At 69.7% G+C, this 46,235-nt stretch carries 44 protein-coding genes (1 of these 44 cut by a window edge); 14 read left to right on the forward strand and 30 right to left on the reverse strand.

What is annotated here, in order from left to right; genetic code table 11:
• The 6 genes in view from tal to ABZ195_RS13105 are tightly spaced (at most 31 nt apart) and all read left to right on the forward strand, a layout consistent with a single transcriptional unit that may run on beyond the window.
• A protein-coding gene (gene tal / locus ABZ195_RS13080) for a transaldolase (protein ID WP_355218230.1) crosses the window boundary here: on the forward strand, positions 1–861 show its 3' portion. Its footprint begins 261 nt before the window's first position; only the last 861 of its 1,122 coding nucleotides appear in the window; the start codon falls outside the window, past its left edge; the stop codon is at positions 859–861.
• Entirely contained in the window at positions 858–2,411 is a 1,554-nt protein-coding gene (zwf, locus tag ABZ195_RS13085; protein ID WP_355218232.1) for a glucose-6-phosphate dehydrogenase, read from the forward strand. Before tal ends, zwf begins: the two co-directional genes overlap by 4 nt.
• A 31-nt stretch (positions 2,412–2,442) precedes the next feature.
• The gene (gene opcA, locus ABZ195_RS13090) at positions 2,443–3,354 is read left to right on the forward strand and encodes a glucose-6-phosphate dehydrogenase assembly protein OpcA (RefSeq protein WP_355218234.1); all 912 of its coding nucleotides are present in this window, start codon (positions 2,443–2,445) and stop codon (positions 3,352–3,354) included.
• A complete protein-coding gene (gene pgl / locus ABZ195_RS13095; protein WP_355218236.1) occupies positions 3,347–4,087 on the forward strand; it encodes a 6-phosphogluconolactonase in 741 nt (246 codons plus the stop codon). The genes opcA and pgl overlap by 8 nt, the downstream gene beginning before the upstream one ends.
• Positions 4,088–4,107: 20 nt before the next feature.
• A complete protein-coding gene (locus ABZ195_RS13100) occupies positions 4,108–4,485 on the forward strand; it encodes an ATPase (RefSeq protein ID WP_355218238.1) in 378 nt (125 codons plus the stop codon).
• 6 nt (positions 4,486–4,491) lie between these two features.
• Entirely contained in the window at positions 4,492–5,778 is a 1,287-nt protein-coding gene (locus tag ABZ195_RS13105; protein WP_355218240.1) for a cytochrome, read from the forward strand.
• Here ABZ195_RS13105 and ppc read toward each other — a convergent pair whose 3' ends face one another.
• Entirely contained in the window at positions 5,779–8,580 is a 2,802-nt protein-coding gene (gene ppc / locus ABZ195_RS13110) for a phosphoenolpyruvate carboxylase (RefSeq protein ID WP_355218242.1), read from the reverse strand.
• 200 nt (positions 8,581–8,780) lie between these two features.
• Between ppc and ABZ195_RS13115 the strand changes: the two genes are divergently transcribed.
• A complete protein-coding gene (locus tag ABZ195_RS13115) occupies positions 8,781–10,049 on the forward strand; it encodes an ankyrin repeat domain-containing protein (protein ID WP_355218244.1) in 1,269 nt (422 codons plus the stop codon).
• Here ABZ195_RS13115 and secG read toward each other — a convergent pair.
• The 5 genes from secG to ABZ195_RS13140 all read right to left on the reverse strand — a co-directional run bounded on the left by secG (position 10,033) and on the right by ABZ195_RS13140 (position 14,175).
• On the reverse strand, positions 10,033–10,269 hold the full coding sequence (secG, locus tag ABZ195_RS13120; protein WP_056548182.1) for a preprotein translocase subunit SecG: 237 nt from the start codon (positions 10,267–10,269) through the stop codon (positions 10,033–10,035). The genes ABZ195_RS13115 and secG overlap by 17 nt on opposite strands.
• Before the next feature lie 43 nt (positions 10,270–10,312).
• Complete coding sequence (gene tpiA, locus ABZ195_RS13125) at positions 10,313–11,098, reverse strand: triose-phosphate isomerase (protein ID WP_355218247.1); 786 nt, start codon at positions 11,096–11,098, stop codon at positions 10,313–10,315.
• A 9-nt stretch (positions 11,099–11,107) separates the two neighbouring features.
• The gene (locus ABZ195_RS13130) at positions 11,108–12,334 is read right to left on the reverse strand and encodes a phosphoglycerate kinase (RefSeq protein WP_355218249.1); all 1,227 of its coding nucleotides are present in this window, start codon (positions 12,332–12,334) and stop codon (positions 11,108–11,110) included.
• A 9-nt stretch (positions 12,335–12,343) separates the two neighbouring features.
• Positions 12,344–13,366 (reverse strand): type I glyceraldehyde-3-phosphate dehydrogenase, encoded by a 1,023-nt coding sequence (gap, locus tag ABZ195_RS13135; protein ID WP_079926804.1) that lies wholly within the window; start codon positions 13,364–13,366, stop codon positions 12,344–12,346.
• A 98-nt stretch (positions 13,367–13,464) separates the two neighbouring features.
• Positions 13,465–14,175 carry an ABC transporter substrate-binding protein gene (locus tag ABZ195_RS13140; protein ID WP_355218252.1) on the reverse strand — a complete coding sequence of 237 codons (711 nt, stop codon included), beginning with the start codon at positions 14,173–14,175 and terminating at the stop codon, positions 13,465–13,467.
• Positions 14,176–14,312: 137 nt separating this feature from the next.
• Between ABZ195_RS13140 and ABZ195_RS13145 the strand changes: the two genes are divergently transcribed.
• Positions 14,313–15,965: an alpha/beta fold hydrolase gene (locus ABZ195_RS13145; RefSeq protein WP_355218254.1), complete on the forward strand. Its 1,653-nt coding sequence runs from the start codon at positions 14,313–14,315 to the stop codon at positions 15,963–15,965.
• Here the strand turns inward: ABZ195_RS13145 and whiA are convergent.
• The 7 genes from whiA to ABZ195_RS13180 are packed head-to-tail and all read right to left on the reverse strand — an operon-like array spanning position 15,962 to position 24,325.
• Complete coding sequence (gene whiA, locus ABZ195_RS13150) at positions 15,962–16,939, reverse strand: DNA-binding protein WhiA (RefSeq protein ID WP_355218548.1); 978 nt, start codon at positions 16,937–16,939, stop codon at positions 15,962–15,964. The two genes, ABZ195_RS13145 and whiA, sit on opposite strands and share 4 nt — an antisense overlap.
• Positions 16,940–16,952: 13 nt before the next feature.
• Positions 16,953–17,954 (reverse strand): uridine diphosphate-N-acetylglucosamine-binding protein YvcK, encoded by a 1,002-nt coding sequence (yvcK, locus tag ABZ195_RS13155; RefSeq protein ID WP_355218256.1) that lies wholly within the window; start codon positions 17,952–17,954, stop codon positions 16,953–16,955.
• Complete coding sequence (rapZ, locus tag ABZ195_RS13160; protein ID WP_355218258.1) at positions 17,951–18,856, reverse strand: RNase adapter RapZ; 906 nt, start codon at positions 18,854–18,856, stop codon at positions 17,951–17,953. The genes yvcK and rapZ overlap by 4 nt, the downstream gene beginning before the upstream one ends.
• Positions 18,853–20,844 (reverse strand): excinuclease ABC subunit UvrC, encoded by a 1,992-nt coding sequence (uvrC, locus tag ABZ195_RS13165; RefSeq protein WP_355218260.1) that lies wholly within the window; start codon positions 20,842–20,844, stop codon positions 18,853–18,855. Before uvrC ends, rapZ begins: the two co-directional genes overlap by 4 nt.
• A gap of 51 nt (positions 20,845–20,895) precedes the next feature.
• Positions 20,896–22,212, reverse strand: a complete 1,317-nt coding sequence (murD, locus tag ABZ195_RS13170; protein WP_355218262.1) for a UDP-N-acetylmuramoyl-L-alanine--D-glutamate ligase — start codon at positions 22,210–22,212, stop codon at positions 20,896–20,898.
• Positions 22,209–23,561, reverse strand: a complete 1,353-nt coding sequence (locus tag ABZ195_RS13175) for a hypothetical protein (RefSeq protein ID WP_355218264.1) — start codon at positions 23,559–23,561, stop codon at positions 22,209–22,211. Before ABZ195_RS13175 ends, murD begins: the two co-directional genes overlap by 4 nt.
• A complete protein-coding gene (locus ABZ195_RS13180) occupies positions 23,558–24,325 on the reverse strand; it encodes a hypothetical protein (protein ID WP_355218266.1) in 768 nt (255 codons plus the stop codon). Before ABZ195_RS13180 ends, ABZ195_RS13175 begins: the two co-directional genes overlap by 4 nt.
• 47 nt (positions 24,326–24,372) lie before the next feature.
• Between ABZ195_RS13180 and ABZ195_RS13185 the strand changes: the two genes are divergently transcribed.
• A complete protein-coding gene (locus ABZ195_RS13185; RefSeq protein WP_355218268.1) occupies positions 24,373–24,852 on the forward strand; it encodes a GNAT family N-acetyltransferase in 480 nt (159 codons plus the stop codon).
• On the opposite strand, the gene ABZ195_RS13190 is transcribed toward ABZ195_RS13185, so the two are convergent.
• The 6 genes from ABZ195_RS13190 to ABZ195_RS13215 all read right to left on the reverse strand — a co-directional run bounded on the left by ABZ195_RS13190 (position 24,827) and on the right by ABZ195_RS13215 (position 28,934).
• A complete protein-coding gene (locus tag ABZ195_RS13190; protein WP_355218270.1) occupies positions 24,827–25,300 on the reverse strand; it encodes a PH domain-containing protein in 474 nt (157 codons plus the stop codon). The two genes, ABZ195_RS13185 and ABZ195_RS13190, sit on opposite strands and share 26 nt — an antisense overlap.
• The gene (gene ribH / locus ABZ195_RS13195) at positions 25,297–25,779 is read right to left on the reverse strand and encodes a 6,7-dimethyl-8-ribityllumazine synthase (RefSeq protein WP_355218272.1); all 483 of its coding nucleotides are present in this window, start codon (positions 25,777–25,779) and stop codon (positions 25,297–25,299) included. Before ribH ends, ABZ195_RS13190 begins: the two co-directional genes overlap by 4 nt.
• Positions 25,776–27,098 carry a bifunctional 3,4-dihydroxy-2-butanone-4-phosphate synthase/GTP cyclohydrolase II gene (locus ABZ195_RS13200; protein WP_355218274.1) on the reverse strand — a complete coding sequence of 441 codons (1,323 nt, stop codon included), beginning with the start codon at positions 27,096–27,098 and terminating at the stop codon, positions 25,776–25,778. Before ABZ195_RS13200 ends, ribH begins: the two co-directional genes overlap by 4 nt.
• Positions 27,099–27,292: 194 nt before the next feature.
• Positions 27,293–27,637 (reverse strand): ANTAR domain-containing protein, encoded by a 345-nt coding sequence (locus ABZ195_RS13205; RefSeq protein WP_355218276.1) that lies wholly within the window; start codon positions 27,635–27,637, stop codon positions 27,293–27,295.
• A 173-nt stretch (positions 27,638–27,810) separates the two neighbouring features.
• Positions 27,811–28,419: a riboflavin synthase gene (locus ABZ195_RS13210; protein ID WP_355218278.1), complete on the reverse strand. Its 609-nt coding sequence runs from the start codon at positions 28,417–28,419 to the stop codon at positions 27,811–27,813.
• Between the two features lie 26 nt (positions 28,420–28,445).
• Entirely contained in the window at positions 28,446–28,934 is a 489-nt protein-coding gene (locus tag ABZ195_RS13215; RefSeq protein WP_355218280.1) for a GNAT family N-acetyltransferase, read from the reverse strand.
• Between the two features lie 65 nt (positions 28,935–28,999).
• Between ABZ195_RS13215 and ABZ195_RS13220 the strand changes: the two genes are divergently transcribed.
• Both ABZ195_RS13220 and ABZ195_RS13225 read left to right on the forward strand, forming a co-directional pair.
• A complete protein-coding gene (locus tag ABZ195_RS13220) occupies positions 29,000–29,698 on the forward strand; it encodes an LppX_LprAFG lipoprotein (protein ID WP_355218282.1) in 699 nt (232 codons plus the stop codon).
• A 14-nt stretch (positions 29,699–29,712) separates the two neighbouring features.
• Positions 29,713–31,266 (forward strand): MFS transporter, encoded by a 1,554-nt coding sequence (locus ABZ195_RS13225; RefSeq protein WP_355218284.1) that lies wholly within the window; start codon positions 29,713–29,715, stop codon positions 31,264–31,266.
• 4 nt (positions 31,267–31,270) lie between these two features.
• On the opposite strand, the gene ABZ195_RS13230 is transcribed toward ABZ195_RS13225, so the two are convergent.
• The 9 genes from ABZ195_RS13230 to ABZ195_RS13270 form a co-directional block, all read right to left on the reverse strand.
• Positions 31,271–31,426, reverse strand: a complete 156-nt coding sequence (locus ABZ195_RS13230) for a hypothetical protein (RefSeq protein ID WP_355218286.1) — start codon at positions 31,424–31,426, stop codon at positions 31,271–31,273.
• A 211-nt stretch (positions 31,427–31,637) separates the two neighbouring features.
• Positions 31,638–32,645: a bifunctional diaminohydroxyphosphoribosylaminopyrimidine deaminase/5-amino-6-(5-phosphoribosylamino)uracil reductase RibD gene (gene ribD / locus ABZ195_RS13235; protein ID WP_355218288.1), complete on the reverse strand. Its 1,008-nt coding sequence runs from the start codon at positions 32,643–32,645 to the stop codon at positions 31,638–31,640.
• Between the two features lie 7 nt (positions 32,646–32,652).
• On the reverse strand, positions 32,653–33,327 hold the full coding sequence (gene rpe, locus ABZ195_RS13240; RefSeq protein ID WP_355218290.1) for a ribulose-phosphate 3-epimerase: 675 nt from the start codon (positions 33,325–33,327) through the stop codon (positions 32,653–32,655).
• A gap of 31 nt (positions 33,328–33,358) precedes the next feature.
• Positions 33,359–34,750, reverse strand: coding sequence for a transcription antitermination factor NusB (locus ABZ195_RS13245; protein ID WP_355218292.1), 1,392 nt, complete (start codon positions 34,748–34,750; stop codon positions 33,359–33,361).
• Positions 34,747–35,679, reverse strand: coding sequence for a methionyl-tRNA formyltransferase (gene fmt, locus ABZ195_RS13250; protein ID WP_355218294.1), 933 nt, complete (start codon positions 35,677–35,679; stop codon positions 34,747–34,749). The genes ABZ195_RS13245 and fmt overlap by 4 nt, the downstream gene beginning before the upstream one ends.
• A gap of 3 nt (positions 35,680–35,682) precedes the next feature.
• Positions 35,683–36,219, reverse strand: a complete 537-nt coding sequence (locus ABZ195_RS13255) for a LemA family protein (protein WP_355218296.1) — start codon at positions 36,217–36,219, stop codon at positions 35,683–35,685.
• Positions 36,213–38,012, reverse strand: coding sequence for a DUF2207 domain-containing protein (locus tag ABZ195_RS13260; protein ID WP_355218298.1), 1,800 nt, complete (start codon positions 38,010–38,012; stop codon positions 36,213–36,215). The genes ABZ195_RS13255 and ABZ195_RS13260 overlap by 7 nt, the downstream gene beginning before the upstream one ends.
• 39 nt (positions 38,013–38,051) lie before the next feature.
• The gene (locus tag ABZ195_RS13265) at positions 38,052–40,064 is read right to left on the reverse strand and encodes a primosomal protein N' (RefSeq protein ID WP_355218300.1); all 2,013 of its coding nucleotides are present in this window, start codon (positions 40,062–40,064) and stop codon (positions 38,052–38,054) included.
• Positions 40,061–40,816, reverse strand: coding sequence for a lysoplasmalogenase (locus ABZ195_RS13270; protein WP_355218302.1), 756 nt, complete (start codon positions 40,814–40,816; stop codon positions 40,061–40,063). The genes ABZ195_RS13265 and ABZ195_RS13270 overlap by 4 nt, the downstream gene beginning before the upstream one ends.
• Here ABZ195_RS13270 and ABZ195_RS13275 point away from each other — a divergent pair.
• Genes ABZ195_RS13275 through ABZ195_RS13285 form a run of 3 tightly spaced genes read left to right on the forward strand, consistent with a single transcriptional unit; the run spans position 40,770 to position 44,222 of the window.
• The gene (locus ABZ195_RS13275; protein WP_355218304.1) at positions 40,770–41,723 is read left to right on the forward strand and encodes an alpha/beta hydrolase; all 954 of its coding nucleotides are present in this window, start codon (positions 40,770–40,772) and stop codon (positions 41,721–41,723) included. The two genes, ABZ195_RS13270 and ABZ195_RS13275, sit on opposite strands and share 47 nt — an antisense overlap.
• Positions 41,724–41,728: 5 nt before the next feature.
• The gene (locus ABZ195_RS13280; RefSeq protein ID WP_355218306.1) at positions 41,729–42,706 is read left to right on the forward strand and encodes an alpha/beta hydrolase; all 978 of its coding nucleotides are present in this window, start codon (positions 41,729–41,731) and stop codon (positions 42,704–42,706) included.
• A 34-nt stretch (positions 42,707–42,740) separates the two neighbouring features.
• The gene (locus tag ABZ195_RS13285) at positions 42,741–44,222 is read left to right on the forward strand and encodes an NAD(P)/FAD-dependent oxidoreductase (protein WP_355218308.1); all 1,482 of its coding nucleotides are present in this window, start codon (positions 42,741–42,743) and stop codon (positions 44,220–44,222) included.
• A gap of 4 nt (positions 44,223–44,226) precedes the next feature.
• On the opposite strand, the gene ABZ195_RS13290 is transcribed toward ABZ195_RS13285, so the two are convergent.
• Both ABZ195_RS13290 and ABZ195_RS13295 read right to left on the reverse strand, forming a co-directional pair.
• Positions 44,227–44,964, reverse strand: coding sequence for an SDR family oxidoreductase (locus ABZ195_RS13290; protein ID WP_355218310.1), 738 nt, complete (start codon positions 44,962–44,964; stop codon positions 44,227–44,229).
• Positions 44,965–44,974: 10 nt separating this feature from the next.
• A complete protein-coding gene (locus ABZ195_RS13295; RefSeq protein WP_355218312.1) occupies positions 44,975–45,988 on the reverse strand; it encodes an acetamidase/formamidase family protein in 1,014 nt (337 codons plus the stop codon).
• Positions 45,989–46,235 lie beyond the last annotated feature (247 nt).

Here is a 46,235-nt window from a genome sequence, read left to right on the forward strand (position 1 = left end):
GTGCGCGACGCGTGCGACCTGCTGGCCAAGACCTACGAGGCCAGCGACGGCGTCGACGGTCGGGTGTCCATCGAGGTCGACCCGCGGCTGGCGCGTGACGCCGACAAGACGATCGCCCAGGCGATCGAGCTGTGGAAGATCGTCGACCGGCCGAACCTGCTGATCAAGATCCCGGCCACCGAGGAGGGCCTGCCGGCCATCACCGCGGTGCTCGCCGAGGGCATCTCGGTCAACGTCACGCTGATCTTCTCCGTCGAGCGGCACCGCCTCGTCATGGACGCCTACCTCGCTGGCCTGGAGAAGGCCAAGGAAGCCGGACACGACCTGTCGAAGATCCACTCGGTGGCGTCGTTCTTCGTCTCCCGCGTGGACTCGGAGATCGACGCCCGGCTCGAGGCCATCGGTTCCGACGAGGCGATGGAGTTGCGCGGGCAGGCCGGTGTGGCGAACGCGCGTTTGGCCTACGCCGCCTACCAGCAGGTGTTCGTCGGTGGCGAGCGCTTCGAGGCCTTGGCATCCGACGGCGCCCGCGTGCAGCGGCCGCTGTGGGCGTCGACCGGGGTCAAGAATCCCGACTACTCCGACACGCTCTACGTCACCGAACTGGTCGCCAAGAACACCGTCAACACGATGCCGGAGAAGACCATGGACGCCGTCGCCGACCACGGCGAGGTCAAGGGCGACACCATCAGCGGCACCTCCGGCGCGGCGCAGATGCTGTTCGACCGGCTGGTCAACGTCGGCGTCGACCTCACCGACGTGTTCCTGACGCTGGAGAACGAAGGCGTCGACAAGTTCGAGAAGTCGTGGGGCGAGCTCATCGAGGCGACCCAGGGTCAGTTGGACCAGAAGAAGTCTTGAGCGGCCCGTTGAGCGACGACTGGCAGAACCCGCTGCGCGACAAGCTCGACAAGCGCTTGCCGCGGATCGCGGGTCCGTGTGCGGTGGTCATCTTCGGCGTCACCGGAGACCTGGCCACCAAGAAGCTGATGCCGGCGATCTACGATCTGGCCAATCGCGGACTGCTGCCGCCGACGTTCTCCCTGGTCGGGTTCGCCCGGCGCGACTGGGAGGACGAGGACTTCGGCAACATCGTCCTGACGGCGGTCAAGGCGCACGCCAGAACGCCGTTCCGCCAAGAGGTCTGGGACCGGCTGAACGAGGGCATCCGCTTCGTGCAGGGCACCTTCGACGACGCGGACTCGTTCGCACGGCTGAAGGAGACGCTGGACAAGCTCGACGCCGAACGCGGCACCGGTGGCAATCACGCGTTCTATCTGTCGATCCCACCGAAGGCGTTCCCCACGGTCTGCGAGCAGTTGTCGACCTCCGGGTTGGCCCGGCCCGACGGTGACCGCTGGAGTCGCGTCGTCATCGAGAAGCCCTTCGGGCACGATCTGGACAGCGCACGCTCGCTCAACAAGGTCGTCAACAGCGTGTTCCCGGAGTCCTCGGTGTTCCGCATCGACCACTACCTGGGCAAGGAGACGGTCCAGAACATCCTGGCGCTGCGCTTCGCCAACCAGCTGTTCGACCCCATCTGGAACGCGCACTACGTCGACCACGTGCAGATCACGATGGCCGAGGACATCGGACTGGGCGGCCGGGGTGGCTACTACGACGGGGTCGGCGCGGCCCGCGACGTCATCCAGAACCACCTCACCCAACTCCTGGCGCTGACCGCCATGGAGGAGCCGGTGAGCTTCAGTCCCGCAGAGCTGCAGTCCGAGAAGATCAAGGTGCTCTCGGCGACGCGGCTCGCAGAACCGTTGGGCGAGAACACCTCCCGCGGCCAGTACACGGAGGGGTGGCAGGGGGGCGAGAAGGTCGTCGGACTACTCCAGGAGGAGGGTTTCTCCCCGACCTCGACCACCGAGACCTACGCCGCGATCACCCTCGAGGTCGACACTCGGCGGTGGGCCGGGGTGCCGTTCTATCTTCGGACGGGAAAGCGATTGGGCCGCAGGGTCACCGAGATCGCCCTGGTGTTCAAGCGCGCTCCGCACCTGCCCTTCGACGCGACGATGACCGACGAACTCGGCAAGAACGCGTTGGTGATCCGGGTACAGCCCGACGAGGGCATCACGTTGCGCTTTGGGTCGAAGGTGCCGGGCCACGCCATGGAGGTCCGCGACGTCAACATGGACTTCTCCTACGGGTCGGCCTTCGCCGAGGACTCCCCCGAGGCCTACGAGCGACTGATCCTCGACGTCCTGCTCGGAGAGCCGTCCCTGTTCCCGGTCAACCAGGAGGTCGAATTGTCTTGGGAGATCCTCGATCTCGCGCTCGAGCACTGGGAGGCGGTCGATGCCGAGGGTGGCAAGCCCGACCCGTACGAATCGGGTGGCTGGGGCCCGGAGTCGGCGACGGAGATGCTGGCGCGCACCGGCCGGGAATGGCGGAGGCCGTAATGAGCGTCAGCCAAGAGCGGAGTGTGCCGAAGTGATCGTCGACCTGGAATCCACCACCACCACCGCGGTCAACAAGAAGTTGGACGGGCTGCGCGAGGAGGGCGGCGCGTTCACCATGGCGCGGGTCCTGACCCTCGTCATCGCACCCGACAGCGAGACCATCCTCGAGGAGTCGATCGAGGCGGCCAATGCGGCGAGCCGCGAGCATCCCTGCCGGGTGATCGTCGTGCTGCCAGCCGACCGTGACGCCTCCGACGCGAAGTTGGACGCCCAGATCCGGGTGGGTCACGACGCGGGCGCCGGTGAGGTCGTGGTGCTCAAACTGCACGGCCCGCTGGCCGCGCAGGCCAGCAGCGTCGTCACGCCGTTCCTGCTGCCCGACACCCCGGTGGTGGCGTGGTGGCCGGACAGGGCGCCGCGAGTGCCGGCCCAGGACCCGTTGGGGCAGTTGGCCATTCGACGCATCACCGACGCCACCTACGGCGACGATCCACTGGCGTGCATCAAGAGCAGGCTCGAGGGTTACACCCCCGGCGACACCGATCTGGCCTGGAGCCGCATCACCTACTGGCGGGCGATGCTCACCTCGGCACTGGATCAGGGTCCGCACGAGGACATCGAGTCCGCCGTGGTCTCCGGCCGCAAGGAGGAACCGGCACTGGACATCCTCGCCGGATGGCTCGCCAGCCGCATCAGCGGACCGGTGCAACGGGCGGTCGGGGACCTCAAGGTGGAGATCGTCCGCGAGAGCGAGACCATCACGCTGAGCCGACCGCAGAACGGCGTGACCGCGACACTGTCGCGCACGGCCAAACCGGAGGCGAAACTTCCGTTGGCGCGCAGGGAGACTCGCGACTGCCTGGCCGAGGACATGCGCAGGCTCGACACCGACGAGATATACTTAGCGGCTTTGAAGGGAATCGCCGAGGTGCAATATGTCTGAGACCGTGATCGAGACCTACGCCGACACCGACGCACTGGTCACCGCCGCGGGTGACCGGTTGGTGCTCGCGATCGTCGCGGCGATCGCCGAGCGTGACGCCGCCAACGTCGTGCTCACCGGCGGTGGTACCGGCATCAAGCTGCTCAAGCACCTCGGTGACCACGACGAGGCGATCGACTGGGCGAAGGTGCACCTGTTCTGGGGTGACGAGCGCTACGTCCCGGCCGACGACGACGACCGCAACGACAAGCAGACGCGGGCGGCACTGCTCGACCACGTCGCCATCCCGGCGGCCAACGTGCATGCCATGCCCGCCAGCGACGGCGAGTTCGGCGACGACGTGGATGCCGCCGCGCTGGCCTACGAACAGGTGCTGGACGCCAACGCCCCCGCCGGGTCCCCCACGCCGACGTTCGACGTGCACCTGCTCGGCATGGGCGGCGAGGGTCACGTCAACTCGCTGTTCCCGCACTCGGAGGCCACCGTGGAGACCGAGCGGATGGTGCTCGGCGTCACCGACTCCCCCAAGCCGCCGCCGGTGCGCATCACCCTGACGCTGCCCGCCGTGGTCCGTTCGCGCGAGGTGTGGCTGGTCGTCTCGGGCTCGGAGAAGGCCGAGGCGGTGGCCGCGGCGATCGGCGGGGCGGCGCCCGCGGACGTACCCGCGGCCGGTGCGATCGGTCGTGACGCCACGGTGTGGTTGCTCGACGAAGCGGCTGCGGCGAACCTCTAGCAACCCCCATACTTGCTGCCATGGCAGACAACGGCGACGCCACGCGCCAACGGACACCTGCGAGACGGCGCATCAGGACGTTGACCCATGCCGCGCTGAATGCCGACGCGACCGTGGAGCAGGTCGAGGCGATCCTCTCCGATCTCGGGCAGACGCTCGCCGACCTGGACTCCTCGACCAGCAGCCTGGACCTCACCCTCGAACGGTTCAACTCCACCATCACCCGGATCGACGAACTGGCACCTCGGCTGTTCGACGTGGTCGACCGACTCGAGTCCATCGTCGGCAGGGTCGAGCGCATCGTCAGCGTCGGCGAATCGGTGGTGGCGCCGCTGGCGGTCACCGAGCAGATCGTGCGCGGCGCCCTGAACGCGGTGCGCAAGACCACCGGCCTCTGAGGCGACGTGCCCGGACCGCTCGAGGTCTTGCCGTTCGCCCGCGGCGTCGGTCTGCCGTGGGACGTCGAGGTGTCCGACGCGGTGGGCGCCCTGGCCGATGCGCGTGCCATCCACGGGGATTCGTTCGTGGTGCGCAGCGGCGGTCGCGACCATTTGTTCACGTTCTCCCCCGCCGGCGTCGAGTCGTTCTACGCGTTGCCCGAGGACGTCGCCAGCAAGGGTGTGGCCGACTGGTCGATGTTGCGCCGCAAGCTTCCCGACGAGGTGTTCGTGGGACGTCGAGTGCTGCCGGACGCCTTGTTTCGCCGCGACGACGTGGCGTCCTACCTGACCCACCTGCGCCACGCCCTCGACGTGACCGAGACCGAACTGGGCGACGACGGGTCCGTCGAGGTGTTCGCGCTGACGCGACGACTGGGGCACCGCATGGGGTTGGCGTCGTGGGCGGGGCCGGGGTGCGCCGACGGCGACGCCTTCGAAGAGCTGGTGCGCGCGTTCGACGTCCTCGACGGATCCGAGGCCTCCGTCCGCCCCGACGTGATGGCGGCGGTCGCGGCTTCCGGCAAGCGCGCCGAACGTGCTGCGCTCGACGACATCGCCGAGACTCTCGAAGACGCCGTCCGACGGCATGATTCGGGTGCGCAAGGCGACGGCGAGCTGTTCGGCCGGATCGTCGCCGCGTGGGCGGACGAGCCCGCCGCGGACCGTCATCGTGGCATCGCGATGGACGTCGCGCTGATCCACGTCGCCTCGATGTCGAATCTGATGGCCGCGGTGGGCTGGGCGCTGGTGGATCTCGTGGAGCATCCCGACCTGGCGCGCCGGGTCGCCGACGGCGACGCCGACCTCGCGCAAGGCTGCGCGTTGGAGAGCATCCGGTTGGCACAGCGGTCGATCATGCCGCGTGCCGTGCTGGCCCCGGTGGCCTTCGACACCGGCGCTGGCGTCGTCGCCGTGCCCGCGGGGTGGACGATCGCCACCCTGCTCCCCGTGCTCAACACCACCGCCGCACCGGGTCTGGAGACCTGGGATCCGGGCCGCTGGCACCGCCACCGCCTGGCCGACGCGGCAGCGCTGGCCTCGCCGATGTTGGTGACCGCGTTCGGCCACGGCAGACATTCGTGTCCGGCGCAGCCGTTCTCGCTGTCGGCGATGACCATGGCGACGACCAGGCTGCTCGGCCGTTACGAGTTCACGCCGCGGTGGGCCGGGCATCCTCGGCCGGTCCCGGCCCAGATCGGTGGCGTCGCGCGGGCGGCCGACGCATGCCGGGTCGACTACCGGCGCCGGTGACTACCCGCTATTGCGCAGTGCGGTCGCCAACCCGCTCATGGTCAGCAGGATGCCGCGCTGCACCAGTTCGTCCTCGTCACCGGAGCGGAAGCGGCGCAGCAATTCGACCTGTAGATGGTTGAGCGGTTCGAGGTACGGGAACCGGTTGAACACCGAGCGGGCCAACGCGGGATTGTCGGCCAGCAGGTCGTCTTGGCCGGTGATCAGGCGCAGCATCCTGAGGGTCCGGTCGTGCTCGGCGACGATCTTGTCGAAGACCCTGTGCCGCAACGCTTCATCGTCGACGAGTTCGGAGTACCGGGCGGCCAGACCCATGTCGGCCTTCGCCAGCACCTGGGCCATGTTGGACAGCACCGAGCGGAAGAACGGCCACTTCTCGTAGAGGTCGTGCAGCACGGCGAGCTTGGTGTCCTCCTCGCCGTCGGCGATGAACTCCTCGAATGCCGACCCCGTGCCGTACCACCCGGGCAGCATCACCCGCGACTGGCTCCAGGACAGCACCCACGGGATCGCCCGCAGGTCGGAGATGGCCGTGGTCGGCTTGCGGGAGGCGGGGCGGCTGCCGATGTTGAGAGCACCGATCTCGCTGACCGGCGTCGACGCCTTGAAGTACTCGACGAAACCCGGTGTCTCGTGCACTAGTTCGGAGTACGCCCGCTGGGCCCGCGCGGCCAGGTCGTCGAGCACCTCGTAGGCGTCCTGGGCCAGCGTCCCAAGGCCTTCGGTGTCGAGCAGCGTGGACTCCAGGGTCGCGGCCAGCAGCGTCTCGAGGTTGCGGTGCGCGATGGTCGGCTCGGCGTACTTCGCGGCGATCACCTCACCCTGTTCGGTGATGCGCAGCGAACCCTTCACCGCTCCCGGCGGCTGCGCAAGGATCGCGTCGTAGCTCGGTCCGCCACCGCGGCCCACCGTCCCGCCGCGACCGTGGAAGAGCCGCAGGCGGATTCCGGTCTTGCGCGCGGATTCGACCAGTTCGAGCTCGGCGCGGTAGAGAGCCCAGTTCGCAGCCAGGTACCCGCCGTCCTTGTTGGAGTCGGAGTACCCGAGCATCACTTCCTGCTGCTCACCGCGCGCGTGCACCAGCGACCGGTACAGCGGAATGTCCAGCACGGCTTCGAGGATCGACGATCCGCGCTGCAGGTCGTCGATGGTCTCGAACAGCGGCACCACGCCCACGGGGCTGTACGGTTCGTCGCCGGAGGCATCGAGCAGACCGGCCTCCTTCAGGAAGACCGCGGCCTCGAGCATGTCCGAGACCGACTGACACATCGAGATGATGTAGTTGGGCACCGCCTCGGGACCGAACGTGCGAACCGCCCTGGCGGCGGCCGCGGTGATGTCGAGCTCCTTGCGGGCCAGCTCGGAGAGTTCGGCGCCGGGGCTCACCAGCGGGCGGCGGGTGGCCAGCTCGGCGGTCAGCAGCTCGACCCGCTCGTCCTCGGGTAGCGACGCATAGTCCGCGTGCACGCCGGCCCACGCGAGCAGTTCGGCCATCACCTCCTCGTGCACGTCGGAGTTCTGACGCAGGTCCAGACCCGCGAGGTGAAAGCCGAAGACGTGCAGGGCTTCTCGCAGACGCGCGAGTCGGTCGTCGGCCAGCAGGGCGCTGCCGTTGGCCCGCAGCGACGCGTCGACCACGTCGAGGTCTGCCATGAACTGCTCGGGCGTCTCGTAGGGGTCCATGCCCAGGTCCAGCTGATGCTCGGGCTGGCGGTCCAGGATCGTGGTCGCCGTGGCCGTCAGCCTGCCGTGCATGACGCGCAGGGCGCGCCGGTACGGCTCGTCGGCGCGGGCCGGTTCACCGCACGTGTCGGCCAGGGCCTGCAACTCGTCGGTGATTTGCACCAGCCGCACCGACATCGACAGCTCCTCCTCGAGCTTGGTCAGCTCGACGAAGTAGTGCGACAGGGCGGTGTAGGCGGCGCTGCCGGTGGCCAGGCGCACCACGTCGCCGGTGACGTTGGGGTTGCCGTCGCGATCCCCGCCAATCCACGATCCGGGTCGCAGGATGGGCTGTTCGAGCACGTGGGCCTCGGGCCACCGGGCTCGCAGCGCGGTGCGCACCTCGGCGTTGACCCGCGGGATGACCTCGAAGAAGGCCGCCGGGTAGTACCGCAACCCGGTTTCGATTTCGTCTTGAATCTTCAACCGCGACAAGCGAATCAACGCCGTCTGCCACAGCACCAGGATGTTTCGGCGCAGCTCCAGTTCGATGTCGAGGCCGTCGTCGGTGGTGCGCTGGCCGTGCATCCGCAACCGCATCAACTCGGTGATGCGGTGCTGGGTGTCGAACACCGTGCGGCGGCGGGTCTCGGTGGGGTGTGCGGTGATGACCGGCGAGACGAGGGCGCCGGTGAGGGCGTCGGCGACGGTGTCGGAGTCCAGCTTCGCGGATTCGAGCTTGAGGTAGGTGGCGGCCAGGCTGCTCCGCTGCGGCGGTTCGCCGGCCGCGACGTGGACGGCGCGGCGCCGTTCCCGGTGGATGTCCTCGGCCACGTTGGCCAGTAGCGCGAAGTGGGTGAAGGCCCGGATGACGGGAATGGCCTCGTGCACGTCGATGCCGTCGAACAGGCTGGCGAGATCGGAGCGGTCGATCTCGGACCGCCGCACCTGAAAGGCCCCCACGCGGGCCCGCTCGACGAGGTCGAAGACGTGGTCACCGTTCTGTTCGCGGACGGTGTCGCCGAGGATGCTGCCGAGCAGTCGGATGTCCTCGCGCATGGGTTCGGTGGCCTCACGGCCCACCTGGGTCCTGCGAACCGATCCGATGGGTGCCAGTGCGATGTCGGGAGCCTCGGCCATGGCGTCAAGTATCAACGCACCACGATCGCGACGCAGAACGAGGGCCTCGGCGATAGCCGACGAGGTAGTCTCGGCGGTGGCGTCCAGGGCGCCTCCGGTCCGCGGAAATGGGTTCAACCCTCCTGGCACGACCATGGTTTCGGCCCACCCTCCTTTCGGCCCGACGCAGCGGACCTCGGGTGCGACGAAAGGAGGCCGCCATGGCCCCGACCCTGCCCACCAATCCGTCCCTCGAGTGGTTCCGCCGCGACGCCCGCCGACTGCAACGCGCAGTGCGCGACGGCGATCCCGAGGCGCTCGCCCTGGTGTTGCGGCATCATCGCGCCGGTGCGCCCGCGGACCTGGCCACGTTCGCGTTGACCGCCGCGCAGCACGTCGTGGCCAGGGGCGTCGGCTTCAGCAGCTGGCCGCGTCTGCAGGCGTATCTGCGGACTGCCGAACGCCTCCGCCGCGACCCGACGGTCGCCGTCGACGACGACCCGGTCGCGCGGTTCCCGGCCCTGGCCTGTCTGACCTACTCCCAGGACGACGGTCCGGCGCGGTGGGCGGCGGCCGGTGAGGTGCTGCGCGCCCACCCCGACCTGCCCGCGCGGAGCGTGGCCGCCGCCGCGGTCGTCGGCGATCCGGTCGCGGTGCGCCGCCATCTGGAGCACCGCCCCGGGGCTGCCACCGAGGAGGGTGGGCCGTTCGGCTGGACGGCACTGCTCTACCTCGCCGGCTCGAGGATCCCGCAACGAGATCCGGTGGCGACGGCACGGGCGCTGCTCGACGCCGGGGCGGATCCGAATGCCGGTTATCTGTGGCTGGGGCTGCCGACGCCGTTCACGGTGCTCACGCTGTGCTTCGGTGAGGGTGAGGCGGGCCCGGGACGGCAGCCGCGGCACCCGGCCGGCGAGGATCTGGCCCGGCTGCTGCTCGAGCGCGGTGCCGATCCCAACGACGCGCAGACACTGTATGACCGGATGTTCGGCCGTGACGACGGGCATCTGCGAATCCTGTTGCCGGCCGGCCTCGGTCGGGGCGACGGCGGGCCGTGGCATCGCCGCCTCGGCGAGGCGCTGGAGACCCCCGAGGACATGGTGCAGCGGCAGGTCGACTGGGCGCGCGACCACGGTTTCACCGACCGCCTCGCGCTGCTCGCCTCCTACGGCTTCACTCGGGGGCGACCGGCGAGTTCGCCGTCACCGTGGCGGAGCCAGGGCACGACGCCGATCGCCAGGGCGGGCACGCCGGACGGGGTGCGGGCGGTAGCGGCGGCAGGTGGAGACGTCGACGCGAAGGTGGACGGTCACACGCTGCTGCACCATGCCGCATGGATCGGGGACGTAGAACTCGTCGAGGCGCTACTGGAGTGCGGAGCCGATCCCGATGTGGTCGACGACGAGCATGGTACGACGCCGTTGGCCTGGGCCGAACACGGTCAGGCCGAGGCGACCGCAGCGATTCTGCGACTCAGGAGCCGTACTTGATCTGCAGGGCGACGGCGACGATGGACACCAGCCAGATGGCGGTGATGAAGTAGGTCAGCCGGTCGAGGTTCTTCTCGACGACCGTCGAGCCCGACAGGCTGGATTGCACGCCACCACCGAAGAGGGTCGACAGGCCGCCGCCCTTGGCCCGATGCAGAAGCACCAACAGGATCACCAGGACGCTGGTGACGACGAGGGTGATCTGCAGGGCGAAAATCATGGTCGCAAGAATACCGGCGCCCCGCCAAATCGAGGAATCGGGGTCAGGGAAGCGGTCCGCCGGCGGCGATCGCCGAGAGGATCGCGAACTGCTCGCCGTCCAGGGACGCTCCGCCGACGAGGGCGCCGTCCACGTCGGCCTGACCGATGAGTTCACCGATGTTCTTGGCGTTGACCGACCCGCCGTAGAGCACGCGAACCGTGTCCGCGACGGCGGGCGAGGCAAGCTCGGCGAGCTCGGCGCGGATGGCCGCACATACCTCTTGCGCGTCGGCGGCGCTGGCCACCCGGCCGGTGCCGATCGCCCAAACCGGCTCGTAGGCGATGACGCTCGCACCGATCTGCTCGGCCGACAGCCCCGCCAGCGAACCCTTGAGCTGGTTGACGTTGTAGGCGACGTGGTCGCCGGCCTCGCGGATCTCCAGCCCCTCGCCGATGCAGACGATCGGGGTCAACCCGTGCTTGAGGGCGGCGGCCGCCTTCGCCGCGACCAAGGCGTCGTCCTCGCCGTGATAGGTACGACGCTCCGAGTGCCCGACGACCGCGAACGTGCACCCGAGCTTGGCCAGGAACGAACCGCTGATCTCCCCGGTATATGCCCCCGAGTCGTGCTGGGAGACGTCCTGCGCGCCGTAGGTCAGCCGCAGCTTGTCGCCGTCGACGAGGGTCTGCACGCTGCGCAGATCGGTGAACGGCGGGACGACGGTTACGTCGACCTTGTCGAAGTACTTCTCCGGCAACGAGAACGCGATCTTCTGCACCAGGGCGATGGCCTCGAAGTGGTTGAGGTTCATCTTCCAGTTGCCGGCGATGAGCGGTTTGCGTGCCACGGGGGTCTCCTAGCCTTCCAGGATCGAGATGCCGGGCAGCGTCTTGCCCTCGAGGTATTCCAGCGACGCACCACCACCGGTGGAGATGTGGGAGAAGCCGTCCTCCGGGAGACCGAGTTGACGCACGGCGGCGGCCGAGTCTCCGCCGCCGACGACGCTGAACGCACCCTTGGCGGTCGCGGCTATGACGGCTTCGGCCACGCCCTTGGTGCCCGCGGCGAACTCCGGGAACTCGAAGACGCCCATCGGGCCGTTCCAGAACACGGTCCTGGCGTTGGACAGCAAAGCGGTGAAGCGCTTGACCGACTCGGGACCGATGTCGAGGCCCATCCGGTCGTCGGCGATCGCGGTCACGGCCACGGTCTCGGCCGGCGAGTCGGCGGCGAACTTCTCCGCGACGACGACGTCGACCGGAAGGTGGATCACGTCACCGTAGTCCTCGAGCAGCTTCTTGCAGGTGTCGATCATCTCCGGCTGCAGCAGCGAGGTGCCTACCGAAACCCCCTGTGCGGCAAGGAAGGTGAAGCACATTCCGCCGCCGATCACGATGCTGTCGGCCTTGTTCGCCAAGTTCTCGATGACGGCCAGCTTGTCGGAGACCTTCGAGCCGCCGAGCACCACCGCATACGGACGCTCGGTCGAGCTGGTGAGCTGCTCGAGCACCTTGACCTCGGTGTCGACCAACGAGCCCGCGTAGTGCGGCAGGATCGTCGCCACGTCGTACACCGACGCCTGCTTGCGATGCACCACGCCGAATCCGTCGGAGACGAACGCACCGGGTGAACCGTCGGCCGCGCTGACCAGTTCGGCCAGCTCCTTGGCCAGCGCGAGCCGCTCGGCGTCGTCCTTGCTGGTCTCACGGGAATCGAAGCGGATGTTCTCGACCATCAACACGTCACCGTCGGTCAGACCTTCGGCGCGGGCGAGTGCGTCGGAGCCGACGACGTCACCCGCCAGCTGGACGTGCCTGCCCAATTCCGCGCCCAGGGCGGCCGCGACGGGTGCCAGTGAGAACTTGGGGTCGGGCCCGTCCTTCGGCCGTCCGAGATGGGCGGTGACGACGACCTTGGCCCCTGCGTCCGAGAGCGCCTTCAGCGTCGGGACCGACGCCAGGATGCGACCGGGATCGGTGATCGTCCCCTCGTCGTCGAGCGGAACGTTCAGGTCGGAGCGCACCAGCACGCCCCGGCCCTCGACGCCCTCAGCCAATAGGTCTTCGAGTGATTTGATCGCCATCTGCCGCGGTCAGAGCGACTTGCCGACCAACGCGACCAGGTCGACCAGCCGGTTCGAGTAGCCCCACTCGTTGTCGTACCACGACACGACCTTGGCCTGGTTGTCGATGACCTTGGTCAGGCCCGAGTCGAAGATCGAGCTGTGCGGGTCGGTGACGATGTCGCTCGAGACGATCGGCGCGTCGTAGTACTTGAGGATGCCCTTCAGGCGGCCCTCGGCCGCAGCCTTCATCGCCGCGTTGATCTCGTCGGCAGTGGCCGACTTGGCCAGCTCGGCGGTGAGGTCGGTGACCGAACCCGTGGGGATCGGCACGCGCAGGGCGTATCCGTCGAGCTTGCCCTTCAGCTCCGGCATGACCAAACCGATCGCCTTCGCCGCGCCAGTGGAGGTGGGGACGATGTTCAGGGCGGCGGCGCGGGCGCGACGCAGGTCGCTGTGCGGGCCGTCCTGCAGGTTCTGGTCCTGGGTGTAGGCGTGAATCGTGGTCATCAGACCCTTGACGATGCCGAACTCGTCGTGCAGGACCTTGGCCAGCGGGCCGAGGCAGTTCGTGGTGCACGAGGCGTTGGAGATGATGTTCTGGCTGCCGTCGTACTTGTCGTCGTTGACGCCCATGACGATGGTGATGTCGGGGTCGGTGGCCGGTGCGGAGATGATGACCTTCTTGGCACCGGCGTCGAGGTGACCCTTCGCCTTGGCGGCGTTGGTGAAGATGCCGGTGGACTCGACGACGACGTCGACGCCCAGATCGCCCCACGGAAGTTCGGCCGGACCGGCCTTGACCTCGAGCGCCTTGATCTTGGTGTCGCCGACGACGATGGTGTCGTCACCTTCGAGGCTGACGTCGTAGGGCAGCCGGCCGAGGATCGAGTCGAACTTCAGAAGGTGCGCCAGCGTGGCGTTGTCGGTCAGATCGTTGACGGCGATGATCTCGACGTCGACGTTGTTGCCGAGGGCCTTCTGCGCGTCCAGGGCCCTGAAGAAGTTGCGTCCGATTCGGCCGAAGCCGTTAACGCCTACCCGAACGGTCACTGTCGTGCTCCTTAGATCTCGAAGATGCTCTGGGACGTCGCCCCGTCTCGTGCTCGGGGATCAGCCTAGTGGTGCGCCCCTCCTGACGCGAAGGCTGGTCAGTGGGCGGCCAGACTCTGGTCCCGGTAGGGGTTGCCGAGCCATTTGCGGCGCATTTCCTGCAACGAGCCGTCGGCCTCGAGGCGGTCTTGGGCGGTGCCGAGCTGAGCCAACAGCGCGTCGTCACCCGGGGCCACGGCGACCGCGATCTCCTCGCGACTGAGCCCTCGCTGCACGACGTCGACGTCGGGGGCGGACGCGACGAGCTGGGTGAGGGTCGGTGCGAGGGCCACCAGGGCGTCGCAACCATGTGCCGCGAGTTCGCCTGCTGCCGAGGCGAAGTCGCGATGGCCGAAGGCGCGGACCGCTCCGATCTGGCCGGCGGCGAGCAGCCGCTCGGCGTAGGACTCCCCCGCCGAGCCCCGACGCACGGCGATGGTGAGCCCGGCCAGGTCGTCGACCGAACGGCTCGCCGGATGTCGCACCGCGTCGACGGCGAGCGCCTGCCCCGACACCAGATACGGCGGCCCGAACGCGGCAGAGGTCCGTCGCCCGGCGGTGGCGGTCAGACCCGCCACGACGCAGTCGCACGCCCCGGCCCGCAGGGCGGCGAGTGCGTCGGCCTCGAACGCGCCGACGGTGAGCCGCTCGACGGTCAAACCGAGGGCGGCCCCCAGCGCGGTGGCGAGGTCGACGTCGAGACCGCCGCCGTCGGCCATGGCGCCGAACGGTGGCTCGGGGGCGGTCCCGCCCACCCGAAGGGTGTCCATCGGCCCACGGTAGCGGCGCCGGTCGATTCGACCGAAACCGCGACCGCCGAGGTCGCTCGACGGCTACCGTCCGTTAGCTCGAGTCGGAGGTTCGGATGTACGAGAGTTCGCGTCGCCCCAGTTCGTACGGAACGCCCGTGCCGCACCCGCGGCTGCGGTTGGCCCTTGCCGCGATCCTGCTGACTGGGTTCTCCGCCGGTGCGTTGGGCAGCAGCGGCGTGGCCCTGGCCGACGACGGTTCGGCCAGTCCCTCGGGCCAGACCTCTGCGCACGACTCCACATCGGCCGGCTCCGGCGGGGCGGACGCGACCAAGCCGGACACCTCCAAGCCGGACACCTCCAAGCCGGACGCCACCAAGCCGGACACCACCAAGCCGGACACCTCCAAGCCGGATGCGGTGAAGCCGGACGCCACCACACCGGACGCGGTGAAGCCGGATGCGCCGAAACCAGAGCCGACTTCCGACACCAAGGAGCCCGAACCCAAGGAGCCCGAACCGCCCGCGTCCGAGCCCACCGAAGCGGCGCCCGCAGCCGACGCGCCGCACCAGTCCAACGGCCATGCACGGCAGCCGAATACGGCGGCGACCACTGCCCCCGAAGCCTCCCCACCGAAATCTCCGTCCCCTCCCCCTGCGCTACGCGTCGTCCCAGCGCAGGTCGCCCCGGTACAGGCAGTCCCGGCGCAGACTGCGGCGGTCGCGGCCGCAGCGGGCACCCCGCGGCCCGCACCGACCGTCGCGCCACGGCTGGACCTGCAACTCGCCGGGCTGGCCGTCGACGTCGCGACGGTGTCGGTGTCGGTGGTGCACACCGCGGCGACCGTCGTCGCCCAGTTCTTCGGCCCGTCGAGCTTCCTGGGCGTGCCCTACCTGTTGGCGATGTCGGTGGCCAACGCTGCGGCCGCCGCCGGTCGCACCCTGGTCGGTGCCTCGCCGGTACCTCCCACCGGTCGATTCGCGGTCGACTACGGCATCCTCGACGGGCTCTCGTTCTTCACCCCCACCAGGCCGCCCGCGGGAGCGAACGACCCGTCGATCAGGGTGACGCCGGAGCATCCGTTGCCGATCATCCTGCTCAACGGCACCTCTGCGACCCAGGGCGTCAACTGGTCGGTCGGGGCACCGGTGCTGGCGAACGCGGGCTACAAGGTCTACACGTTCAATTACGGCAACGTCACCGGTGATCCGAACTTCCCCATCCAGGCCGTGGGTGACATCCGGCAGTCCGGCCTCGAACTCGCCGCGGAGGTCGACAGGGTGCTCGCCGAGACCAAGGCCCCGAAGGTCATCCTCATCGGGCACTCCCAGGGCGGCGGCATCCTGCCGGTCTACTACGTCAACGAACTCGGCGGTGCGGCCAAGGTGTCCCAGGTCATCGGTCTCGCCCCGAGCAACCACGGCACCGACTTCGACCAACTCAACGGGTTGACGTCCATTCCGATCCTGGGGGCGCTGTTCACCGCCGTGGCCGACGCGATCGCCCCCGCACTGTTCCAGCAGGCGTCGGGGTCACCGTTCCAGGACGAGGTCTACGGGCACGGGGACACCCGGCCCGGGGTGCTGTACACGACGATCTCCTCGGTCGACGACGAGGTCGTCACGCCCTACACCCAGCAGGCGCTCACCGGGGACGGCGTCCACAACGTCGTGCTGCAGGACCGGTATCCAGGACTCGTCGTCGGGCACGCGAACATCTTCCTAAGCCCGCAGGCGATGGCCGCGGTGCTGGACGCGCTGGCCGCCAACCCCGCGGCCAATCCACTCCCACACTCGGCGGTCGCAGCTTAGGCGTCGTCGAGCAGGTCCGGTGTCACGGCCGACTCGGTGTCGGGGATGCCGTCCTGCTTGGCCTTGCGGTCGGCCATCGACAAGAGTCGCCGAATACGCCCTGCCACGGCGTCTTTGGTCATCGGAGGCTCGGCCAGCCGGCCCAGCTCCTCCAGTGACGCCTGCCGGTGCTCCACGCGCAACCGGCCCGCGTTGGACAGGTGGTCGGGCACGGAGTCACCGAGAATGTGCAGGGCGCGTTCCACCCGGGCCGCAGCGGCCACCGCGGCGCGCGCCGAGCGGCGCAGGTTCGCGTCGTCGAAGTTGGCGAGCCGGTTCGCGGTTGCCCGCACCTCGCGGCGCAGGCGGCGCTCCTCCCACGTCAGCCTGGTGTCCTGGGCGCCCATCCGCGTCAGCAACGCACCGATGGCCTCCCCGTCCCGCACCACCACGCGGTCGCTGCCGCGTACCTCGCGGGCCTTCGCGCTGACCCCGAGCCGACGCGCCGCCCCGACGAGGGCCAGTGCCGCTTCCGGACCGGGGCAGCTGATCTCCAGCGACGAGGAACGGCCCGGCTCGGTGAGCGACCCGTGCGCCAGAAACGCTCCGCGCCAGGCGGCCTCGGCGTCGCCGACGCTGCCGCCCACGACTTGGGCCGGCAAACCACGCACAGGCCTGCCCCGCAAATCCAGCAGTCCGGTCTGACGGGCCAGCGCCTCGCCGTCCTGAGCCACCCGGACCACGTACCTGGTGCCCTTGCGAATACCGCTGGCGGTCAGCACGTGCACGACGGCGTTGTAGCCGTAGAGGTCGTGGATGTCCTTGCGCAGCCGCCGGGCGATGACCCCGAGATCGACCTCGGCCTCGACGACCACTCGGCCCCCCACGATGTGCAGACCACCCGCGAAGCGCAGCAGCGACGCGACTTCCGCGCGTCGCGCGCTGACCGAGTTGATCACCAGACGGCTCAGCTCGTCCTTGACCTCGGCTGTCATCGCCACGAGATCGTCACCTTTCGTCGACCGACTGGGCGGCGGCAGTCGGAGCCGGCGGCGGCGCGGATGCACTACCGCGCAGCCTCACTCGCTCCAGCGCCGCGGCCAACTTGGCCGGATCATGTAATGGTGTACCAGGTCTGGACACGTCAGCAAACTCAACTCGTGCCTCGAGGCTGGCGGCGGTCCGACGGAGTTGGTCGCGTTCGCGTTCACCCGGGACGCCTGCCGCGTCGACGACGATGTCGTGCACCGTGAAACCTGGTGCGTGCTGCGCCAGTACGTGGATGTGACGCTCGGCGGAGAAGCCTGCCGTCTCGCCGGGTTCGGCGACCAGGTTGAGCACCAGCGCGCGCCGCGCCGTCGTCGCCTGCAGCGCCGCGGCCAACTGCGGTACGAGCACGTGCGGGATCACGCTGGTGAACCAGGAGCCGGGACCGAGCACTACGAGGTCGGCGGCCATGATCGCGTCGACGGCCTGGCGCGTCGCGGGCGGATTGCCCGGGTGCAGGCGCACGCGTCGCACCTTGCCGACGGTGGTGGCGAGGGCGACCTGGCCCCTGATCACCCGGCTCATCCGTGGGTCGGACTCAAGGCCGGCGACGTCGGCCTCGATCTGCAGCGCGATGGGGCACATGGGCAGCACCCGGCCCTTGAGGTCGAGGATGCGGCCGAGTTCGTCGAGCGCGGCGACCGGGTCGGCGAGGACTTCGTTGAGCCCGGCGAGCAGCAGGTTGCCGATGGGGTGGCCGGCCAGCGCGCCGCTTCCGCCAAACCGATGCTGCAGGATGGTCGCCCACAGGTGACCGTGCGGGGTGTCGGATGCCAACGCCGCCAACGCCATTCGCAGATCACCTGGTGGCACGACGTCCAGTTCGCTGCGCAACCGCCCCGAGGAGCCGCCGTCGTCGGCGACCGTCACGACGGCCGTCACGTGCGGCGTCAGCCGGCGGAGGGCCGACAGCGTCGCGTAGAGCCCGTGGCCGCCGCCCAGCGCGACGATGCGTGCGCTCATTCGCGGCCCAGGTCCCGGTGCAGCACCCGCACCGTCAGATCACCGTCACCGTCGAGGCGCCCCGCGAGGGCTTCGGCGATGGCGACGCTGCGATGCTTGCCACCCGTGCACCCGATCGCGACGGTCATGTAGCGCTTGCCCTCCCTGCGGTATCCGTCGATGACGACGTCCAGAAGCCGATGGTAGGTGTCGATGAAGTCCGCCGCCCCCGGTTGGCCGAGGACGTAGTCGCGGACGGCCGGGTGCTGGCCGGTGTGCGGGCGCAACTCGTCGACCCAGTGCGGGTTGGGCAGGAAGCGGACGTCCATGACGGTGTCGGCGTCCATCGGCAAACCGTACTTGTACCCGAAGGACTCGACGGTCACGTTGGTGTGGGCCACTGTCTCGGCGGCGAACGCACGCTCGATGGTCTCACGCAGTGCGGGCACCGGCAGTGACGAGGTGTCGATCACCAGGTCGGCAGCGGCCCTGATGGGCGCCAGCAGGTTGCGCTCGGCGGAAATGCCCTCGGCCAGAGTCTGATTGCCCTGCAGGGGGTGGCTGCGGCGGTTCTGTTCGTAGCGGCGCACCAGGATGCTGTCGGACGCCTCGAGGAACAGCACGCGAGGGGTGATCCCCCGGGTGGCGAGATCGTGCCGCACCCACTCCAGGTCGCCGGTGAACCCCCGGGAGCGGACGTCCATCACCACGGCGAGCTGGGTGATGCGCGAGCCGGCGGCCAGTCCCAGCTCGACCATTCTGGCGATCAGCTCGGGCGGCAAGTTGTCCGCGACGTACCAGCCCAGGTCTTCGAGGACCTTGGCCGCGGTACCGCGGCCCGCCCCCGAGAGTCCGGTGACGAGGACGACGTCGATCCCGGCCGCCGGCAGTTCGTCGCCGTGGCCGTCGCGCAGATCGGTCATGCGCGATCCGCCTCCAGCTGCTCGCTCGTCGTCATCCCCTGGCCCGTCGTCGTCGCCTCGGCCTTGATCGTAGGCACCCCGAGTGCCTCGAGGACGGCGTTCGCGGTGGCCACCCCGATTCCCGGTACCGCGGTGATCTCCTCGACGCTGGCGTCCATCAACCGGGCCACCGACCCGAAGTGTGTCACCAACGCCTTTCGCCGGTGCTCCCCCAGTCCTCGCACGGAGTCTAGTGCCGACGCGGTCATCCGCTTCGACCGCTTGCTCCGGTGGTAGGTGATCGCGAACCGGTGCGCCTCGTCGCGCACGCGCTGCAGCAGGTAGAGCCCGTCGCTGTTGCGCGGCATGATCACCGGGTCCTCCTGGCCGGGCACCCAGACTTCCTCGAGCCGCTTCGCCAGCCCGATGACGGCCACGTCGGAGACGCCCAACTCCTCGAGGACGGCGGCGGCGGCGTTCACCTGAGGTGCGCCACCGTCGACCACGAACAGGTTCGGCGGATACGCGAATCTCCTGGCCTTGCCGTCCTCGACGACGGGCGCCTGGGCGTCGGCGACGTGGCGCGCGAAGCGGCGCCGCGTCACCTCGGCGATGGAGGCGACGTCGTCGGAGCGCCCGTCGCCCGCCGCCTCACGGATGGCGTAGTGCCGGTAATCCGATTTGCGAGGCAACCCGTCCTCGAACACCACCAGCGACGCCACCACGTCGGTGCCCTGGACGTGGCTGATGTCCACGCACTCGATGCGCAGCGGCGCCTCGGTGAGCCCCAGGAACTCCTGAATGCTTTGCAGTGCTTCGGATCTGGCGTTGAAGTCGCCTGCGCGCTTCAGCTTGTGCTGGGCCAGCTGGTCCTTGGCGTTGCGGTGCACGGTCTCGGCCAGCGCGCGCTTGTCCCCGCGGGCGGGCACCCGCAACTGCACGTTGGACCCGCGTAGCCCGCTCAGCCAGGCGGCGAGCTCGTCGGCGTTGTCAGGCAGCACCGGCACCAGCACCTGCCTGGGCACCAGGTTGGTGGCGTCGTCGGCGGCGCCTCCGAGTTCGGCCTGGTCGCCGTAGAACTGGGTGATGAACTGCTCGACGAGATGCTCCTGGCCAGACTTGCCGGGCTCGCCGGACTTCTCGACGACCCAGCCCCGCTGACCACGCACCCGTCCGCCGCGGACGTGGAACACCTGTACCGCGGCCTCGAGCTCGTCGTCGGCGAACGCCACCACGTCGGCGTCGGTGCCGTCGCCGAAGACGACGGTCTGCTTCTCGAGTGCACGCTTGAGGGCGGACAGGTTGTCCCGCAGCCGGGCGGCACGCTCGAAGTCGAGTTGCTCGGCGGCGGCGTTCATCTGCTGTTCCATGTCGCGGGCCAACCGGTCGGTCTTACCGGCCAGGAAGTCGCAGAAGTCGAGCACGATGCGGCGGTGCTCCTCGGCGCTGACCCGGCCGACGCAGGGCGCCGAGCACTTGTCGATGTAACCCAGCAGGCAGGGCCGGCCAATCTGGTTGTGGCGCTTGAACACCCCCGCCGAGCACGTGCGGGCGGGGAACACCCGGGTCAGCAGGTCCAGGGTCTCGCGAATGGCCCAGGCGTGGGAGTAGGGCCCGAAGTACCGCACGCCCTTGCGGCGCGGACCGCGGTAGACGAACAGCCGCGGGTACTCCTCGTTGAGGGTGACGGCCAGCACGGGATAGGACTTGTCGTCGCGGTAGCGGATGTTGAACCGCGGATCGAATTCCTTGATCCAGTTGTACTCCAGCTGCAGCGCCTCGACCTCGGTGCCGACGACCGTCCACTCGACGCTGCCCGCGGTGGTCACCATCTGCCGGGTACGTGGCGCCAGCCCGGAGAGGTCGGCGAAGTAGGAGTTCAGGCGGCTGCGCAGGCTCTTGGCCTTGCCGACGTAGATCACCCGGCCGTGCGGATCGCGGAACCGATAGACGCCGGGCTCGACGGGTATCGAGCCCGGGGCCGGCCGGTAGGTCGCTGGATCGGGCACGGAGTCCAGATTAGTTCGCCCGCCGACAACCGAACGCCAGGCGTGGGCCCGTCAGCCGAGGGCGTCGACGAAACCGCAGTACGCGGCGGCCTTCGCCTCATAGTTGACGTAGAGGTCATAACTCGCCGCGCCCGGCGAGAGCAGCACGACGTCGACGTCGGGCAGTCCCGCGGCCACCAGCACCGCCTCCTCGAGGCCGTCGACCACGTGCGTGCGCGACGGATGGCGGCGCGCGAACTCCACGCCGACGGCGGCTCCGTTGGTGGGTGCCTGGATCAGCGTGACCCGGCGCTCACCACCACACAGGTAGCCGTCGAGTCGTTCGTAGCTCAGCTGCCGGTCCATCCCGCCGACGATCAGGGCGACGTGGTCGTCGGGGTCCATCGCCCGCAGCGCCGCGACGACGCTCTCCCCCGTGGTGGCCAGGGTGTCGTCGATCCACTGGATGCGCCCGGTGGTGCGGACGGTCTGCAGCCGGTGGGGCAAGCCCGGGTACGTCCGCACGGCCGAGTCGTACTCCTGCTGGGTCACCTCGCGGCCCAGCACCTCGGCGGCGGCGACGGCGGCCAGCGCCCCGTTGACCACGTTGTGCTCGTAGTTCATCACCGACCGTCGAGACGCCGTCGCACTGTGCGGTAGCCGGTCGGGTTCGACGAGGCGCACCTCGGGTCCGGTCGGCGGCGCGCCGATCCGCTCCAGGGTCGCCAGGACGTCCGGGGTGGTCACCAGGGTTCGGGCGCCCCGACGGAACACGTTGGCCTTGGCCAGGTGGTAGGAATCGCGGTCGCCGTGCCAATCCAGGTGGTCCTCGTACAGATTGGTGATCACCGCCACCGCCGGCGAGGTGGTCAGCAACGCGGCCTGCTGGCTGGAGATCTCTGCGACGACCACGGCACCGGCCTCGGGCGACAGATCCGACAGCGGGGTGCCGATGTTGCCTGCGACGACGGCGTCGACGCCCGCCTGCCGGAGCAGGTGGCCCAGGAACGACGCCGTGGTGCTCTTGCCCTTGGTCCCGGTGATCCCGACGGTGACGTCACCGTGCCGGGACATGAACCAGTCGGCGGCACTGGAGATCCGGATGCCGGAGCGCCGAAGGTCCTCGAACACCGGCTGGCGCCACGGCACACCGGGGCTGACGAACACCACGTCGCACGCCCGCAGGCGGGCGAGATGCTCGGGGCCGCGGAACACCTCGAGGTTGGGGATGTCCTGAGGTTCCTCGAAGGGTCGACGGCCCATGTCGTCGACGGCCTCGACGCGCGCGGCGCCGGCAGCGGCGGCCGTCCTGGCCATGGAGACGCCCTCCCGGCCGAAACCCCAGATGCCGACGGTCAGCCCGGCCAGGTCGGACGGGACCTCGGTCACGGCCGGACCAACGCCGCGGCGTACCTCGCGGGAACGTAGTCGACGTCGGCGGCACCGGTGCGCTCCGCGGCGTAGGCCTGCGACACCTTCTCGAGTTCACCTCGGCGGGAACGGAATTCCTCGATCATCGGCACTCCGCGCCACTCCTCGCCGTCGAGCACCGCCACCAGGGACTCGGCGGCCTCGTAGTACTCGCCGACGCATTCGAACGGCTTGTGCACGCCGAGGCCGACGATGTCCTCGAAACCCGGGCGATTGTCGACCTCGGAGAACAGGTCGTGACCGAAGATCGACTCGACCTCGGGGCGGCCGAGGCGCGGTGCCATCAGCCCGTAGACGAACAGGCACTTGGGGCAGTGCCCGCACCACGTCGCCCCTCGGCGGCCCGCGTCGATGGCGAACGGCCGGTTGCAGCTGATGAAGTCGCGGAAGTACTGCGGACTGCGGGCGAAGCGGTCGGCGATCTCGGACTCCGACAGCGGACGAAGCAGCGAGAAGTAGCGATCCGGGTTGAAACCGTACTGGCGCAAGGTGTCCCGCAACAGCGTCTCGTAGGAGATGCTCTTGGACCACTGGTGGTTCACGTCGCGCCCCTGCCAGGTGACGTTGCCCACGTTGGAGGACCGCTCGTTGGACAGCACCACCGGGCCCAGACCGGTCGCATCGGCGACGATCAAACCGATGACGCTGTTGATCGCCGTGACCGGGACGTGCCCGTTGTGGGCGCCGCGCGAGTTGGCCTCGATGAGGGCGGGGTCGATCCGACGTGTGACCCGGACGCTGGGCAGACCGCTGATGTCGATGCACCGGTCGATGGGGTCGAACTCGTTGACGCTGAACAGCGTCGGGTGGAAGCCGTGCCCCTTGAGTGCCTCGATGCTCACGACGGAGTCCTTGCCGCCGCCCACGGGTACCAGCGGCTCGGCGTCGGGGTCCCACCCGTCCTCGGCGGTCTCCGCGGGCCCGGCGTCGGGGCCCGTCACCTCGGGGGTCAGGGCGCCGGGAAGTGAGTTGCGGTAGGCGAATTCGCCGAGCCCGCCCGCGACGAGCTCCTCGAGGTAGTGACGTTCGAAGGCGTGCGTCGGGAACGCGATCTCGATTCGCGCCGGCGCGGCGGCCTTGTAGTAACTCGGCGAGCAGGTCAGCGCCAGCAAGCCGAGCAGCCGGTCGTCGGGTCGGTGCTCGCCCAGCGCGGCCGCGAAGTCGACCACCTCGGCGAAGGAGACGTCACCGGGTTGATCGCCAGAGATGCTGGTGCGCAACGTATACCGCGCCCGGAACACCCCGTCGGCCATGTCGTAGCCGTCGATGCTCAGCGCCCGAAACGATGCCGGGTCGAATTCGGTCATGACCACCTCGCGAACGGCGGGACTGCCTCGACGTCGTCGAGGGTGACGGGCAAGCGCGCCCCGGCGAGCTCGGCGACCGGGTGCGTCTCGAATCGTGGGGACACCCACCAGGCCCGGACGATTCCGGCGGGCAGTTCGGCGGTCCGGGTGACGGGCGCCGTCCACCCGCACTCCGCCAGCTGGACGAGCACCGACGTGGGCTCGGGATTCTCCACCCCGACGCAACCGCGAGTGGTCTCGGCCACCAGCGCACCGAGGAGCGGCACCCCGCCGGACAGTGCATCAGCCCGTCCGAGGCCGGTGAGCCAGCGTTCGCGTTGGTCGATCTCGGCGCGACTGGTCGTGCGCGCGGCCATCCGCCGCCACCACGGGTCCGACGCGCGGTGTACCGGTGGCACCGAGTCGTCGGCGACGATCACCACGGCCTCCGGGCGCCACGGCCGCACGGTGGCGCCGAACACCGCGACCTCGGACGCGTCGTTGGTCTCCACGATCACGACGGTCGCGGCCACCCACGCGGCGGCGGATCTGGCCGCGAACCCGTCGAGCGCGGCGGCGACCTCGTCGACGCCCGGCATGGCGATGCCGAAGAACTCCGCGGGCTCCTGCAGGTAGGACCAGATGCCGTCGACGTCGGGACACCGGCCGCCGGCGATCGGAATGGTGATGGTCGGCGACGTCCCGGGACGCATGGTCACCTGGGCGGCGCGCACGTAATGTGCGTCGGCTTCCAGAGCGGTCGCCGACGTGCGAAAATGGGTCACTATCAGCACATTCTAACGCACCGCCCGAAGGAGCCATGCGACGCTGCATGAGTGCACCCACCGTCACACGGCTCGTCGAAGCGGACTGGCGCGAGTTCGCCGCGCTTCGTCTGCGCGCCCTGGACGACACCCTCGGCACCGAGGACCGGCAGTACCGCGAGGAGTTGGCCTTCACCGCGTCCCAGTGGCGTCGCCGGTTGCGCGCCCACGCCCAGTTCGCCCTGCTCGTCGGCGAGGACCTCGTAGGCCTGATCGGCGCCCAGCGGCAGAGCACCGACACGGTGTACCTCTACTCGCTGTGGCTCGAGCCGCAGGTGCGTGGCCGTGGACTCGGGTACGACCTGGTGAGCGCCGCGGTGCAGTGGGCTCGCGCGCAGGGGGCGCGGGTGGTGACGCTGCGCGTCGAGACCGGCAACGCGTCCGCCCGCGGGATCTACCAGCGGTTGGGCTTCGACCTCGTCGAGGGCGGGGCCGCCACCCCCGAGGCCAGGGCCCACGAGATCACGATGTCGCTGAGCCTCGCTTGACCTCGGGTTGGCGGTAGCGGGCCACCAGCGTTCGCACGGCGTCCATCGCGTCGACGGCGCGCTCCTTGTCGACCGACTGAATCGCCATCAACGGCACGTATTCGTCGTCGGGCAGGTCGACGCGGGCCCACCGAGCGCCCTTGGGAAACGACACGTCGACCACGTTCGACCAGGGAATCAGGCGGTAGCCCAACAGGTTTCGCACAGACAGACCGCCGGGGCCGACGCGGAGTCGGGGGCGGGCGAACAAGAGGACGAGGCACCCGATGATGACGCCCAGGAATCCCATCGCCACCTGGTCGGCCGTGCGGAAGACGACCCCGGAGGAGCCGACCTTGAGCAGGAAGCCCACCGCGATGTGCGCGGCCGCGATCAGGAAGGCCGCGCCGTAGGCGAAGTAGGGCGTCAGGTGCGGCTTGACCTCGAGGTCGCAGGCGGGCTCCGTCACGGCGTCTTGCGCAGGTCCCGCAGCACGAGTGCCGTCGACAGTGCCGCGGCGGCGGCCTGTGCGCCCTTGTCCTCCGCCGACCCGGGCAGCCCGGCGCGGTCGAGCGCCTGCTGCTCGTCGTTGGTGGTGAGCACGCCGTTGGCGACGGGCGTGCCCTCGTCGAGCGACACCCGCGTCAAACCGGCGGTGACGGCGTCGCACACGTAGTCGAAGTGCGGCGTCTGACCGCGGATGACGACGCCCAGCGCCACCACGGCGTCGTGCGACTTCGCCAATTGCTGTGCCACGACTGGGATCTCGATGGCACCGAGGACGCGGACCACGTCGGGATCGGGCACCCCGGAAGCCGCCGCGGTTCGCCGCGCGCCGTCGAGCAGGGCGTCGCAGATCGTGGTGTGCCAGGTGCTGGCGACGATCGCCAGCTTGAGGCCGGACCCGTCGACTGCCGGCATGTCGGGAACGCCTGCGCCGCCGCTCACGGGGCGACTCCCCCGGGGTCGGTCGCGGTCGGCGGCAACCGGTCGCCGAACTCGTAGACGCCGTCGTCGTAGTCCTCGAGGCCGGTCAGATCGTGTCCCATGCGGTCACGCTTGGTCATCAGGTAGCGGATGTTCTCGGCGTTGGCGCGCACCGGCAGCGGCACGCGTTCGATGATGTGCAGCCCGTAACCGTCCAGGCCGACGCGCTTGGCGGGGTTGTTGGTGAGCAACCGCATCGAGCGGATGCCGAGGTCCACCAGGATCTGGGCGCCGATGCCGTAGTCCCGGGCGTCTGCGGGCAGGCCGAGCTTGAGATTGGCGTCGACGGTGTCGTCGCCGGCGTCCTGCAGTTGGTAGGCCTGCAGCTTGTGCAGCAGGCCGATGCCGCGGCCCTCGTGCCCACGCATGTAGAGCACCACGCCTCGGCCCTCCCGGGCCACCATCGCCATCGCCGCGTCGAGCTGCGGACCGCAGTCGCAGCGCCGCGACCCGAACACGTCGCCGGTCAGGCACTCGGAGTGCACCCGGACCAACACGTCGTGGCCGTCGTGATCGGAATTGCCGTCGGGTCCGCCCCCGGTGATGTCGCCACGGACCAGGGCGACGTGCTCGACGTCGTCGTAGATGCTGGTGTAGCCCACTGCGCGAAACTCACCGTGGCGGGTCGGGATGCGGGCTTCGGCGATGCGCTCGATGTGCTTCTCGTGCTTGCGCCGCCACTCGATGAGATCGGCGATCGAGATGAGCGCCAGGTCGTGATCGTCGGCGAACACCCGCAGCTCGTCGGTCTGGGCCATCTCGCCCTCGTCCTTCTGACTGACGATCTCGCAGATGGTGCCCGCAGGCTGCAGTCCGGCGAGCGTCGCCAGGTCCACCGCGGCCTCGGTGTGACCGGGGCGGCGAAGAACGCCGCCCTCCTTGGCGCGCAGCGGCACCACGTGGCCGGGCCGGGTGAAGTCTCCCGCGACGGCGGTGGGGTCGGCGAGCAGACGCATCGTCGTCGCCCGGTCGGATGCCGAGATGCCGGTGCCCACGCCGGCCTTGGCGTCGACCGTGACGGTGTAGGCGGTGCCGTGCTTGTCCTGGTTGACCGCGTACATCGGCAGCAGACCCAGCCGGTCGCACACCTCGCCGGACAGCGGCACGCACAGGTAGCCGGAGGTGTACCGCACCATGAACGCGACCAGCTCGGGGGTTGCCTTCTCGGCGGCGAAGATCAGATCGCCCTCGTTCTCGCGATCTTCGTCATCGATGACGACGACGGCCTTGCCCGCAGCGATGTCGGCTATCGCCCGCTCGACGGAATCCAGCCTCGTCATCCTTGCCACCCTTGCCGTTCCACCATCGGAACCATCGTGCGATGCGCCCTACTACGTCGTTCAGCGTCGTTCAGCGTCGTTCGGCGTCGTACGGCGCCGTTCGACCTCGGTCAGTGTCCTTCAGTATGAACCAACCCGGGGCAGCACCTATTGCCCGCTCCCGCCAGCAGCTCCGAGCAGGGCGGACGTTTCATTCAGCGGGGGCGAAAGTCGCCGTGCGTGATTCTCCGGTTGGCGGACTCGATCAATCCGCCGAGCGCGAGCCGTCGCACGGGACCCTTGTCGCGGGCCAGTTCGACGAGGTAGTTCATCACCTGGTGTGCGACGACGTGGAGCTTCACGTTGCCGTGCTGAGACAGCCTGCGGAGGACGTCGTACGCCTCGTCGGCGTCGACTCCGTAGACGAGCATCAACATGCCCTTGGCCTGCTCGATGACGGCCCGGCGTTCGGTGATCGCGCGAAGAGCGTCGGTGATGCGCTGCTGGTCGGCGCCGGGGTCGGCGGTCGTCGGGTCGTCGAGCATCTCTACTCCGGTCACGAGGCGTAGTCGGCTGTGCCGGAGACGCCGAGGTGCCGCCGAAGAACGAACGGAAACTCACCGTGGAACGGCCGAAGGTAGCGCTGGGTACCCGGAATTCGGATTGAACATGCCGAGGGATCGGTTCAATTGAACTTTTCGTCCAACAACGTGACGCCGGTCGCAACGGCGAGTCAGCTCTCGGCGGCGCCCCGATGGGCCAGCAGCCGTTCGACGTATTTGGCGATGACGTCGACTTCGAGGTTGACCGCGGTCCCCACCTCGGCGCGACCCAGCGTCGTCAGCTGCAGGGTGGCCGGAATGAGCGACACCTCGAACCAGTCGGCGCCGATCGCCGACACCGTCAGCGAGATGCCGTCGACGGTGATGGAACCCTTCTCCACCACATACCGGGAGACCGTGTCGGGCAGCGAGATGCGGACCACCTCCCAGTGCTCGGACGGGGTTCTGGCCAGCACCCGGCCGGTACCGTCGACGTGGCCCTGCACGATGTGGCCGCCCAGCCTGCCATCGACGGCGGCGGCGCGTTCGAGGTTGACCTGACTGCCCACCCCGACGCCCTGCAGGCTGGAGCGATTCAACGTCTCGGCCATCACGTCGGCGGTGAACGCACCGTCGGGCAACAGGTCGACGACGGTCAGGCACACACCGTTGACCGCGATCGAGTCGCCGTGGCCGGCGTCGGTGGTGACGAGCGGGCCGCGGATGACGAATCGGGCGGCGTCGGCGAGGTCTTCCTTGCCGACGACCTCGCCCAACTCTTCGACGATGCCGGTGAACACGAGACCAAGACTAGTCGTCTCGGGCTTCAGAGCAGCTTCTCCCCGAAGTAGGTGGCCACCGGGTTGTCGTTGAAGTTGCCGACCGGCCGATAGCCCTCCTTCTCGTAGAACCGCTGTGCGTGACCTTGCCGCGGGCCGGTGTCGAGGCGGGCCACCGCGTAGCCGAGTTCACGGGCGGCGTCCTCCAAGGCGTGCAACAACACTCGGGCCACGCCCTGACCCCGCGCGGCGGGGACGACATACATCCGCTTGATCTCGCACGAGCCGTCGGGCAACCGCTTGAGACCGCCGCCGCACACCGCCATGCCCTCGCGATAGCCGACCAGGAACACCCCGCCGGGTGGGCCCAACTCGGCGGGCCCGGCCTTGGGCATGTCCGGTGAATCGAGGTCCAGACCACCGGATCCGCCGACGTCCCAGTACAGCTCGCGCATTTCGGCCAGCATCGCCGCGACCAGTGCGGCGGCGTCCCCGGCGTCGGAGGGAACGGGGCGAAAGACCAGCTCAGTCGGCACGCCCACGTTTGTACCCGGTACCTCGGGCAACGGCGCACCCAGGCCCACCCACTACGATGCAGTTCATGCAGACGCGCCCTCGCATTGCCGTCCTCGTGTCCATCTTCGCCGCCATCCTGCTCGTCGCGGGTTGCGGCTCGTCCTCGCCGAAGAACGACTCACCGCTGCCCGACGCAGCGTCGCTGCTCAAGGAATCCACCCAAACGACCAGCGCACAGAAGAGCGTGCACCTCGCGCTCACGGTGACGGGCAAGATCAAGGAACTGCCCATCGAGACCCTGACCGGCGACCTGACCAACGTTCCCGTGGTCGCGGCCCAGGGCAAGGCCAGCATCATCGCCTTCGGCCAGACCTTCAAGGACGTCGACTTCGTCGTCGCCGACGGGGATCTGTACGGCGCACTGACGCCTGGCAGCTTCACCAACTTCGGCCCCGCGGCCGATATCTACGACGTGTCGAAGATCCTGAATCCCCAGGTCGGCCTGGCCAACCTGCTCGCCAACTTCACTGATCCCAAGTCCGAGGGACGCGAGACCATCAACGGTGTGAACACCGTGAAGGTCACCGGCAAGGTCAGCGCCGCCGTCGTCAACGGGCTTGCCAATCTCGGTGCCTCCGGCGACGTCCCGGCCACCGCGTGGATCACCGAGGACGGCGACCACGCCCTGCAGCAGGCCAAGCTCGACCCGAGCGAGGGCAACAGTGTCCAGATGACGCTGAGCGACTGGGGCAAGACAGTCACCGTCACCAAGCCCGCCGCCTGATGGCTCGCGGGAACGTGACGGCCCCCGGCAGCGTCCAGCCGAAGGCGACCAACCGGCGGATCGCGATCAGCGCCGGTGGACTCGCCGTCCTCCTCGGCGCACTCGACACCTACGTCGTCATCACGGTCATCAACGACATCATGCGAGACATCGGGATCTCGCTGAACCAAATCCAGCGCGTCACCCCGATCATCACCATGTACCTGCTCGGGTACATCGCCGCGATGCCGCTGCTGGGCCGGGCCTCGGACCGTTTCGGACGCAAGCTGGTGTTGCAGCTCAGCCTGGCGGGCTTCGCCGTCGGCTCCGTGGTGACCGCGCTGTCGGACGACCTCTTCACCATCGTCATCGGCCGATTCCTGCAGGGCACCGCCAGCGGCGCGCTGCTGCCGGTGACCCTGGCCCTGGCGGCCGACCTGTGGGCCGCCAAGGGCCGGGCCTCCGTCCTGGGCGGCATCGGTGCGGCACAGGAACTCGGCGCCGTCCTCGGTCCGCTGTACGGCGTCGCCGTAGTCTGGGCGCTGACCTCCTGGCGCGACGTGTTCTGGATCAACGTGCCGCTCGCGTTCATCGCCATGGTGATGATCCACTTCAGCCTGCCGTCGAGGGACCCGGACGAGCCACGCGAGAAGGTCGACGTCGTCGGCGGCCTACTCCTGGCCGTCGCGCTGGGCCTCATGGTGTTCGGCATGTACAACCCGTCGCCCGACGGCAAGCAGGTCTTCCCCAGCTGGGGGTTGCCCGTGCTGGGCGTGGCCCTGGTGATGGCGATCGCCTTCTTCGTGTGGGAGAAGTTCGCGAAGACCCGCCTCATCGACCCGACCGGCGTGAAGTTCCGCCCGTTCCTCGCCGCCCTGGGCGCGTCGCTGTGTACCGGTGCGGCCCTGATGGTGACGCTGGTCAACGTCGAACTGTTCGGCCAGGGCGTGCTGGGCAAGGAGCAGAACGAGACCGTTCTGCTGCTGCTGTGGTTCCTGGGCGCACTGCCCGTCGGCGCGGTGATCGGCGGCGTGATCGCCACCCGCATCGGCGACCGCATCGTCGCGTTCGTCGGCCTGCTGATCGCGGCGTTCGGCTACTGGCTGGTGTCGCACTGGAACGTCGACGTCCTCTCAGCGCACCACGACCTGGTGCTGTTCACGCTGCCCACGTTCGACACCGACCTGGTGCTCGCCGGTCTGGGCCTCGGCCTGGTCATCGGGCCGCTGACGTCGGCCACCCTGCGCACCGTGCCCGGCTCTCAACACGGAATCGCATCCGCCGCCGTGGTGGTGTCCCGAATGATCGGCATGCTCATCGGTTTGGCGTCGCTCAGTGCCTGGGGCCTGTACAAGTTCAACCAGTACCTGGCCGAGATGCCGAAGCCCAAGGGCAACAACCTGTTGGAGATTGGCGCGCAACTCGCTGCCAACGTGAGGACCGCCTACACGATGCAGTACGGGCAGATCTTCTTCATCACGATGGTGGTCTGCGTGGTGGGCGCGCTGCTCGGTCTGCTCATCGCCGGCAAGCACGAGCACGCCGAGGAGTTGGACACGACGACCGCTCCGGTCGGCGCTCAGAGCTAACCGGTCAGCAGCGCTCGACGCCGGGGGTGAGCAGCTTGAGTTCGCTTCTGGCTTCGGATTCCGGACCGTTCAGCACCGCGCGCAGGGGGCGGAAGACCATGTCGACGATGGCGTTCTGATCGGCCGGGCGAAAGCTGAGCCAGTCCTGCAGTGCAGTCATTGCTCTTCGTCCTTCGTTACGTGGTGCCCGAATCGACGGGCAGCCTGGGCCAGTTGGCCACGACCATGGCTCCGATTTTACGGGGACCAGCGACACCAATCGGGTCCACGTGGGGCGGTTGAGGTCTCAAAGGAGTAACGAGTGTCCCAACGGAGCACATTCCGCGCGTGACGCGACTCACATTGGCCGCCAAGGGAATTCCACGTCTCGTTTATGACGTGGCGGGCACCAGACTCATCCGGATGTCGGGGCCAAGCCGCAGGACGCCGTCGTAGCGCCACCGCTGAGCCGCGACCATGCTGGCCACACCCACGTCGTCGACCGCGGTGATCGGACCGCCCAAAAGGATCGGGGCGACGTAGGCCAGGATCCGGTCGACGACCCCGGCGCGCAGGAACGCCCCTGCCAGGGTGGGGCCGCCCTCCACCAACACCGCGGTCCGGTCGGACAACGCCCGGATCACCTCGTGCGGATCCCGGGTACGGATCACCATCGTTCGCGAGTCGTCGTTGAGCACCTTGGCCTCGGGTGAGACGTCCCGTTCGCCGACCACGACGCGCAGCGGCTGGCGCTCGGCGAGCGACCCGTCGGGCAGCCGGGCCGTCAGCGTCGGATCGTCGGCGAATACGGTGCCGGTGCCGACGACGATGGCGTCGGCGACCGCGCGGAGCCGATGCACGTCGGCGCGGGCGGCCTCGCTGGTGATCCACTGACTGGTGCCGTCGGCCGCGGCGCTGCGCCCGTCGACGCTGGAGGCGAACTTCCACGTGACGTGCGGCCGGCCGGTGCGCTGGCGGTGCAGCCATTCGCGCAGCGCGCCCCCGGCCGTGTCGTCGGCAAGTACCCCGACCTCGACCTCGACGCCGGCGTTGCCGAGACGCTTGGCTCCCCCGGCGGCGACGGGATTCGGGTCGGCGACGGCGTAGACCACCCTGGACACCCCGGCCGCGATCAGTGCGTCGACGCAGGGCGGGGTGCGCCCGTGGTGGTTGCAGGGTTCCAGGGTGACCACCGCCACGCCGCCGGCCGCCCGCTCCCCGGCGCGCCGCAGGGCGACGACCTCGGCGTGTGGTCCACCGGCGGGTTGGGTGGCGCCGACCCCGGCGATGTGCCCGTCGCGGTCCAGGATCACCGCGCCGACGGGCGGGTTCGGGTAGGTCGTGCCCTTGACGCCGTCGGCCTGGGCGATGGCCGACCGCATGGCGTCGTCGACGTTCACGGGTGCGTCAGGCCAGATGCTTCGACGCCGCGGCGGCCTGCCGTCGGAGCTTCTGCACGGCGACCCCGGGATCGGCGGCGCCGAAGACCGCCGAGCCGGCCACGAAGCAGTCCACGCCCGCCTCGGCGGCCGCCTCGATGGTGTCGTCGTTGATGCCGCCGTCGATCTCCACCACCACGGTGAGCTCTCCGGCGTCGACGAGGCGTCGCACCGCGGTGACCTTGGAGAGCACCTCGGGCATGAACTTCTGGCCGCCGAAGCCCGGCTCGACCGACATCACCAGCAGGGTGTCGAAATGCCGGAGGATCTCGAGGTAGGGCTCGATCGGGGTGCCCGGCTTGACGCTCAGACCGGCCTTGGCGCCGGCGGCCCGGATGTCGCGGGCGACGGCGACCGGGTCGTCGGTGGCCTCGGCGTGGAACGTCACGTTGTAGGCGCCGGCCTCGGCGTACGGCGGCGCCCACCGCGCCGGATCCTCGATCATGAGGTGACAGTCCATCGGAATGTCGGTGGCCGCGAGAAGACTCTCGACCACCGGCAGGCCCAGCGTCAGGTTCGGCACGAAGTGGTTGTCCATCACGTCGACGTGCAGCCAGTCGGCGCCGACGACGGCGGCGGTCTCGTCGGCCAGGCGCGCGAAGTCGGCGGCCAGGATCGACGGCGCGATCAAGGGTTCGGGCATGGCGGCCAGCTTAGGTTCCAACTCTCCGGGGTCAGCGTTGGACCCGCAGCGCGGCCGCGAACATGGCGTCGGTTCCGTGCCGGTGCGGCCACAGCTGGACGTAGGGTCCCGCGCCGAGGTCGGGCACGGGCGTCGGCCCGGCGTCGAATAGCGGGCGGGCGTCGACGGCGGTGACGGGCTGGCGGCGTAGCGCGTCGGCCACCACGCCGACGGTCTCCGCCAGATGCGGTGAGCAGGTCGCGTACAGCACGATGCCACCGTCGCGGGTCAGGGCGATCGCCGCGGCCAGCAGTTGCTTCTGAAGTTTGGCCAGACCGGGCACGTCGCCGGGTTGTCGGCGCCACCGTGCCTCCGGGCGACGCCGCAGTGCGCCGAGTCCCGTGCAGGGCGCATCGACGAGAACCCGGTCGAAGGACGCGGCGGGTAGACCCGTCTCCCGACCGTCGACCCGCAGCACGTCGACGTCCGACCCTCGCAGCGTCTGCTCGACGAGGTCCGCGCGGTGCGGCGTGGGTTCCACGGCCGTCACGTGGGCTCCGCGCTCCGCCGCGACGGCGGCCAGGATGGCGGCCTTTCCGCCGGGGCCGGCGCACAGGTCGAGCCAGCGCTCGTCGGTGCCCTCGACCGGAGCCAGCGTCAACGCGCGTGCGACGAGCTGACTGCCCTCGTCCTGCACCTGGGCCTGCCCGTCCCGCAGGGCGTCGAGTCGACCGGGGTCGCCCCCCGACAGGTACACCGCATACGGCGAGTAGCGGCCCACCTCGCCGTCGACGGCCCGGGCAAGGTCCTCGGCGGTCAGTACCCCGGGCCGGGCGGCCAGGTGCACCACCGGGCGGTCGTCGTCGCTGGCGAGCAGGGCCCCCAGTTCGGCGGCGTCGGCACCCAGCGCGTCGGCGAAGGATTGCGCGATCCATCGGGGGTGGGCGTGGGTGAACGCAATGTTGCCCACCGGATCCGTCACCGCCGGCGGGGCCAGTTCGGCGACCCAGGAGGACTCGTCGCGGGATGCGATCGTCCGCAGCGTGCCGTTGACGAAACCGGCACGCGCACTGTCGAATTCGAGAGCAGCCTGCTCGACGGTGGTGTCCACGGCGGCGTGCGCGTCGACGCGCGTGCGCAGCAATTGGTAGGAGCCGAGCCGCAACAGGTCCAGCAGGACGGGATCGATGCGATCCAGCGGGCGGTTGGTCGCGTGCACGATGATCGCGTCGAGCAACCCGAGCGCACGGCAGGCGCCGTAGGCCAGTTCCGTGGCGAACGCGGCGTCACGCCCAGCGATCTGCCGCTCCCGAAGCAGCGTGGGCAGGACGAGGTTGGCGTACGCGTCTCGTTCGGAGACGGCCCGCAGCACGTCGAAGGCGGCCCGGCGGGCCGGGTCCAGCGGCTTGCGCGGCGGACGGCGCCGCCCCTGCGGCCGGGTCACGAGGCGCGCGCGTTCTCGTCGAGTCGGGCGCCCCTGGCCCAGTCCGCGGCCTTCATGGGCTTCTTGCCGGGCGGCTGGATCTCGCCGAGCAGCACCGGAACCGACGAGGTGCCCACGCGGACGCCACGACGGTCGACCCGAATCATGCCGGGCGCCAACGGTTCCTGCTCCGGGGACTCGGGCAGCACGGGACCCACCTTGATGCGCACGTCGCCGATCATCGTCCACGCGCCGGGGTTGGGGGTCACCGCGCGAATCCTACGGTCGACCACCTGCGCGGGAAGATCCCACCGCACGCGCGCCTCCTCCACCGTGATCTTCGGCGCGACGGTGATGCCGTCGGTGGGCTGTGGCACGGCGGCGAGGGTGCCGTCGGCGATGCCGTCCATCGTCCGCTCCAAGAGCATGGCCCCGGAGACGGACAGCCGGTCCAGAAGATCCCCGGCGGTGTCGGTCGGGTGGACGGTCTCGGTCACCACGCCGAACACGGGCCCGGAGTCCAGACTCGGTTCGATGCGGAACGTGGTGGCACCCGTCACCTCGTCGCCGGCGGCGATGGCGGCCTGCACGGGCGCGGCGCCCCGCCACGCCGGCAACAGGGAGAAGTGCAGGTTGACCCAGCCATGCGGCGGGACGGCGAGCAGTCCGTCGCGCAGCAACGCGCCGTAGGCCACCACCGCACAGCAGTCGGGGGCGAGGTCGCGAAGTTCGGCGACGAAGTCGGCCCCGTTGGGCTGCGACGGGCGCAGCACCGGAATGCCCGCTTCCAAGGCGAATTGGGCCACCGGTGACGGCGCGGGGCGGCCCCGTCGACCCGAGGCGGCATCGGGGCGCGTCAGCACGGCGGCCACGTCGTGGTGCGGGGAGCCGACGAGTCGACGCAGGGAGGGAAGGGCGGGCTCTGGAGTGCCCGCGAAGATGATTCGCACGTCTCAACCGTTGATCTGGTAGTACTCGCGTTCGGACACCCCGGCCAGCGGGGCGACGAACATCCACGGAATCGTGGTGAGGGTCTTGTTGAGCGTCGCGACCGCGTCGTTGTAGTACTGGCGGGCGAACGCAAGCGTCTTCTCGGTGTCGGCGAGATTGTCCTGAAGGTTCAGGAAGTTACCCGACGAGCTGAGCTGCGGGTAGCTCTGTCCCAGCGCGAGCACGGGTCCGAGGGCGCCGTCCAGCTCGCGCTCGGCGGCGCTGCGCTTGGCGACCGATCCACTACCCGTCGCGGTGGCGATGGCGGCCCGCGCGTCGGTCACGTGGTCGAGCACCGCCTTCTCGTGGGCGGCGAAGGTCTGCACGGTCTGGACGAGGCTGGGGATCAGCGACGCCCGTCGGGTCAACTCGACGTCGATGCCCGCAAGCGCCTCGGACACCCGCACGTCCGCCGAGCGAATCTTGTTGTAGCCCAGTACGAATGCCACCAGGATCACCACCAGGAGCACGACCGCCAAGACGAGGGTCGAGGTCACCACGAGCCACCTCCTCCGCCGCCACCGCCGCCGCCCCCACCGCTGAAGCTGCTGCCGCCGGATGAGGACGACGATGACGATTGCGAGGCCGTGTACGCACTGATCGACGACGACAGCGCCGAGTCGAAGCCGTCGAAGTCCGCTCCGTCGGAATGGCTCGTGCCATAGCCGCTCGACGGGTGGTAGGTCTGATACCACTCGGGTTGCGGAGCGGTGACTCCCATCGTGTCGCTGTACTTCTTGGCCCACAGCGCGGCGGCTCCGGCCGCGACGGCGAACGGGACGTAGGCGGTGTACAGGTCCTTGCGCGCGGCGAAGTCGAACCGAGTCTCGGCCGAATCGGTTGACAGCAGCCGGTGGAATCCGCCTGCCTCGGACCATAATTGGCGCCCCTTGGCGGTCCGCCTCATGCCGACGCCATCAGCCCAAGAACCCCGGGAGAAGACGAAGAACGCCACGAACGGCAACCCCCACATGGTGGCGGGGAAGCCCCAGCGGAAGAAGCCGCAGACCGCCAGGATGACGGCCAGGCCGTTGGCCGACCGTATCCAGAGTTCCTTGCGGCGCTTGACCACGAGCCCCTCGTCCAGCGCCCACTTTCGAACGGCCGTGGCCAGGTCGGACTTCGCCGTGGACAGCTTCTTGCCTGCGCTGGCGGTCGACGTGGCCTCGAACTCCCGGCCCCGTCCCTTCACCTTCAGTGCCAGTGCCACCGCACGGGTCACGGGGTCCATCTTGGCCCAGCCGTCGTCGGCGACACCCCGGACGATCCACCTCTTCTCGTCGACCTGTTCGAGCTCCACGAGGTGGCGTTCGGCGGCGTACAGCAGGGTGGCCGCCAGTGCATTCTTGGGCACCGCCTCGGTGCGGATGTACTCGATCTGCACCGGTCCCAACCCGGCGGGCGGGGCGTACTGCACCGGGAATCCGGGATCGGGTTCCACGGTCGTGCGGTACCAGAGGTAGGCGATCAGCGCGCCGGCGACGCAGAGGCCCAGGACCCACGCGACCGCGCCGATCGAGCGTCCGAGGACGCGGTCCCACTCGTAGGACCACGGCAGGCTGAGGCGTTCCGGGGTCGGTAGGTCGACGCCCGCGCGCAGGGTGACCGGTGTGCGTGGCGGCAGATTGGCCGCGGTGAATTCGATCGTGTTGCCCGACACCGCGAGACCGTCGCACGCGCGCCCCGTGCCGAACCCGACGGAGCATTCGGCGCCGGTGACGTCGGCGGGCATCCGGGCGCGCACCCGCACCCGTTCGATCTCGTTGTTCCACGACGGTGCGATGACGTTCCAGAAGAAGGCCGACGTCGAGTCCGGGTTGCCGACGACCGAGGCGAAGCCGCGGTTCTCGCCGGTGCTGCCCGGGTCGAGTACCCCGGGGACGGAGTACCGGATCTCGTAGACGTGGGTGCCGGGGTTCAACGTGCTGTCGGGGTCGCCGATCTTGGCGACCCGGAACCGGTCCCCGGACTCCGAGAGCAGCGTGAAGGGGACGGGTTCGCCGTCCATCAGGATGGAGGTGACGTCGGGTTCCTGGCGCACCCGCGGACTGTTCGGGTTGGCGACGTCCCAGTACCGGAAGATGCCGTGGCGGCCCGAGGGGAACTCGCCCCGAATCGTCTCGACCGCGTTGAGTCGTCCGTCGGCCGCGACGGTGAAGTCGGCCTGGTAGTCGCTGATCACGACGGGATCGTCAGCCGGGGCGGAGCCCGATACGCCACCGAACAGTACGGGCCACAGCAGCCCGGCGGCGACCAGGATCGCCAGCACCGACCAGCCGAAGATCCGCCTCACCGCATCTCTCCTCGCCAGTCGCTGCCCGTCGGGTCGGACTCACCCTATGTGCAACGGGTCGATCTGCACACGAACCGGCGGCTGATCGTGACGGGCGCTGAACACTCCGGTGGCGCGGCGCAGCGCCGAGGCCAACTCCAGCCCGGTGGTGCGCGGTACCCGGACCAGCATCCGGCCCACCTCGGCGTCGCGATCGGTGCCCGGCAACGCCCGCGCACCGGCGGGCAGGTCCACGGGTCCGAGCACGTCGGAGCCGTCCGGAAGCCGGGCGGCCTCGAGCAGCGCCGCGACGGCCGGCGGCGGACCGTCGACGGCGGCCATGTGGACTGCCGGGGGCAGGCCGACCTCGGTCCGGGCGGCGAGTTCGGCGTCGGCATGGCCGACCGGATCCCAGCGGATCAGCGCCTGCACCGTCGGGATCGCCGACTCCGCGACCACGGCGACTACCCCGCCGTCGCCGCGGCGCCGGACCAGCGCGGCGGCCGCCATCCACCGTCGCAACGCGTCCTCCGAGGCCCGGAGGTCTTGGCGCCCGAGCAGGGCCCAGCCGTCGAGCAGCAGCGCCGCGCCGTATCCGCCGGGCACGGTGGGCTCGGCGCCGGGGGTGGCCACCACCAGCGCCGGCGCGGCGGGCACCTCGGCGACCATCGCGTCGCCACCGGAGGTGATCACCGGGGTGCCGGGCAGCGCACGGCCCAGTTCCTCCGCGGTGCGCCGGGCCCCGACGACGACGGCGCGGACGGCGTCCGAGCCACAGCGCACGCAGCGCAGCGTCGGCTCGGCCCGGCCGCACCATCGGCACACGGCTCCCGCCGCACGGTCGGGCAGCGACATGGGTCCGGTGCAGTGCCGGCACCGGGCGATCGTGCGGCACTTGCCGCAGGCCAGCGCCGGAACGTAACCGCGGCGGGGCACCTGCACCAGCACCGGATACCCGGACCGCAGCGCGGTACGGGCCGCGTCGAGTGCCATCGTCGGCAGCCGCGCGGTGTGGGCGGCGGGATCGCGTTCCTGGGTGAACGCGCTGTCGTCGAGTGCGATCACCCGCGGGGTGCGCGTCCGCACCGTCGGCCGGGTGGCCACCAGATCATGGGCCCATCTGCTGGCGACGAGGGCCTGGGCCTCCGCGGTGCGGGCGTAGCCGCCGATCACTGCGGCACACCGCAACTGGTGCGCCCGCAGCATCGCCACCTCGCGTGCGTGCGGGTACGGCGACCGCGGCTCGGCCAGCGTGTCGTCGCCGTCGTCCCACACCATGACCAGGCCGAGGTCGGCGACGGGCGCGAACACCGCGCTGCGGGTGCCGATGACGAACCGGGCGTCGCCCCGCAGCACCGACAGCCAGCGGCGGTAGCGCGCCGACGGCCCGAGGCCTGCCGAGAGGGCGACGGCCACGCCCTCTCCGACGTGGTGCACCGCCGCGGCGTGCAGCGCGTCGACGTCACGCTGGTCGGGCACCACGGCGAGCACCGACCGGCCGGATTGCACCACCACGGCGGCGGCCTCCGCGAGCCGGTCGGTCCACCGTTCACCGGGCAGCGCCTGCCAGACCGCACGGGCCGCCCGCCCCTCGGCGAGTGCCTCGAGGAACTGTGCGCCCCGGTGATATTCGGCCCACGCCACCGGGTCGACCGTCGGTGTGGCCGCCCGGGGTGGGTCGGGCACCGGTTGCTTCTCCACCGTCGCATGCCTGGGCGGGACGGCGAGGCGGAGCACGTCGGGCCGGGTGCCGGCGTACCGCGCAGCCACCGCGTCGACGAGCCGTCGCACCTCGGGGGTCAGGACCCGCTCGCTGGACACGACGCGATCCAGCCAGCCGAGCTTGCCGTCGTGGTCGGTGTCGGACCGCCGTTCGAGGACGAACCCGTCGACCAGCCTGCCGTGAAAGCGCACCTTGACCCGTACGCCGGGTTGCGCGTCGTCGGACTGCTCGGCGCTGACGAGGTAGTCGAAGTCGCGGTCGAGGTGCGGCACGGACAGCATCGGGAGCACCCGGGCGACGGGTTCGTGCTCGGCGGCGCGCCTGAGGTCCTTCGGTTCGGCTGCGCTCATCGGGCCGGCGGCTGCCCGCGTCCGAAGAACAGACCGGCGGTGATCAGCAGCAGTGAGGTCGCATAAGCCCACCAGATGGGTACCGCCAGCGCTTCGGATCCCAGGACGAAGCGGCCGATGCCGATCATTGCGTCGGACACCGCGAAGCACACCGCGCCCAGCGCCGTCCACGGCGTCGGCAGGTCGGCCAGCAGTGCGGCGCAGACCATCGCGGCCAGGACCACCATGTAGGCCACGACGGGAATGGTCATGCCGTCGGCGGTCAGGTGGGGCCAGAACCAGACCAGCAGCAGCACGCAGGCGACGCAGACGAGGGCCGCGGCCGCGACCCCGACCGGCGTCGCGGTTCGCAGGGGCACCAGGGCAGCCAGAAAGCACAGGTGCGCGATCAGGAAGGCGCCGAGTCCGAGCACGAACGACGGTTGCCACCAGGGCATCGCGAGGAGGAAGTCCCCCGCCGCCGAGAACAGCAGCGCCGGCACCAACCAGCGTCGTTCCCGCCCGATCGGGTGTCTCGTCGCGGCCGCGGCGAGCAGCACCGCGGCCAGTGCCTTGACCCCGGGTTGTGCACCGAACCGTCCGGTGAGCTCGGCTCCGGCCGGTGACCGAAGTGCGATCACGACGAGTAAGACCCCGTAGCCGGCGGCGACGATCGCCGCCGCGCCCCACAGCGTCCGCGTCGTCGGCGATGCGTACGGTGAGCCGATGCCCGTCACCGAGGAATCCGCAGACAAGCCCCCTCTGGATGCCATCCTGCAGAAGGTACTGGAAGCGGTCCCCTTCCAGTTGACGACCGAGGGCGGACCCGACGCGGCCCGCCAAAGGTTCCGCGACCTGCCCCGCCACCCGGTGCACCAGGAGTTGCGCGCCGAGGACCGCACGCTCGACGGCCCCGGCGGCCCGATCCCCATCCGGCTCTACTGGCCCCCGGCGGCGGCCGACGGACCTGTGCCGGTGGTGATGTTCTTCCACGGCGGCGGCTGGGTGGTCGGCGACCTCGACACCTACGACAACGACGCCCGCCGGCATGCGGTGGGCTCCGCAGCGCTGGTCGTGTCGGTGCATTACCGCCTGGCGCCGGAGCATCCATATCCGGCCGCGGTCGACGACGTCTGGGCGGCGACGCAGTGGGTCGCCGAGCACGCCGCCGAACTGGGCGCGGACCCGGCGCGGCTGGCGGTCGCGGGCGACTCGGCCGGGGGCAACCTGGCGGCGGTGGTGGCGCAGTTGGCCCGCGACTCCGGTGGGCCGGCGATCGCCTTCCAGCTGCTGTGGTACCCGGCGACGACGTGGGACACCTCGCTGCCGTCGTTCACCGAGAACGCAGACGCACCCATCCTCGCGGTGGACGCGGTCGCCCAGTTCTCCCGCTGGTACGCCACGGGACAGGACCTCCGCAACCCGCCCGCGACGCTGGTGCCCGGCCGGGCGACGAACTTCGCCGGCCTGGCGCCCGCCTACGTCGCGGTGGCCGGGTACGACCCGCTGCGTGACGACGGCGTCCAGTACGCCGGAATGCTCGCCGGCGCCGGCGTGCCGGTCGAGGTGCACGACGCAGAGACCCTGGTGCACGGCTATCTGGGCTATCACGGGGTCGTCCCAGCCGCGACCGATGCCGTCGAGCGCGGGTTGTCCGCGCTGCGTCGCGCGCTAGCCTGAGGCACATGACGGAGACGACGTCCGAACGGCCCCCGATCGACCCCATCCTGAAGATGCTGCTCGACGCGGTGCCGCTGGACTTCACGGTCGACGACGGCGTCGAGGTGGCCCGCGAGCGGTTCCGCGCGGTGAAGCCACCGCCGGAGTCGTTGCCGGACATGCGAATCGAGGAGCGTACGGTCGGATACGGCGACCTCGCCGACATTCCCGTCCGCATCTACTGGCCACCCGTCGAGGCCCACGCCGACCTGCCCGTGGTGGTGTACTACCACGGCGGCGGCTGGGCGATCGGCGACCTCGACACCCACGATCACGTCGCGCGGGCGCACGCCATCGGCGCCGAGGCGATCGTCGTGTCGGTCGACTACCGGCTGGCGCCGGAGCATCCGTTTCCCGCCGGGGTGGACGACGCGTGGGCGGCGCTGCGCTGGGTCGCCGAGCACGCCGTGGAACTCGGCGGGGATCCGGCGCGGATCGCCGTCGCGGGCGATTCCGCCGGGGGCAATCTGTCGGCGGTGATGGCGCTGCGGGCCAGGGACGCCGGCGGACCGTCGCTGGCGTTCCAACTGCTCTGGTACCCGGTGGCGGTCGGTGACCTCTCGGCACCGTCGTTCGTCGAGAACGCCGACGCGCCGATCCTCAACGCCGAGGTGATGAAGGCCTTTTTGACGTGGTACCTGCCGGGGGTCGACATGTCCGATCCCGCGACCCTGCCGACCGACCTCGCACCGGCAAACGCGGCCACCCTCGCCGGAGTGGCACCCGCGTTCATCGGCACCGCCGAGCACGACCCACTGCGGGACGACGGCGGCAAGTATGCCGAATTGCTCTGCGCGGCGGGCGTTCCCGTTAAGCTGAGCAACGAGCCCACGATGGTGCACGGCTACGTCAACCTGGCGATGGTGTCGCCGGCGGCCACCGAGGCCACCCACCGCGGCCTCGCGGCTCTCAGAGCGGCCCTGCATCCGGGTTCGACGGCGTAATCTTCAGGCCACTCGACGCCGACGGAGGCAACGCGTGACCGGACCCGACTTCCACACCGTCATCGTCGGTGCCGGTTTCGCCGGCATCGGGACGGCCATCCAGCTGGACAAGGCCGGTCTCGGTGACTACCAGATCGTCGAAGCGGGCGAGGAGCCCGGCGGCACTTGGCACTGGAACACCTATCCCGGCATCGCCGTGGACATTCCGTCGTTCTCCTATCAGTTCTCCTTCGAGCAGAGTGCCGACTGGTCACGCACCTACGCCAAGGGTGCCGAACTGAAGCGTTATGCCCAGCGGTGCGTCGACCGGTACGGGCTGCGCTCCAGGATCCGGTTCGACACGATGGTCACGGCCGCGGTATTCGACGACGAATCGCGTTGCTGGCGCATCGAATTGGACGATGGCGACGTGCTGACCGCTCGCTTCCTGGTCAACGCCAGCGGAGTGCTGTCCGTGCCGAAGCTGCCCGACATCGACGGAGTCGACGGCTTCGCGGGCATCACCATGCACACCGCCCGGTGGGATCACTCGCAGGACTTGACCGGCAAGCGCGTGGCGGTCATCGGCACCGGGGCCTCGGCGGTGCAGGTGATTCCCGAGATCGCCCCCGTCGTCGAGCACCTCACCGTGTTCCAGCGCACGCCGATCTGGTGCATGCCGAAGTTGGACGTACCACTGCCCGCGGCGGCCCGCCGATTGATGCGGATACCGGGCGGCAAGGTGCTTCAGCGTCTGCTGAGCCAGGCCTACGTCGAGCTGACCTTCACGATCTCGGCGCAGTACTACGGGGTGTTCCCGCTGGCCAATCGCGCCGAGAAGATGGGCCGGGCCTTTCTGCGGCGCGAGGTGCACGATCCGGAGGTGCGCGAGAAGCTGACGCCGCAGTACGCCGTCGGGTGCAAGCGACCCGGATTTCACAACACGTATCTGTCGACCTACAACCGCGACGACGTCGAGCTGGTCACCGAGCCGATCGAGAAGATCACCCCGTCGGGTGTCGCGACCGTCGACGGCGCCCTTCGCGAGGTGGACGTCCTGATCCTGGCCACCGGCTTCAAGGTGATGGACGTCGACAGCCTTCCGACGTTCCCGGTGACCGGGTCTAGCGGCACGTCGCTGGCCCAGTTCTGGACCGAGCGACGACTGCAGGCCTACGAGGGAGTCAGCATCCCCGGCTTCCCGAACTTCTTCACCGTGATGGGGCCCTACGGTTACGTCGGTTCGTCCTACTTCGCCCTCATCGAGACCCAGACCCACCACATCGTGCGCTGCCTCGTGCAGGCCTCGCGACGGGCCGCCACCCGGGTCGAGGTGTCGGCCGAGGCCAACGACCGCTACTTCGCGGAGATGATGCGCAAGCGGCACCGTCAGATCTTCTGGCAGGACAGCTGCGCCCTGGCCAACAGCTACTACTTCGACCAGAACGGCGACGTGCCTCTTCGCCCCACCACCACCGCAGAGGCGGTCTGGCGCAGCCGCCGCTTCCCGCTCGCCGACTACGAGTTCAGCGGTTAGCCGATCAGAACTGCACGCCGCGGGTCAGGGCGCCGTCGACGAGCAGGTTGGTGCCGGTGATGAAGCTCGCCGCCGAACTGCTCAGGAACACCACGGCATTGGCGACCTCCTGCGGCGTGGCCATCCGGCCCGTCGGGTTGAGTCCGAGGGCGGTGGCGAACAAGTCCGGGTCGTTCTCCTCGATCGAGGCCCACACACCGCCCGGGAAGTAGGTGTTGCCGGGGCTGACGGTGTTGGCCCGCACGCCCTTGCCGGCGAGGTTGAAGGCCAGTCCCTGCGTGTAGTGGATTATGGCGGCCTTCATCGTCCCGTACGGGCCTGCGGCGAAGTCGACTTCACGACCGGAGACACTCGAGATCGTCACGATCGAGCCGGCGCCGGACTCCAGCAGCCGGGGCATCGCCGCCTCCACCAAGCCGATGGTGCCCATCAGGTCGACGTCGACGGTCGTGCGCCAGTTGTCCTGGGTGTCGGGGATGGCCAGCGCGCTGACGTTGGCCACCACCCCGTCGACGCCCCCTAGCGCGTCGGCGCTGGCGTCCACCCACGCCGCCAGCGCGGCCGCGTCGCCCACGTCGACCGCGGTGCCGATCGCCGCCTCGGCGCCCATCCCCTCCTCGACCGTCCGGGCGCAGTATGCCACCGCGGCGCCCTCGGCCAGCAGTCCGTCGACCACCGCCCGGCCGATGCCCCTGGTGCCGCCCGTGACGAGGAAGCGCTTGCCAGCCAGTCCGAGTTCCATGGTCGTCCCCTCAGTATGAGATAGAGCCCAGCGACCTTGCAGCCCTGCGCATTTCGTCGTGAATCCCACCGAAGGCCGGTGCCTCGGGCAGCAGTCGCTTGTCGACCTTGGTCACGGCACTGTAATTGGTGTCGACCACGTTCGCGATCGGTACCTCCGAGATCTGGCTGAGCAACTGGTAGGCGTCGAGGCGGTCGAGGCCGTACAACTCTCCGAGCCAGCCGACCATCTCGACCTGCCCCGCCCGCCACGCCTCCTCCAGCGGGCGACCGGAGCCGATGCACATCAGGTGGGTGTCGTTCTCGATCCTCGGCCAGGCCGGTCCGCCACCCTTGATGAGGTCGACGATGGCCGTCACGTGCATCGCGCCCTCCACCGCGGTGCCGCACGATTCGCCCTCACCCTGCCGGTAGTGGCCGTCGCCGAGGGAGAACAATGCGCCGTCGACGTTGACCCGCAGGTAACACGTTGCGCCCGCCGCCATTTCGGGACTGTCCATGTTCCCGCCGAAGTAGTCCGGCACCAACGAGGTCCGCACCTCGCGCCGGGCGGGTGCGACGCCGACCGTGCCGAGCATGGGGTTGGCGGGCAGGCGAAGCCGAAAGTCGCTGCCCAGTGCGGAGAATCCGAGCGTCTCGGTGCCGGCGTCGTAGTCGTAGAGGTACGTCCGTTCAGGTAGTGGGTCCTGCAGCGTGGGGCTGGCCGGGATGCTGGTGAGCCCGCCGAAGAACGGGATCAGGGTCGACGCGCCCCAGGTGCGTGCGGGCGTCAAGTCGACCAGGTGCACCGCCAGGGTGTCCCCCGGTGCGGCGCCCTCGATCCAGAACGGTCCGGTCTGCGGGTTGAGGTCCTCGGTGTCCAGCGCCGTCGTCGCGACGTCGGCGGCACTGGTGATGCGGCCACCGTAGGCGTCCTCGGTCCACAGCGTCAGCGCGGTCCCCGGTTTGATCCGCATCACGGGCGCGGCGCCCCCGAAGGTGTAGGCGAGTTGGTCGACGGTCGGCACGAAGGTCACGTGGTCCATGCCCCCATCATCGCCCGAGCAGACGCAAAGGGCCCTGCTTCGCGGGGAAGCAGGGCCCTCTACGTCAGTTCGCGGTCGTCAGACGGAGCACAAGGTCTGACTCCTCAGGGGGCTCGTCCCTCGCCGCATCGTCGTCAGACGGAGCACATGGTCTGACTCCTCAGGGGGCTCGTCCCTCGCCGCATCGTCGTCAGACGGAGCACATGGTCTGACTCCTCAGGGGGCTCGTCCCTCGCCGCATCGTCCG

Source organism: Mycobacterium sp. NPDC006124 (assembly GCF_040614235.1).
In the GTDB taxonomy this organism is placed as follows: Bacteria; Actinomycetota; Actinomycetes; order Mycobacteriales; family Mycobacteriaceae; genus Mycobacterium.

Bases quoted from the DNA above. Each gene is read 5' to 3' on its own strand.
- pgl (WP_355218236.1), top strand. From the start codon at position 3,347: ATGTCTGAGACCGTGATCGAGACCTACGCCGACACCGACGCACTGGTC.
- ABZ195_RS13100 (WP_355218238.1), top strand. From the start codon at position 4,108: ATGGCAGACAACGGCGACGCCACGCGCCAACGGACACCTGCGAGACGG.
- ppc (WP_355218242.1), bottom strand. From the start codon at position 8,580: ATGGCCGAGGCTCCCGACATCGCACTGGCACCCATCGGATCGGTTCGC.
- ABZ195_RS13115 (WP_355218244.1), top strand. From the start codon at position 8,781: ATGGCCCCGACCCTGCCCACCAATCCGTCCCTCGAGTGGTTCCGCCGC.
- secG (WP_056548182.1), bottom strand. From the start codon at position 10,269: ATGATTTTCGCCCTGCAGATCACCCTCGTCGTCACCAGCGTCCTGGTG.
- ABZ195_RS13130 (WP_355218249.1), bottom strand. From the start codon at position 12,334: ATGGCGATCAAATCACTCGAAGACCTATTGGCTGAGGGCGTCGAGGGC.
- ABZ195_RS13140 (WP_355218252.1), bottom strand. From the start codon at position 14,175: ATGGACACCCTTCGGGTGGGCGGGACCGCCCCCGAGCCACCGTTCGGC.
- whiA (WP_355218548.1), bottom strand. From the start codon at position 16,939: ATGACAGCCGAGGTCAAGGACGAGCTGAGCCGTCTGGTGATCAACTCG.
- yvcK (WP_355218256.1), bottom strand. From the start codon at position 17,954: ATGAGCGCACGCATCGTCGCGCTGGGCGGCGGCCACGGGCTCTACGCG.
- rapZ (WP_355218258.1), bottom strand. From the start codon at position 18,856: ATGACCGATCTGCGCGACGGCCACGGCGACGAACTGCCGGCGGCCGGG.
- ABZ195_RS13175 (WP_355218264.1), bottom strand. From the start codon at position 23,561: ATGACCGAATTCGACCCGGCATCGTTTCGGGCGCTGAGCATCGACGGC.
- ABZ195_RS13185 (WP_355218268.1), top strand. From the start codon at position 24,373: ATGAGTGCACCCACCGTCACACGGCTCGTCGAAGCGGACTGGCGCGAG.
- ABZ195_RS13200 (WP_355218274.1), bottom strand. From the start codon at position 27,098: ATGACGAGGCTGGATTCCGTCGAGCGGGCGATAGCCGACATCGCTGCG.
- ABZ195_RS13220 (WP_355218282.1), top strand. From the start codon at position 29,000: ATGCAGACGCGCCCTCGCATTGCCGTCCTCGTGTCCATCTTCGCCGCC.
- ABZ195_RS13230 (WP_355218286.1), bottom strand. From the start codon at position 31,426: ATGACTGCACTGCAGGACTGGCTCAGCTTTCGCCCGGCCGATCAGAAC.
- rpe (WP_355218290.1), bottom strand. From the start codon at position 33,327: ATGCCCGAACCCTTGATCGCGCCGTCGATCCTGGCCGCCGACTTCGCG.
- ABZ195_RS13265 (WP_355218300.1), bottom strand. From the start codon at position 40,064: ATGAGCGCAGCCGAACCGAAGGACCTCAGGCGCGCCGCCGAGCACGAA.
- ABZ195_RS13275 (WP_355218304.1), top strand. From the start codon at position 40,770: ATGCCCGTCACCGAGGAATCCGCAGACAAGCCCCCTCTGGATGCCATC.
- ABZ195_RS13270 (WP_355218302.1), bottom strand. From the start codon at position 40,816: ATGGCATCCAGAGGGGGCTTGTCTGCGGATTCCTCGGTGACGGGCATC.
- ABZ195_RS13280 (WP_355218306.1), top strand. From the start codon at position 41,729: ATGACGGAGACGACGTCCGAACGGCCCCCGATCGACCCCATCCTGAAG.
- ABZ195_RS13290 (WP_355218310.1), bottom strand. From the start codon at position 44,964: ATGGAACTCGGACTGGCTGGCAAGCGCTTCCTCGTCACGGGCGGCACC.
- ABZ195_RS13295 (WP_355218312.1), bottom strand. From the start codon at position 45,988: ATGGACCACGTGACCTTCGTGCCGACCGTCGACCAACTCGCCTACACC.